This window comes from Lentzea terrae, assembly GCF_003265345.1.
Classification (GTDB): Bacteria; Actinomycetota; Actinomycetes; order Mycobacteriales; family Pseudonocardiaceae; genus Lentzea; species Lentzea terrae.
Window position 1 is genome coordinate 285,622 of sequence record NZ_QFWW01000030.1, and the last position, 57,671, is coordinate 343,292.

The 57,671-nt window shown below is 69.2% G+C and carries 41 protein-coding genes (2 of these 41 only partly in view); 12 read left to right on the top strand and 29 right to left on the bottom strand.

All coding sequences use genetic code 11. The features are described from left to right. From DI276_RS38410 to DI276_RS38435, 6 genes are all read right to left on the bottom strand, one after another. A protein-coding gene (locus DI276_RS38410) for an ABC transporter permease (RefSeq protein WP_112272948.1) crosses the window boundary here: on the bottom strand, nucleotides 1-2,322 show its 5' portion. Its footprint begins 201 nt before the window's first position; only the first 2,322 of its 2,523 coding nucleotides appear in the window; the start codon lies at nucleotides 2,320-2,322; its stop codon lies off the left edge, out of view. A 4-nt stretch (nucleotides 2,323-2,326) separates the two neighbouring features. Beyond that, a complete protein-coding gene (locus DI276_RS38415) occupies nucleotides 2,327-3,079 on the bottom strand; it encodes an ABC transporter ATP-binding protein (RefSeq protein ID WP_112272950.1) in 753 nt (250 codons plus the stop codon). Nucleotides 3,080-3,198: 119 nt separating this feature from the next. Continuing rightward, nucleotides 3,199-6,168 carry a helix-turn-helix transcriptional regulator gene (locus tag DI276_RS38420; protein ID WP_112272952.1) on the bottom strand — a complete coding sequence of 990 codons (2,970 nt, stop codon included), beginning with the start codon at nucleotides 6,166-6,168 and terminating at the stop codon, nucleotides 3,199-3,201. Between the two features lie 237 nt (nucleotides 6,169-6,405). Next, complete coding sequence (locus tag DI276_RS38425; protein WP_112272954.1) at nucleotides 6,406-9,240, bottom strand: AfsR/SARP family transcriptional regulator; 2,835 nt, start codon at nucleotides 9,238-9,240, stop codon at nucleotides 6,406-6,408. Nucleotides 9,241-9,558: 318 nt separating this feature from the next. Then, nucleotides 9,559-9,741 carry a DUF397 domain-containing protein gene (locus tag DI276_RS38430; RefSeq protein WP_232837211.1) on the bottom strand — a complete coding sequence of 61 codons (183 nt, stop codon included), beginning with the start codon at nucleotides 9,739-9,741 and terminating at the stop codon, nucleotides 9,559-9,561. Between the two features lie 32 nt (nucleotides 9,742-9,773). Beyond that, nucleotides 9,774-10,622 carry a helix-turn-helix domain-containing protein gene (locus DI276_RS38435; RefSeq protein ID WP_112272958.1) on the bottom strand — a complete coding sequence of 283 codons (849 nt, stop codon included), beginning with the start codon at nucleotides 10,620-10,622 and terminating at the stop codon, nucleotides 9,774-9,776. Between the two features lie 148 nt (nucleotides 10,623-10,770). Between DI276_RS38435 and DI276_RS38440 the strand changes: the two genes are divergently transcribed. Beyond that, nucleotides 10,771-11,088, top strand: a complete 318-nt coding sequence (locus DI276_RS38440; protein ID WP_112272960.1) for a hypothetical protein — start codon at nucleotides 10,771-10,773, stop codon at nucleotides 11,086-11,088. A 374-nt stretch (nucleotides 11,089-11,462) separates the two neighbouring features. Further along, nucleotides 11,463-13,670, top strand: a complete 2,208-nt coding sequence (locus DI276_RS38445) for a SulP family inorganic anion transporter (RefSeq protein WP_112272962.1) — start codon at nucleotides 11,463-11,465, stop codon at nucleotides 13,668-13,670. A gap of 51 nt (nucleotides 13,671-13,721) precedes the next feature. Here the strand turns inward: DI276_RS38445 and dacB are convergent, their stop codons facing one another. Beyond that, a complete protein-coding gene (dacB, locus tag DI276_RS38450) occupies nucleotides 13,722-15,269 on the bottom strand; it encodes a D-alanyl-D-alanine carboxypeptidase/D-alanyl-D-alanine endopeptidase (RefSeq protein ID WP_157985216.1) in 1,548 nt (515 codons plus the stop codon). Further along, complete coding sequence (gndA, locus tag DI276_RS38455; protein ID WP_112272966.1) at nucleotides 15,266-16,696, bottom strand: NADP-dependent phosphogluconate dehydrogenase; 1,431 nt, start codon at nucleotides 16,694-16,696, stop codon at nucleotides 15,266-15,268. Before gndA ends, dacB begins: the two co-directional genes overlap by 4 nt. Before the next feature lie 121 nt (nucleotides 16,697-16,817). On the opposite strand from gndA, the gene DI276_RS38460 reads away from it, so the two are divergent. Next, nucleotides 16,818-17,105 (top strand): DUF2218 domain-containing protein, encoded by a 288-nt coding sequence (locus tag DI276_RS38460; RefSeq protein WP_112272968.1) that lies wholly within the window; start codon nucleotides 16,818-16,820, stop codon nucleotides 17,103-17,105. 96 nt (nucleotides 17,106-17,201) lie between these two features. Here DI276_RS38460 and DI276_RS38465 read toward each other — a convergent pair whose 3' ends face one another. Continuing rightward, nucleotides 17,202-17,789 carry a LysE family translocator gene (locus DI276_RS38465; protein ID WP_112272971.1) on the bottom strand — a complete coding sequence of 196 codons (588 nt, stop codon included), beginning with the start codon at nucleotides 17,787-17,789 and terminating at the stop codon, nucleotides 17,202-17,204. Between the two features lie 60 nt (nucleotides 17,790-17,849). Between DI276_RS38465 and DI276_RS38470 the strand changes: the two genes are divergently transcribed. Beyond that, on the top strand, nucleotides 17,850-18,356 hold the full coding sequence (locus DI276_RS38470) for an Lrp/AsnC family transcriptional regulator (protein ID WP_112272973.1): 507 nt from the start codon (nucleotides 17,850-17,852) through the stop codon (nucleotides 18,354-18,356). Nucleotides 18,357-18,360: 4 nt separating this feature from the next. On the opposite strand, the gene DI276_RS38475 is transcribed toward DI276_RS38470, so the two are convergent. From DI276_RS38475 to pyk, 6 genes are all read right to left on the bottom strand, one after another. After that, nucleotides 18,361-19,149 (bottom strand): nucleotidyl transferase AbiEii/AbiGii toxin family protein, encoded by a 789-nt coding sequence (locus tag DI276_RS38475; protein ID WP_232837234.1) that lies wholly within the window; start codon nucleotides 19,147-19,149, stop codon nucleotides 18,361-18,363. Between the two features lie 133 nt (nucleotides 19,150-19,282). Continuing rightward, a complete protein-coding gene (locus DI276_RS38480) occupies nucleotides 19,283-20,122 on the bottom strand; it encodes a type IV toxin-antitoxin system AbiEi family antitoxin domain-containing protein (protein WP_112272975.1) in 840 nt (279 codons plus the stop codon). 78 nt (nucleotides 20,123-20,200) lie between these two features. Then, the gene (locus tag DI276_RS38485; RefSeq protein ID WP_112272977.1) at nucleotides 20,201-20,740 is read right to left on the bottom strand and encodes a Uma2 family endonuclease; all 540 of its coding nucleotides are present in this window, start codon (nucleotides 20,738-20,740) and stop codon (nucleotides 20,201-20,203) included. 54 nt (nucleotides 20,741-20,794) lie between these two features. Then, the gene (locus DI276_RS38490) at nucleotides 20,795-21,115 is read right to left on the bottom strand and encodes a hypothetical protein (protein ID WP_112272979.1); all 321 of its coding nucleotides are present in this window, start codon (nucleotides 21,113-21,115) and stop codon (nucleotides 20,795-20,797) included. Then, nucleotides 21,112-22,011 carry an acyl-CoA thioesterase II gene (gene tesB / locus DI276_RS38495; RefSeq protein ID WP_112272981.1) on the bottom strand — a complete coding sequence of 300 codons (900 nt, stop codon included), beginning with the start codon at nucleotides 22,009-22,011 and terminating at the stop codon, nucleotides 21,112-21,114. The genes DI276_RS38490 and tesB overlap by 4 nt, the downstream gene beginning before the upstream one ends. 9 nt (nucleotides 22,012-22,020) lie before the next feature. Then, nucleotides 22,021-23,445 carry a pyruvate kinase gene (gene pyk, locus DI276_RS38500; RefSeq protein WP_112272983.1) on the bottom strand — a complete coding sequence of 475 codons (1,425 nt, stop codon included), beginning with the start codon at nucleotides 23,443-23,445 and terminating at the stop codon, nucleotides 22,021-22,023. Nucleotides 23,446-23,509: 64 nt separating this feature from the next. Here pyk and DI276_RS38505 point away from each other — a divergent pair, with 64 nt between their 5' ends. Continuing rightward, nucleotides 23,510-23,854 (top strand): VanZ family protein, encoded by a 345-nt coding sequence (locus DI276_RS38505; protein ID WP_112272985.1) that lies wholly within the window; start codon nucleotides 23,510-23,512, stop codon nucleotides 23,852-23,854. On the opposite strand, the gene DI276_RS38510 is transcribed toward DI276_RS38505, so the two are convergent. Next, nucleotides 23,802-24,449: a DUF2461 domain-containing protein gene (locus tag DI276_RS38510; protein WP_112272987.1), complete on the bottom strand. Its 648-nt coding sequence runs from the start codon at nucleotides 24,447-24,449 to the stop codon at nucleotides 23,802-23,804. The two genes, DI276_RS38505 and DI276_RS38510, sit on opposite strands and share 53 nt — an antisense overlap. Before the next feature lie 75 nt (nucleotides 24,450-24,524). Between DI276_RS38510 and DI276_RS38515 the strand changes: the two genes are divergently transcribed. After that, on the top strand, nucleotides 24,525-26,444 hold the full coding sequence (locus DI276_RS38515) for a helicase-associated domain-containing protein (protein WP_112272989.1): 1,920 nt from the start codon (nucleotides 24,525-24,527) through the stop codon (nucleotides 26,442-26,444). 52 nt (nucleotides 26,445-26,496) lie between these two features. After that, nucleotides 26,497-29,361, top strand: coding sequence for an NACHT domain-containing protein (locus tag DI276_RS38520; protein WP_112272991.1), 2,865 nt, complete (start codon nucleotides 26,497-26,499; stop codon nucleotides 29,359-29,361). On the opposite strand, the gene DI276_RS38525 is transcribed toward DI276_RS38520, so the two are convergent. Both DI276_RS38525 and DI276_RS38530 read right to left on the bottom strand, forming a co-directional pair. Continuing rightward, nucleotides 29,351-30,163, bottom strand: a complete 813-nt coding sequence (locus DI276_RS38525; protein WP_112272993.1) for a DNA/RNA non-specific endonuclease — start codon at nucleotides 30,161-30,163, stop codon at nucleotides 29,351-29,353. The genes DI276_RS38520 and DI276_RS38525 overlap by 11 nt on opposite strands. Before the next feature lie 81 nt (nucleotides 30,164-30,244). Next, entirely contained in the window at nucleotides 30,245-30,697 is a 453-nt protein-coding gene (locus DI276_RS38530; protein ID WP_157985217.1) for a COG4315 family predicted lipoprotein, read from the bottom strand. Nucleotides 30,698-30,863: 166 nt separating this feature from the next. Between DI276_RS38530 and DI276_RS38535 the strand changes: the two genes are divergently transcribed. After that, nucleotides 30,864-32,099 (top strand): CHRD domain-containing protein, encoded by a 1,236-nt coding sequence (locus DI276_RS38535; RefSeq protein WP_112272997.1) that lies wholly within the window; start codon nucleotides 30,864-30,866, stop codon nucleotides 32,097-32,099. Between the two features lie 54 nt (nucleotides 32,100-32,153). Here the strand turns inward: DI276_RS38535 and DI276_RS38540 are convergent, their stop codons facing one another. From DI276_RS38540 to DI276_RS38560, 5 genes are all read right to left on the bottom strand, one after another. Continuing rightward, the gene (locus tag DI276_RS38540; RefSeq protein ID WP_112272999.1) at nucleotides 32,154-32,738 is read right to left on the bottom strand and encodes a hypothetical protein; all 585 of its coding nucleotides are present in this window, start codon (nucleotides 32,736-32,738) and stop codon (nucleotides 32,154-32,156) included. After that, nucleotides 32,735-36,628, bottom strand: a complete 3,894-nt coding sequence (locus DI276_RS38545) for a hypothetical protein (RefSeq protein WP_112273001.1) — start codon at nucleotides 36,626-36,628, stop codon at nucleotides 32,735-32,737. Before DI276_RS38545 ends, DI276_RS38540 begins: the two co-directional genes overlap by 4 nt. Nucleotides 36,629-36,719: 91 nt before the next feature. Next, nucleotides 36,720-38,045: a SulP family inorganic anion transporter gene (locus tag DI276_RS38550; protein ID WP_112273003.1), complete on the bottom strand. Its 1,326-nt coding sequence runs from the start codon at nucleotides 38,043-38,045 to the stop codon at nucleotides 36,720-36,722. 12 nt (nucleotides 38,046-38,057) lie between these two features. Further along, nucleotides 38,058-38,633 carry a carbonic anhydrase gene (locus DI276_RS38555; protein WP_112273005.1) on the bottom strand — a complete coding sequence of 192 codons (576 nt, stop codon included), beginning with the start codon at nucleotides 38,631-38,633 and terminating at the stop codon, nucleotides 38,058-38,060. 60 nt (nucleotides 38,634-38,693) lie between these two features. Next, nucleotides 38,694-39,008 carry a hypothetical protein gene (locus DI276_RS38560; RefSeq protein WP_157985218.1) on the bottom strand — a complete coding sequence of 105 codons (315 nt, stop codon included), beginning with the start codon at nucleotides 39,006-39,008 and terminating at the stop codon, nucleotides 38,694-38,696. Nucleotides 39,009-39,206: 198 nt separating this feature from the next. Here DI276_RS38560 and DI276_RS38565 point away from each other — a divergent pair, with 198 nt between their 5' ends. Both DI276_RS38565 and DI276_RS38570 read left to right on the top strand, forming a co-directional pair. Beyond that, the gene (locus tag DI276_RS38565; RefSeq protein ID WP_198681173.1) at nucleotides 39,207-42,806 is read left to right on the top strand and encodes an nSTAND1 domain-containing NTPase; all 3,600 of its coding nucleotides are present in this window, start codon (nucleotides 39,207-39,209) and stop codon (nucleotides 42,804-42,806) included. Beyond that, complete coding sequence (locus DI276_RS38570) at nucleotides 42,803-43,705, top strand: phosphate/phosphite/phosphonate ABC transporter substrate-binding protein (RefSeq protein WP_112273011.1); 903 nt, start codon at nucleotides 42,803-42,805, stop codon at nucleotides 43,703-43,705. The genes DI276_RS38565 and DI276_RS38570 overlap by 4 nt, the downstream gene beginning before the upstream one ends. Here the strand turns inward: DI276_RS38570 and DI276_RS38575 are convergent. The 4 genes from DI276_RS38575 to dctA all read right to left on the bottom strand — a co-directional run bounded on the left by DI276_RS38575 (nucleotide 43,695) and on the right by dctA (nucleotide 52,090). Then, nucleotides 43,695-44,108 carry a hypothetical protein gene (locus DI276_RS38575; protein WP_112273013.1) on the bottom strand — a complete coding sequence of 138 codons (414 nt, stop codon included), beginning with the start codon at nucleotides 44,106-44,108 and terminating at the stop codon, nucleotides 43,695-43,697. The two genes, DI276_RS38570 and DI276_RS38575, sit on opposite strands and share 11 nt — an antisense overlap. Nucleotides 44,109-44,197: 89 nt before the next feature. Next, on the bottom strand, nucleotides 44,198-45,703 hold the full coding sequence (locus DI276_RS38580; RefSeq protein WP_112273015.1) for a glutamate synthase subunit beta: 1,506 nt from the start codon (nucleotides 45,701-45,703) through the stop codon (nucleotides 44,198-44,200). After that, nucleotides 45,696-50,219, bottom strand: a complete 4,524-nt coding sequence (gene gltB, locus DI276_RS38585; RefSeq protein ID WP_112273017.1) for a glutamate synthase large subunit — start codon at nucleotides 50,217-50,219, stop codon at nucleotides 45,696-45,698. Before gltB ends, DI276_RS38580 begins: the two co-directional genes overlap by 8 nt. Nucleotides 50,220-50,740: 521 nt before the next feature. After that, on the bottom strand, nucleotides 50,741-52,090 hold the full coding sequence (gene dctA / locus DI276_RS38590; RefSeq protein ID WP_112273019.1) for a C4-dicarboxylate transporter DctA: 1,350 nt from the start codon (nucleotides 52,088-52,090) through the stop codon (nucleotides 50,741-50,743). Nucleotides 52,091-52,201: 111 nt separating this feature from the next. On the opposite strand from dctA, the gene DI276_RS38595 reads away from it, so the two are divergent. Continuing rightward, complete coding sequence (locus tag DI276_RS38595; RefSeq protein WP_112273021.1) at nucleotides 52,202-53,101, top strand: TAXI family TRAP transporter solute-binding subunit; 900 nt, start codon at nucleotides 52,202-52,204, stop codon at nucleotides 53,099-53,101. On the opposite strand, the gene DI276_RS38600 is transcribed toward DI276_RS38595, so the two are convergent. Beyond that, nucleotides 53,091-54,440 carry a sensor histidine kinase gene (locus DI276_RS38600; protein WP_112273023.1) on the bottom strand — a complete coding sequence of 450 codons (1,350 nt, stop codon included), beginning with the start codon at nucleotides 54,438-54,440 and terminating at the stop codon, nucleotides 53,091-53,093. The genes DI276_RS38595 and DI276_RS38600 overlap by 11 nt on opposite strands. A gap of 77 nt (nucleotides 54,441-54,517) precedes the next feature. On the opposite strand from DI276_RS38600, the gene DI276_RS38605 reads away from it, so the two are divergent. Continuing rightward, on the top strand, nucleotides 54,518-56,182 hold the full coding sequence (locus DI276_RS38605; protein WP_112273025.1) for a serine/threonine-protein kinase: 1,665 nt from the start codon (nucleotides 54,518-54,520) through the stop codon (nucleotides 56,180-56,182). A gap of 25 nt (nucleotides 56,183-56,207) precedes the next feature. On the opposite strand, the gene DI276_RS51570 is transcribed toward DI276_RS38605, so the two are convergent. Further along, on the bottom strand, nucleotides 56,208-57,671 hold the 3' portion of the coding sequence (locus DI276_RS51570; RefSeq protein WP_198681174.1) for a polysaccharide lyase family 7 protein. 426 nt of this gene lie beyond the right edge of the window; only the last 1,464 of its 1,890 coding nucleotides appear in the window; its start codon lies off the right edge, out of view; it ends in the stop codon at nucleotides 56,208-56,210.

A 57,671-nucleotide genomic window follows, 5' to 3' on the forward strand; every position in this document is an offset into this window, starting at 1 on the left:
GACGACCGCACCGATCAGGGCCATCAGGATCGACTCGACCACCAGCATCTGCCGCAGCTGGCCTCGGGTCAGGCCCAGTGCCCGCAGCAGCGCCGACTCGCGGGTCCGCTCCAGCACCGACAGCGTCAGCGTGTTCGCGATGCCGAACAGGGCGATGATCAGCGCCAGGCCGACGAGGGCCCAGATGAACAGCAGCACCTGGTCGATCTGCGCGTTGAGCTCGGCCTTGGTCTCCGCCGCGGAGTTGAGCACCGCGACCGGTGACGTGGCGATGACGCGTTCCAGGTCGGCGCGGGCGGCCGTGATGTCGGTGCCCGGCGCGAGCTTGACCAGCAGCTTCTGGTAGCCCTTCGGGGCTTCCTTCAGCAGCGACTGAGCGGCGGGCAGCGTCACGATGCCGGCGCCGTAGCTGTTGTCCTTGATCAGCGCGACGACCTTGAACTCCTTGTCGTTGATCTTCAACGAGGAGCCGAGCGACAGGCCGGAGTCCTTGGCGTCCCGCTCGCGCAGGGCGATGTCGCCGTCCTTGAGGCCGGTCAACGTGCCACTGACCACCTCGGGCCGCACCAGCGAGCCGATCGCGTCGGACGGGAAGCCGGTGACGTCGCCGAACTTGAGCTTGTCGGACTCGCCGAACGCCTGGAGCTCCGGCGCGATCTTGGCGACGTTGCGCACCTTCGCGAGCTCGGCCGCGAACTTCTCGGTCAACGGCTGGCTGTAGACGTTCGAGCTGACCTCGTAGTCGGCCGGGAACCTCTTGTCGACCTGCTGGTTCATCGTCTCGCGGCCGCTGCCGGCCACGACCGTCACCATCGCCACGATGGTCACGCCGATCATCAGCGCCGCCGTGGTGGCGGCCGTGCGCTTCGGGTTGCGGCCCGCGTTGGCCGACGCCAGCTTGGCCGGGACACCGCGCAGCGCCGTGCCGAAGAGGCGGTTCACCAGCGGCACGTACAGCGGGCCGAGGAGCAGGACCGCGAACAGCAGCACCATCGTGGCGCCACCGGTGATGAACAGCGCGGGCTCTTCCTTCTCCTGCTGGATGCCGAGGTAGACACCGGCGCCACCGATCAGCGCGATCAGCGAGGCGATCACGACGCGCACCTTGCTGGTGCGGGCGACGTCGTCGTGGCTGTCCGGCTGCGAGCGCAGGGCGGCGACCGGGGCGACCTTCGTGGCACGGCGGGCCGGCAGCACGGCCGACAGCACGGTCACGACCACACCGACGCCGAAGCCGGCGGCGATGGTCACCCACGAGATCGGCAGACGGATCGGGGCATCCTCACCGCCGGGGCCACCCACCGTGCTGATGAGGGCCTGCAGGCCCGCCGAAACGCCGAGGCCGCCGAGGATGCCCAGCACTGACGCAGCGAGGCCCATGAAGACCGCTTCGGCCAGCACGCTGCGGAACACCTGCCCGCGATCCGCACCGACGCAGCGCAGCAGGGCGAGTTCCTTCGTGCGCTGGGCGACAAGAATCGTGAAGGTGTTGTAGATGACCATGCCCGCGACGATGAGCGAGATGGCCGCGAACGCGAGCAGAAACGTCTTGATCTCGCTCGCGGCGTCACCGACCTGGGCCAGCGTCTCCTGCGTCAGCTGCTCACCGGTCTGCACCTTGTAGCCGGCACCGACGGCCTTGTTGATGTTGTCGACGAGCTGCTGCTGGGACACGCCGTCCTTGGCGACCGCGACGATCTCGTAGATCCGCTGGTCGGGGAGCACCGTGCGCACGCCTTCCGGCGACAGGATCACGTGGTCGCTGCCGGACATCGACATGCTGCTCGCACCCTGCTGGTACGTGCCGACGATGGTGTACGGGTGCTCGACGTTGTCCTTGTCGAGCATCTTGAGCTTGTCGCCGACCTTGAGCTTCGCGATCTGCGCGGTCTTGGTGTCGATCGCGGCCTCGTCGGCCTTGACCGGGAACTTGCCGTCCTTGAGGTCGAAGTCGCGCAGCTTCTCCACCGTCGGCAGCGGCTGGACCAGCGCGTTGCGCGCCTTGCCGTCACCACCGAGCAGTGCCGCGCTGCCGAACTCGCGGGAGTCCGCACCCGCGACACCGTTGGTGGCACGGATCTTCTTGAGCACGTCGGCGGGGATGCCGTTCTGCATCTGCTCCGAGGAGCTGTTCTCCGGGAGGTGCACCGCCGCGTCGACGTTGCGGGCGCTGCGGGCGAAGTTGTCCCTGGTCTGTTCCCCGACGGCGTCGCCGAGCACGAGCGTGCCCGTCACGAACGCGACGCCGAGCGCGATGGCGATGCTGGACAGCACCAGCCGTGCCGTGCGAGCGCGCAGGCCCGCAAGGATCGTCTTCAGCATTGCTTCACGCCCCCAGGTGCGTGAGAGCGTTGACGACGGACTCGGTGGTGGGCTGGTGGATCTCGCCCGCGAGCCGGCCGTCGGCCAGCAGCACCACGCGGTCGGCGTAGCTCGCGGCCACCGGGTCGTGCGTCACCATGATCACGGTCTGGCCCAGCTTGCGGACCGACATGCGCAGGAAGTCGAGGACCTCGGCACCGCTGCGGGAGTCCAGGTTGCCGGTCGGCTCGTCGGCGAAGATGACCTCGGGACGGGCGACGAGGGCGCGGGCACAGGCGACGCGCTGCTGCTGGCCACCGGACAGCTCGGTCGGTCGGTGGGTGAGGCGGTCGCGCAGGCCGAGGACGTTGACGATCGTGTCGAACCACTGCTTGTCGGGCTTGCGGCCGGCGAGCTCGAGACCCAGCAGGATGTTCTGCTCGGCGGTCAGCGTCGGCAGCAGGTTGAAGGCCTGGAACACGAAGCCGACGCGGTCGCGGCGCAGCTTGGTCAGGTCCTTGTCGTTGAGCTTGGTGATCTCGGTCTGTCCGATGTGGATCGCGCCGCTGTCCACGGTGTCCAGTCCTGCGAGGCAGTGCATCAGCGTCGACTTGCCGGAGCCGGACGGTCCCATGATGGCGGTGAACCGGCCAGCCTCGAACGCGACGTTGATGCCGTCGAGCGCCCGCACCGCGGTGTCACCCTTGCCGTAGACCTTCACCAGGTTGTGGGCCGCCGCGGCGGTCCGGGTGCCGACCTCGGACACCAGTGCAGACATGTCGCTTGCCTTCCTCACAGGGGATGTTCCTTGACGAGGAAGAAGCTATGAGTTCGCTGAGTACGCGGACATCAACTCGGCGACGCGTTGCGGATCAGCCTGAGGTATGACAACCGGGGCTATTCCAGCAGACCTCGGTCGTACGCGATGGCGACCGCCTCCGCCCGCCGGGACGCCCCCAGCTTGGCCATGATCCGGGAAAGGTGCACGGAAACGGTCTTCTCGCTGATGTACAGCTCCTCGCCGACCTCGCGGTTCGTCCGTCCGGCGGCGACCAGGCCGAGCACGTCGCGTTCGCGCGGGGTGAAGAGGTCGAGGTGCTCCCTGGCCGGCTCGTCCGCCCGCAGGGTGATGCGGGCGCGCTTGGCGCACGACGCCACGGCCTCGGCGAGCGGCACGGCCTTGAGCCTGGTCGCCACCTCGTCGGCCTGGCGCAGCTGCTCGGCGGCTTCGTCCCGGCGATCCGCGCCCAGCAACGCCTCCGCCAGCCGCCACCGGCACAGTGCCTGCTCGAAGACGACCCCGTAGGCGAACTCGTCGACCGCGGCCTGCCAGAGCTCCGGGTCGCCGGCACCCTCCAGCCTGGACTCCTCGGCGAGCGCGCGGGCCAGCCAGGCCCTGCCTTCCGGGCCGAGGACGCCGGCCCGCGGCTTGCCGTGCCGCGCGGTCAGCCGCACGTGCTCGGCGAGCTTGTGCCCTTCCTCGACCGCCTGCTGCTCGGCCTCCGCGTCGCGCTTGCGGCGGGCCTTCGCGGCGATCTCCGCGTGCGCCGAGATGCCGATGGCGCCGATCCGGATGCCCGCGAGCATCCACGGACCGCCGAGCTTGCGCGCCCACTCCAACGCGTCCGTGACGCGCTCGACCGCCAGCTCCGGACGGCCGCGCCACAACGCCAGCTCCGCGCCGGTACCGCCGTTGATCAACGCGATCTGGATGTCGCGGTGCCAGTCGCTGCGCAGCTTCGTGATCATCCGCTCGGACTCGGCCAACTCGCCGCGCGAGACCGTGAGGTGTGTGCTCGCCGACGCCAGCCTGGCCAGCACCGTCGACGACACCGACATGCCGGGCGGTTCGCTGGCCCACGCCGCGTAGTCCCAGTCGCCGATGTAGTAGTGCACGAGCACCTGCAGGATGCGGATCTCCAGCCCGAACATGCTCCAGGTCAGGCCGGTCTCCTTGGCCCGGTCGCCGGCCTGGTTGAAGACGCGGGCGGCCTCGGCCAGCTCACCGCGGTCGTAGTGCATCAGGCCGTAGTAGTACCAAGCCCTCAGCTCGTTGTTGAACGCTCCGACCTCACGGGCGCTCTGGATCGCGCGCTCGAAACTGGCCCTGGCCTCCTCCGGCTGGTTCGCGTGGTCGTCGAGGATCGCCAGCGTGCCCAACGCGTCCGCGACCGCGCCCGGCGCGTTCACCTGCCGGCCGTCCGCGATCGCGAGCTCGGCGGCTTCCCGCGCCTCGGCGTCCTTGCGCTGCTGGCGCAGGGACGACGCCTTGCCCGCGAACACACGGGCGCGGGTGGGGCTCGGTTCGCGGTCGCGCACGAGCTGGAACGCCTTGGCCAGGACCAGGAAGTGCTCCTCCTCGTTGCCGTCGAGGATCGAGAGCGCCTGCGAGAGCCGCAGCCAGATCTCGGCGGCCTCCTCCGGTGTCTGCTCAGGCCCGATGGCCTTGGTGGCACTGCGGGCGAACGCCACGGCCCGTTCCGGCTGGCCGGCCGTGCCGGCGACCCAGGAGGCCCTGCGCAGCAGCACCGACTCGTCCACATCGGACGGACGGTCCGGGGCGGGCACCGCGTTCCACAGGTTGAGAGCCTTTTCCAGGTAGCGCAACGACTCCGCGGGCGCGCCGGCCCGTTCGGCCTCCCTGGACGCCTGGATCGAGGCCTTCAGCGCCTGCGGCAGGTCGTGGCTCTGGAACGCGTGGTGGGCCAGTGCCGCCGCGGCACCTCGTTCGTCGAGGTGCTGGGCGAGGTGGTGTGCGTAGGAGGCGTGCAGCCGCACCCGTTCGCCCGGCAGGAGATCGCCGTACACGGCCTCCCTGAGCAACGCGTGGCGGAACGTGTAGACCTCGTCGTCGTTCACGACGAGCAGGTGGTGCTGGACCAGTTCGCGCAACGTCCGGTCGAGCTCGACGTCGGACATGCCCGCGACCTCGCGCAGCCGGTCGTGCCGGACCCTCCTGCCCCGGACCGACGCGACCCGCACCACGTGCTGGGCTTCGGGGCTGAGCCGCTCCACCCGGCTCAGCAGCACGTCGGCGAGTGCGGACGGGAGCGACCGGTCGTCGTCGCACGTCGCCACCGCGATGAGCTCTTCGGCGAAGAACGCGTTGCCCTCAGAGCGTTCCGCCACCTGCTGGACGACGTCGTTCGGAAGATCGTCCGACAGCGCCTCCACGAACCGGCGGGCATCGGCGGCGTTGAACGGCGTGAGGTCCAGGCGTTCCACCGCGGGCAGGCGGACCAGTTCGGACAGCAAGGGGCGCAAGGGATGGCTGCGGTGCAGGTCGTCGGCGCGGTAGGTGCCGACGACCAGGATCCGCTGGGAACGCAAGCGGGCCAACAGGAACGACAGCAGGTACCGCGTCGAGGCGTCCGCCCAGTGCAGGTCCTCGACGACGAACAGCACGCGCTGACGTTCGGAAAGTTCGGTGAGCAGGCCCAGCACGGCGTCGAACAGCTGGAGCTGGCCCACGTCCTGCTCCGGTCGGCGTCCTGGGAGGAGACTCGGCGCGATCATGCCCTCGGTGCCGGGCTCGCGTTCGGCCGGAAGTGCCAGCTGCGGCAGCAACATCGCGAGCGCCGGGCGGTTCGCCGCGTCCTTGAGGGCGCTGAGCGCCTCCGCGAACGGCAGGTACGGCAGTCCGGTCTCGCCGACGTCCAGGCACCGTCCCATGAGGACGAGCGTGTCGTCGGCGCTGGCGGCCAGTTCGTCGACCAGCCGCGTCTTGCCGACACCCGCGTCACCGGCCAGGAGCACCGCTCCCGCCGTGCCGTCACCTGCCTGCGCCAACATGGCGCGCAACCGGTCCAGCTCGCGGTCGCGCGCGACCAACGGGATTCCGGAACCGAGGCGCGCCACGAGTGGCATGCTCGCACACGTCATGCGTGGGTGCTGCCGAGTTTCGTAGAGGTGCGGTGGATCACGCGCCGAAGCCACGACGGCCCGCGGCCGTTCGAGCGCTGCCAGTTGCACCTGGCGTTCCCACGTCGGTAGTCGATCTCCGCCTTGATCGCCTCAGGGGTCCATTCCGTCATGACCACGAGGTTCGTCCTGAGGCCTCACCTCAGGCATCGGACGATCACGCAGTCCTGGGCCGCGAACCCCTTACCCCACGGTCACCGCTCGCGCACGAGCCAGCCGAGCCCGCACCCCGTCCGCCTCGGAGGCGCCGAGCTCCGTGAACAACGCCAGCGCGCGCTGCCAGTGCGCCGCCGCTCCCGCCGCGCCGAGCCGGTCGAACACCGCCGCCAGCCGGTCGTGCGCCAACGCCTGGTGGTACGGCGAAACCGCGTCGCAAGCCACGGCCAGGGCGACCCGGGCCGACGACAACGCACCCTCGGTGTCGCCGGTTTCCAGCAGCGCCGTGGAAATGTCCACGTGGCACGCCGCCTCGCCGCACTGTTCGCCGACCTCGTGGTACATCCGCAGTGCGACGCGCAGCCACGGCATCGCGTCGTCGAAGCGCTGCGTGGTCAGGTAGAGCAGCCCCAGGTGGTGGTGGGCGTTGGCCTCGGCCCACTTCGACCCGGCGGCCCGCGAGATCTCCATGGCCTCGCGGTAGTGCGCCTCGGCCTCGGCGGAACGGCCCAGGTCCATGAGTGTGCCGGCCACGGTGGTCAGCGCGCGGGCCTGATGGTGCACGTCTCCCTTGCGGCGGGCCACCTCCAGCGCACCGCGTTGGGCGAGCAGCGCTTCGTCGTGGCGTTCCAGCTGCAGCAGCGCGACGCCCAGGTTGAACTGCATGACGAAGCGGGCGTCGTCGTCGTTCAGCGCGATGGCGGCCTGCAGGGCGGCTTCGGTGAGACGCAACGAGGTTTCGCGCTCGGTGCGCAGCCACAGGTACCGCGACAAGGTGTAAGGCAGCTGCCAGGCGTGCACGTGCCAGCCCGACGTCGAAGCGTGTTCGGCGGCGGCGATCAGGTTGGCGCGTTCGGCGTCGAACCAGGCCATCGCGTCCGCCGCACCGGCCAGTGCCGGCACGTGGGCCGGGCGGTGCTCGGGGGCAACCAGCACGCTGCCGCGGTTGATCGGGAGCATGCCGTCGGCCAGGTCGGCGCAGTGCAGGTAGTAGTCGAGCATGCGGCCCGTGGCGGCCCGGCGTTCCGGTTCGGAGAGCTCGCCCGCCAGCGTCTTGGTGTAGACGCGGACCAGGTCGTGGGCCACGTGCCGGCCCGGTTCGCCGACGGACAGCAGGTTGGCGGCGGTCAACGCGTCGAGGGCCCGTTGCGCCTCCACCAGCGTCACGTCACCCATGGCGGCGACCACGTGCGCCGACAGGTCCGCGCCGGGGTGCAGGCCGATGATCGCGAGCAACCGGGACGGCAACGACGGCAGCGCGCGGCGGGAGGCGTCCAGGGCGGCCCGCACGGTGCCCTCACCGTCCTCCAGGCCCAGCGCGGCCAGGCGGCCGTGCTCGTCCTGCAGTTCCTCCACCAACTCGGCCACGCGCAGACGTGGGGACACGGCGAGACGGGCCGCGGCGATGCGCAACGCCAGCGGCAGGCCGTCACAGAGCTCGGCGAGCTCACGAAGAGCGTGCGCCTCGATGTCCGACCGGCCGGCGATGCGGCCCAGCACGTCCACGGCGGCGTCCCGGTCGAGCATGTCCAGCTCGATCAGCTTGGCCTCGACCTGCGCCACCAGGCCGACGAGCCGCCGGCGCGAGGTCACGACGACGCACGACGGCGCGCCCGGCAGCAGCGGGAGCAGGTCGGCGGAGCTGCGCACGTTGTCGAGCATCACCAGCATGCGGCGGTCGGCCAGCAACGTCCGCAGCAAGGCCGAACGTTCGTCCACCGAGACCGGGGTGTCGCCGGCCGGGACGCCCAGGGCGCGCAGGAACCGGTTGAGGACCTCGCCGATCTCCAGCGGCTCGCGGTTCGGGTCGTAGCCGTGCACGTCGACGTAGAGCTGGCCGTCCGGGAACTCCTCGCGGACGCGGTGCGCCCAGTGCAGGGCCAGCGCGGTCTTGCCGACCCCTGCCGGGCCGGTGACCAGCAGGACCGGGCCGTCGTGGTCGCGGAGCAGGAGGTCCATGTGGGCCAGCTCGGCGTCACGGCCGATCAACGCGACGGGCGCCCGCGGGAGCTGGGCGGGGATCGTCAGCTGGGCGGGTTCGGGAACAGCGGCCTGCGGCGGCACGCGGACCGGGGCGCGTTCCGGTTCGGGGCTGTCCCCCGCCAGCACGGCCTGGTGCACGCGGCGCAGCTCGAAGCCCGGTTCGACGCCGAGCTCGTCGATCAGCACGCGGCGGGCCTCGCGGTAGGCGGCCAGCGCCTCGGCCTGCCGGCCTGCCTGGACCAGCGCCCGCATCAGCAACCCGTACCCGCGCTCGCGCAACGGGTGCTCGACGACCATCGAGCTCAGCTGCGACACCAGCTCGGGGCCCTGGCCGATCGCCAGGCCCAGCTCGGCCCGTTCCTCCAGCACCGCCAGGCGACGTTCGACGAGCCGGCCGCGTTCGACGTCGCAGAAGAGACCGGAGACGCCGCCCAGGGGTTCGGCGCGGAACAACGCCAGCGCGTCGTCGAGCTCGACCGCGGCTCCGGCGAGGTCACCGGCCGCGCGCATGCGGTTCGCGAGCAGCACCTGACGTTCGAACACGTCGAGGTCCAGCGCGCCGGACTCGACCCGGAGCAGGTACCCGTCGCCGACGGACGTCAGCAGCTCAGCAGGTGCGCGGCGGGCGCGGGTCGGTTCGAGGGCGCGTCTCAACCCGGCGACGTAGGTCTGGACCAGATTGACCGCACTCGAGGGCACGTTGTCACCCCAGACGGCCTCGATGATCTGGCCTCTGCTGACCGGGGTGTTGCGCGCGAGCAGCAGCACCGCGAGGACGGCGCGCTGCTTCGCGGCGCCAAGATCAACCTCGTGACCTGCGCGAACGACCCGGAGGAGGCCGAGAACCTCGAACCGCAGGGGTTCCTCGCCGTGCGTCACCGACCTGTCCTTCGCCTGGTGGTCACCTGGAGCTTGAAGATCACTTCAGTCGGGCTCCAGTCGTGCTGTAGAAGGCATTCTTACGCTTAGCGTGTCCAACCAACCACAGACCGCGAGATCAACGGAAACCGGATATCACGTAGTCGGGACAGGTTGGACCGGACAGCGGAACACCCGCTGCTCCCCATGATCGACGTGGGTCGGCCGGCGTGCAAGGGGCATCCAGCCCGCGGCGGCGGAACGCCGGCCGGCCCACGTCCCCCTCACGCGAGAACGCCCCGGCTGGTGCACCCAGCCGGGGCGTTCTGCATGTGTCTCTCAGCTGACGAAAGAGCCGGTCTTCGCGGCGGCGAGGAAGGTCTCCCACCCGGCGTCGCCGAAGCTCAACCGCGCTCCGTCCGCGTTCTTGCTGTCACGAACAGCCGCACCGGCTGAGACGAGCGCGATCTCGACGCACTCGGGCCCACCGGCCGACGAACGGCTGCTCTTGCGCCAACGCAAGCTTTCCACTGTCTGTTCACTCCCGGTCAAAGTCACGCGAGAGCGCGAGCGACCTCGGTGATCAGGGTTGCCGACTCCCTGCTGTCGAGGGCGGATTTCACCAGTCGCTCGAACATCTCGGCGTACCAATGGACGTCCGACTGTTGTTCCAGGTAGACGCCACTTCGTGTGCTTTCGATGTAGACCACGTCGGGGTCGAGCTGCTCGGGAAAGCTCAGGATGACGAACGGGCCGTCCATCGCAGCGTGACCACCGGCGCTGAACGGCACGACCTGCATCGTGACGTTCGGCATTGCACCGACTTCGAGGAGACGCGCCATCTGGGCGCGCATCACCCCTGGGCCGCCGACGAGCCTGCGCAGGGCCGCCTCGTCGATCACGACGTGCAGGCGCAGCGGGTCGTCCTCGCTGAGCAAGGCCTGCCGGGCCTTGCGCAACCGGACCCTGCGGTCGATCTCGGGGGTGCTCGCGTCCGGTAGCACCTCGGAGATCAACGCTCTGGTGTACGCCTCGCACTGCAGCAGGCCCGGGATCATCAGTCCCTGATAGGTCCTGATCGAGTCCGCATCGGCCTCGTACCCGACGTACCTGCCGGGCACGATGTCACCGAACTCGTCCCACCACGCCTTGCGGCGGGCCTCCCTGGCCAGCTGGACCAGTTCGTCGAGGGTGGCGGAGTCCGCACCGTAGGCCGTGAGCATGTCCCGCACATCTCGCGGGCTCACCCCCACGCGTCCCGTCTCGATCCGGCTGATCTTGGAGGCCGAGCACTCCAGACGCTCGCCGACCTCCTCGATCGTCAGCTCGGCCGCTTCGCGCAGTCGCCTGAGCTCGCTCACGAGCCGACGCTTGCGCAGGGTCGGGCTGCTACCCCGTGGCATCCACACCTCCTGGTCCGGTCTCAGTTTGAGACCGAAGGAGGGCGTCGCAAAGGGACGTCATCCATTCGTGTAGTGCAACTTGCAGATCTCATATGGACCACGACAGTCTGCATGGGTTGCTTACGCACGGACTGGAGCTCTGAGCCTGATGGCCGTCACGGTGTTCAGCCAACTGGACAGGTCGCTGCACTCGCACCTGGCCACACTCACCGAACTGGCTCAGCGCGGCGACGACCAGACCGCCCTCGTGCTCGCCAGGGTAGAGCTGCCGAGAGTGGTCGCGGTGGTCAAGGCGTTGCTCGACGAGCACCAGCCCGACGAGCACGGCCGGTGCGCCACCTGCAAGCGCGGCTGGTTCACGCGCAGGCTCCCCGCACCGTGCCGTGCTTACCTTTCGGCGCAGCTGATCCTCACCGTGGTCGGCCAGGAGACTTCACACGGCAAGCATCTGCGCTCGGTAGGCTGAATTTCGAAACTCGATAGTTCTTCATTTCCGTCCTGACTTGGGCCGGCTCCGCACCCCCGACCGGAGCCGGCCCTCCTTTTTCCGTCACCTCAGGTGACGTTACGGGTCAAGATCAACACGGTTGGCTGAAAGATCTGCCACAGCACCGATTCCGCCGCCATCATGGTGGCGACGCGGCCTGATCTGAGAACCCGATGCCTGTGCCGACACGGAGGTGCTCCCGTGCCGACCCCGCATGACCGCGCCGACGCGCTCGCTGCCGTTCGGCCGCGCCGTCTGCTGCCCTTAAGGCGCGTCCTCTAGCGATCTCTCCCTCCCCTCGCTCTGTGCCATCCGCACAGGGCCATGTCGCTTTTCCACGAAAGGGAATCCTGGTGAACCACTTGCAGAGGTCCAACGCCGACGAGCACACCCCGCACGGTCCTCCGCTGATCCTGAAGCACGACCTGCCCGCGAGCTTCGTGCTGTTCCTCATCTCCATCCCGTTGTCGCTCGGCATCGCGCACGCCACGGGCGCGCCGTTGCTGGCAGGGCTCATCTCCGCGGTCGTCGGCGGTGTGGTCGTCGGCGCGATCAGCGGGGCGCCGTTGCAGATCAGCGGGCCGGGCACCGGGCTCGTGGTGATCGTGGCCGCGCTGGTGGCGCAGTTCGGGTGGGCGGCCACGGCGGCGATCACGCTGGCGGCCGGGGTGCTGCAACTGGTGCTGGGGCTCACCGGGATCAGCCGGCTGGTGATGTCGCTGTCGCCCGCCGTGGTGCACGGAATGCTTGCGGGCATCGGCATTTCCATCGCCGTCGGGCAGCTCGTGGTGATCCTGGGCGGCACGGCGCTGTCGTCCGTGCCGGCGAATCTCGCGCTGCTGCCGGGAGAACTGGCTTCCTCGCACCTCGGATCCCTGGTGGCCGGTGCCGTGGCGATCGCGGCTTTGCTGCTGTGGCCCAGGGTTCCGCGTGCTTCCGCGGTGCCCGCGCCGTTGGTCGCCGTTGGTGCGGCGACGCTGCTGGCGGTCGTGCTGCGACTGGAGGTGCCACGGGTCGACCTGCCGGACAGCTACGCGCTGGTGTTCCCCGAGATGCCGCAGGGCAGCGCCGGATCGGTGGTCACGGCCGTCGTCACCGTCGCCTTGGTGGCGAGCATGGAGTCGTTGCTGTCCGCGGTCGCGACCGACCGGTTGCACGACGGTCCGCGCGCCCGGCTGGACAAGGAGCTCATCGCGCAGGGCACCGGGAACGTCGTCGCCGGCGCGTTGGGCGGACTGCCGATCAGCGGTGGGCTCGCGCGCAGCTCAACCAACGTCGCCGCGGGCGCGAAAACCCGCTACAGCGCCATTTTGCAGGGCGTGTGGATCGCGGTGGCGGTGCTGGCGTTCCCGGCCGCGCTGGAGCTGATCCCGTTGGCGGCTCTGGCGGGCGTGCTGTTCGTGGTGGGTCTACGACTCGTGTCGGTGGACCGGATGCGGACGTTGTGGCGGCACCGGGAGTTCCTGGTGTACGCGGCCACCGTGCTCGGCGTTGTCCTCTTCGGACTGCTCGAAGGGGTCGTTGTCGGCCTGGCCATTGCGCTTCTGCGCGCGTTGTACCGGTTGACGCACTGCTCGGTGCGTGTCGAGGGCAACCGGGTGTGCGTGCGCGGATCGCTGGTGTTCCTGGGCGTCGGGCGGCTCGTGCGCGAGCTGCGGCGGCTGCCGTTGGGCCAGCACGTGGTGCTGGAGCTGCACGTCGACTACCTGGACCACGCGTCGTACGAGGCGATCAACGACTGGCGCGAGGGCTACGAACGGCTCGGCGGCCTGGTGCGCGTCGACGAGGTGCACGACACCTGGTACGACCGGGCGAACCAGGGCAAACCGGGGCGGCGCAAGACGTTGCCCGGCCCGCTGCCGCGCTGGTTCGCGCCGTGGTCGCACTGGCAGGGCTCGCCGGTCGAGCTTCCAGCGCAACGGTCCTCGGCCGAGAGCGACCCGATGATCCTGGGCATGCACGAGTTCGAGGTGCGGTCGGCGCCGTTGGTGCGGCCGTTCCTGCAGGAGCTCGCGGTGCGGGGCCAACAGCCGCAGCAGCTCTTCATCACCTGCGCGGACTCCCGCGTGGTGCCGAACCTGATCACCACGTCCGGGCCGGGCGACCTGTTCTGCGTGCGCAACATCGGCAACCTGGTGCCGATGGTGTCCGCAGAGGACAGGTCCGTCGGCGCGGCGATCGAGTTCGCGGTCGAGGTGCTGAACGTCGGCTCGATCGTCGTGTGCGGACACTCCGACTGCGGCGCGATGAAGGCGCTGGTGAAGGGAACCGCCGCGCGTGGCTCGCACCTGCACTCGTGGCTGCGCAACGCGGAACCGTCGCTGATCCGGTTCCACGCGCCGACCTCGCCCGGCTGCGCGGAGCTGCCGGTGGCCGACCGGCTCGCGGTCGCGAACGTCGCGCAGCAGCTGGACAACCTGCTCGGCTACCCGAGCGTGCGCGAGGCGATCGCGGCGGGCACGTTGACGTTGAAGGGCATGTACTTCGACATCTCGAACGCCCGCGTCTACCTGGTGGACCCCGACCGCAACGGCCTGGAGCCGGTGCCGTCACCGGCCTAGAAACGACGGAGCCGCCCCGGTTTCCCGGGGCGGCTCCAGTGTGGATCATTTCTAGCAGGTGCCGATCCAGCTGCACTCGACGTCGAAGCGCTCCTTGGCCGGAACCTTGGTGCGCTCCTCGGCCGGGGCCTGGCGCTGCTGCGGAACGGACTCGGTCTTCTGCTGGGTCTGCGGCGTGGCCACCTGGGCACCGCCGTCGGACGCCAGCCTGACCGCGATCTTGTCCTCGATCGTCTTGGGGCTGACCCACAGGACCATGTTGTTCAGCACCACCGAGAACACCAGCTGCCGACCGGCCGCCGTGGTGACGTAGCCGCTCAGCGCCGAGACACCGGACATCGAGCCGGACTTGGCGATCACGTTGCCCTCGGCCGCGGTGCCCTTCATGCGGTTGACGAGGGTGCCGTCCCGGCCTGCGACCGGCAGCGACGCCTGCCACGTGCCGAACCACGGCTTGGTCTTCGCCTTGATCAGGATCGACGCCAGGTCGTCCGGCGTCATCTGGTCCATCCGGGACATGCCGGAACCGTCGAAGATCTCGACCCAGTTCGGGTCGATGCCGAGACCGGCCCACTTGCGGCTGAGCTGGTTGACGCCGTTGGTGAACGAGCCACCAGCGGACTTGACCAGCACCTCGGCCAGCATGTTGTTGCTGTTCTTGAGCAACGGGTTCATCAGCTGGCCCAGCGTCGTGGACGTGTCGGACGCGAGCACCGCGGCACCCTGCGGCGCCTTGCCCTTCCTGACGCCGCCCAGGACCTGGATCCCGTTGGCCTCCAACGCCTTGCGGAACACCGAACCGACCACCGAGGTCGGATCCTTGACGGTGGACAACGCCGTTGTCTCGACCGACGTCGAACCGCTGACCCGGATCACGTTCGTGCCGTGCTCGCGCTCGACCGAGACACCACCGTTGCCGGTGGTCGCGGTGCTCACGATCTGCACCTGGTCGTTCGCCGGCTCGACACTCACCTGAACCGGGCTGCCCGCCGCGGCACCCGGCTTCACGCGCACGACGACCGTGCCGGAGCTGAACTTCGCGTCCGGCGACAGCGTCAGCGCCGACGTCTCCGCGTTGTACGAGTACGGCTCGTCGTCCCACGCCCAGCCAGGACCGTACGGCTGGGCGTCGAACGCCGTGTCGTCCAGCACGAGCGCGCCGCTGACCGCCGTGACGCCCTTGCTCTTCAACGTGTCCGCCAGCGCCTTGTAGCGCAGCGGGGACATCGTCGGGTCGCCGGTGCCGCGCAGGACGAGGTCACCGTTCAGCGTCGACCCGTTCTGGGCGCCCGCCGACTGCAGCTCGGTCTTCCACCGGTAGTCCGGTCCGAGCAGGTCGAGCGCCGCCGTCGTGGTGAGCACCTTGAGGTTCGACCCGACCTGCGAGCGCCTGCTGCCCGAACGGGTGTAGACGACCTCACCGGTGTTCGCGTCCCGCACGGTGACGCCGACGTCGGCGCCCTTGAGCCCCGAGTCAGCGAGAATCGCGTCGAGATCGCGGGTCAGAGCCTCGTTGCCGACGGCCACCGCGCCGCCGCTCGACGTCAGGGTCAACCCTGTCGCCGCAGCGACGACCGCCCCCAGAATTCGAAATTTCACGCTTCCACCTCTGATCGATCACCCGACCACAACGTGTGGAAGCTACCGGGACGATCAATGCGCCGGTACGTGTGGGCACCGAAGAAGTCCCGCTGTCCCTGGACAAGCGCGGCCGGCAGGCGCTCCGAGCGCAGGCCGTCGTAATAGGCCAAAGCGGACACGAAGCCAGGAGTCGGGACTCCGGACTCGACCGCACGGACCACAACGCGCCGCCAAGCGGCCTCAGCGTTCTGCACCGCGTCGCGGAAGTAGTTGTCCACCAACAGAGACGCGAGACCGGGGTTCGCGTCGTAGGCCTCGCGGATGCGGTTGAGGAACTGCGCGCGGATGATGCAGCCGCCGCGCCAGATCGTCGCCATCGCGCCGAGGTCGATGTCCCAGTCGAAGTTCTTCGAAGCCTCGCGGATCATGTCGAAGCCCTGCGCGTACGCGACGACCTTCGACGCGTAGAGCGCCTGACGCACGTCGTCGACCAGTTCGGCGTCCGGCTTCGCGACGACCTCGCTGGCACCGAACGCGTCGCGCACAGCCTTGCGCTGGTCGGTGTGGCCGCTCAGGCTGCGCGCGAAAACGGCCTCGGCGATACCGGTGACCGGGACGCCGAGCTCCAGCGCCTCCTGCACGGTCCAGCGGCCGGTGCCCTTCTGCTCGGCGGCGTCCTCGATGACCTGCACGAGCGGCGTGCCGTCGGCGTCGACGTGCTTGAGGACCTCGGCGGTGATCTCGACCAGGTACGACTCCAGGTCGCCGGAGTTCCACTGCGTGAAGACCTCGGAGATCTCGGCAGGGCTCTGGCCACCGACGCGGCTCAGCAGGTCGAACGCCTCAGCGATGAGCTGCATGTCGGCGTACTCGATGCCGTTGTGCACCATCTTCACGAAGTGCCCGGCGCCGTCCGGCCCGACGTGCACGCAGCACGGCTGACCGTCCACCTTGGCCGCGATCTCCTCGAAGACCGGCCCGACGTGCTTGTACGACTCCGCGGGGCCGCCCGGCATGATGCTGGGCCCGTTGAGCGCGCCCTCCTCGCCACCGGAGATGCCGGCGCCGACGAACAGCAGCCCCCTCTCCTTCAGCGCGGCTTCACGGCGACGCGTGTCGGCGTAGTGGGCGTTGCCGCCGTCGATGACCATGTCGCCGGGTTCGAGGATTTCACTCAGCTCGTCGATGACGGCGTCGGTGGGGCCACCAGCCTTGACCATGATGATGATCTGGCGCGGCGTCTGCAGGCTGTCCACGAGGTCCTGCAGCGTCTCGGCGCCGACGAAGTCGCCTTCGTGGCCGTGCTCGTCGAGCAGGGCCTTCATCTTCGCGGGCGTCCGGTTGTGCACGGCGACTTTGAAGCCGTGCCGCGCGAGGTTGCGCGCGAGGTTGCTGCCCATGGTGGCGAGACCGGTGACCGCGATACGTGCTTTGCCTTCCGTCATACGCGACAGCCTGCCGTGTTCTTCTCCGTTTCGCGAGACGTCACAGGGTGTTCTCAGACTCCGTTTTGCCAGGTGAACCGCGTCACGCTGCAATACGTATGGCTAGGCGTAAGTTGGCTTCATGACGGAATTCACGAGCGTGGGACGCTCGGCGACCGACCGTGCCTCCAGGTACGGATCGCAGCTGGTGAAGCACTTCACGCACAAGGACCTCGAAGGGTCCTGGGAGGACTCGCGCGGCTTCGTCCGCTTTTCGCTCGGCCTGGCCGAGTTCGAAGCTTCTCCCGACGCTTTGATCATGCGCGTGGTCTGTTCTTCGGAAGAGGACGCGGCACGGCTGCGCGACGTCGTGGAACGGCACCTGGTCCGGTTCGGAACCCGGGACGAGCTGACCGTCACGTGGTCCTAGTGGTGTGGCCGGGTCGTTGCCGGGGGAATTCGCGGTCAGACGGGTGCATCGCGGTGCTGAGCGCGAATTACCTCGCCAACGTCCCGGGACGCGCCACTAAGCGACCAGGACTGACGCCGCCATCCCGATGAGAGCGGTACCACACACCCGCTCGAACGTCGCGCGGATCTTGGGCTTGCTCAACAGCGCGCCCAGCTGACGCGCGGCCGGCACGACGATGACCCAGAACAGCGCGAAGACGCCGACCGTGACCGCACTGAGCAGGGCGGCCTGTGGCAGCGGCGCGCTGTTCGGGTCCATCGCCTGCGGGATGAGGCTCAGGAACGTGAGCATCACCTTGGGGTTCAACAGGTCGCACAGCAGGCCGCGCAGGAACACGTTGCCCTTGGCCTCCTGGCTCTCGGTGGGCTTGCTCTTCAGCGTCATGAAGCCGATGTAGGCCAGGTACAGCGCGCCGATCACCTTGACCACGAGCAGCGCTGTCGGCACCGCGGCGACGAGCGCCGACAGCCCGATGGTCGCGAGCGTGGCGTGGATCAGCAGCCCGGTGATCACACCGAGCGCCGCCTGCGTACCGCGCTTCAGGCTGCGCACCGCGTTCCCCATGATCAGCACGAAGTCCGGGCCCGGCACGATCATGATGATCAACAGGGCAACCAGGAACGACGTCCACGCGATGTGCATGTTGCTGATCGTCCGTGCTTCGTTCGTGCGTGTTCCAGCTGGTCAGTACGATGTTCGGTTATGCGCGAACAAGCCGAACTGGATTCGGTCGACTGGCACATCCTGGAGGAGTTGCAGAACGACGCGACGCTGCCGAACCGTGCGCTGGCGGAGATCGTCGGGCTGGCGCCGTCTTCTTGTCTGCAGCGGGTTCGCCGGTTGCGCGAGCTCGGGGTGATCACCGGCTGCCACGCCGTCGTCGACCCCGCTACCACCGGGCTGCCGTTGGAGGCTGTCGTCGCGGTGAACGTGCGACCACACACCCGACCTGTCGTGGCGGCGTTTCGGGCGTTCGTGATGGCTCAGCCGGAGACTCGGTCGGTGTTCCACGTCTCCGGACAGGCGGACTTTCTGATCCACATCGCCGTTGCGGATTCGACGCACCTGCAGGCGTTTCTGATGGACAAGATCGCGTCGCGGACCGAAGTGCGGAACCTGACCAGTTCGGTGGTGCTGGAGCGGGTGGAGACGCGGGCTTTGACGCCGCCGGCGAACCTGAGGCCGACGCACCGGCGGCGCAAGGCTTGAGCGATCACTCCCAGTGCAAGAGGTCGAGCCGCCACGTTCCCCTCAGGGGCTGTTCCTGGAGCAGAGGGGTCACAAAGGCGTCGGCCAGTGGAATAACTCCTTCGAGAGTTCGATGTTCGGCGGAAAGCTCCTTGGACTTGGCCGCCTCCGCTCGATAGCCGGCTGCCCACGAAGCATTCGGCACGACGAACTCGGCGGGGAGCACGAGATGCGTGCCTGCCTCCGTGCGGCGTCGCACCTCCGCGTGCAGCGCCTGATGAGTGGTCACACCGTCCAGTGTGGAGTTGCACGCGATCAGCACGAGGTCGACGAGGTCCTTGAATCTCGTCGACGGCACCAGCTGTTCACGATGCCGTTCATACATCGCCGCGATCTTGTCGGCGACGTGGTCCTCGAGCGGCCACATGCGGATCTCCGGCCACGGGCCGGCGTCGATCACGAACGGGGCCGCGAGCTGCTCCACGGTGAGCTGTCCGACCGGATGAAGCTCAACAGCCACGACGTCCACGCTGACCACGGACAGCTGCCGGAGACCGAACATGACATTGAACCGCACCTTGCGAGACGGCCTGTTGGCCGTCGTTTCGCGAGACGTGTCGCGATGGTCGAACCGAAGGTGATCGTCGAGTTCGGTCGACGCCGCCGCGAGCAGCGCTTCGACCGCGCCGTCCACCGTCGCGTCCTCGCCTACCCGCAAGAGATCAACATCGGTCGAGTACCTGGCCCTCGGCCACCGCACCAGGAGCGCCTGACCTCCCTTGAGCACCCAGCCGTCCCGGTCCGAGTGGAACACACGGGCCAACAGCCGTCGGTGGTAGTAGCGCTCGATGAGCTCGCCGGTGGGGACTCGGTGAGCCGGGACCTGTTGGTCGCGCGGTCCTTGAGCGAACGCAGGAACGCCTGCGGGCTGAGAGGCTGTTTCGAGGTCATGCTCTCTCGGTTGGTTCCGTCGTGTCATCGAAAACGGTCGACGTTCGAAGCACGCGTTGCAGAGTCTCGGGAGACATCTCAGCGAGCTGTCCCCACGTCACGGGCACGTCCTTCAGCTCTTCCCAGGTGCGCCCTTGCGGGCGCCGACCGAAGAAGACGGGACCTGGCCGGTTGGTCAGGTCCTGCACGGACAGACCGATCTGGGCGAGCAGTAGTTCCAGCAGCACCACCCCGGTCGGAGGTACGGCGCCGTACGACCGCGCGTGAGGTTGAATCCGCTGTGCGAGCTCGTCGAGCCGAACCTGCCCCGCTTCGACCGCCTGACGAACGATGGTCGCGACGTGACTGGCATCCGAGTGTTGCTCGAGAAGGTCGTAGATCGTGCGCATGGGAGTGGTGACCGGCAGGCCGTTGATCACCACCACGTCAGCGTCGGTCAGCGTTCCTTTGCGCAGCCGAACCCCCGGATCGCGGGTGGTGCGCCGACGAGGAGTGGTGATGTTCACCCGGTTGTTCACCAGATCGCCGAGGTTGTGCAGCCGTGCCGCAGATTCATGGGAGACGACACCACCATCGAGGTCGAGCTTGGACCTCGTCCAACCCGCGACTTCGGGACGTAGCGCCAGCCAGGCCGCTTGTTCGACACGTGCGTCAGACGCCTCAGCGGACGTTACCGCGTACACGCCACGACGCACGGACTCCAGGAGACCGGCAGACTTCAGCCGATGCAGCGTGACGTCGTCGATCCCGCTGCGCAGAGCCTGCTGCGTTGTGACCATGCCCCACTGCCCAGCGGTGTACTCGCCGAGCAGCTCAAGAGCACGAATCGCCTCCATGCAGCAAATCCTACATCGTCGTGCAGCATTTCCTACGCCCAGAATGCAGGAAACGCTGCACACCACCCTCTGATCTGCTCACCGACGGCGCAGCAGTGCGTCGAGGTCCAGCGACATCGGCGAAGGGCTCACGACGTCGATCGCCTGAGCACCGCCTACCGCGAGCTCATACCGGCCGCCTGCGAGCGAGTACGCGACCAGACTGACCGGGTCATCCAGCGCGACGACCCAGTAGTTCGGAATCCCGGCCGCCGCGTACTCGCGCAACTTGATCCGGAGGTCGAGGTCTTCCGACTCCTCGGAGAGAATCTCGGCCACCAGCACCACGTCCGCGGCGTCGAACCGGGTCACCTCGCGATAGAAGAGCTTGGTCGGCGCCACCACGACGTCCGGCTTGCGCATCAGCGGCGACGTTCCGTCCTTAAGCAGAACGTCGAACGAGTGCAGCACGTTGAGGTCAACCGGCAACCGCTCGTCGAGTTGGTGCACGAGCTCGACAAGGGCGCGTTGGTGCAGCAGACCGCGTGGTGACATCTCCACCAGCACACCGTCCACGAGCTCGTGCAGCCGGCAGTCGTCCTCGGACATGGCGTCGTAACCGGCCAAATCGATGATCACGCCAGAGCATTGACGCGACCCAGCCGAAGCTTGATCACTCGAACAGGTGTTCGGTTACTCGTCCTCATCGAACGGTTCGTCGCTGAACCGCCAACCGGCCGTGCCGTCGCCGTGGACGTGCAACCAGAACTCGGCCACCGGCTCCCCGTCCGGGAACGTCATGGTGAGCGACTTCCGAATCTCGAAGTAGCAGGCGTCGGCTCGCTCGTAGTCCTCGTCGTCGATCGCCTGCTCCTGCGCGGTGAACACCGACCGGAACGGCTCGAACCCGGGCAACGTCTCGACATCCCCGTGCATCCACGGAAAATCGCCACCGGTCACCGTCAACCGAGCGATCTCCTGGCCCGCGTGGTGCAGTCGCCAGACAGCGGTCACGAGGGCTTGAGGACCCGGATCAGGCCCTCCTGCACCACGGTCGCCACCAGCTGCCCGTCCCGCGAGAAGAACCGGCCGGTGGCCAGCCCGCGATTCCCTGAGGCAGAAGGCGACGCGGTGTCGTACAGCAGCCACTCGTCGGCACGGAACGGACGGTGGAACCACATCGCGTGATCCAGCGAGGCGCCGAGAACCTTGTCCAGGCCCCAATAGACGCCGTGCTTGGCCAGCACGCCGTCCAGCAGGGTCATGTCCGACGCGTAGGTCATGACGCAGATGTGCAGCATCGGATCGTCCGGCAGCTTGCCGTCGGCCCTCATCCACACCCGTGACGCGGCCTCGCCCGGACCGTCCTCACGGGACTCCCACGGCGGCTCGGTCACGTACCGGACATCGATGGGACGCGGGAACTTCGACGAGTGCAGCAGGTAACCCTCGGCCTGCTCGGTCCACGTCGGCAGCGACTCCGGGTCCGGCACGGCGGGCATCTCCGAGGCGTGCTCGACGCCCTGCTCCTCCAGCTGGAAGGAGGCGGACAAAGCGAAGATCGCCTTGCCGTGCTGCACCGCGACGACGCGGCGCGTCGTGAAGGACCGTCCATCCCGGATGCGGTCCACCTCGTACACGATCGGCACGCGCGGGTCGCCTGGCCGGATGAAGTACGAGTGCAGCGAGTGCACTCGGCGTTCCACCGGGACCGTGCGGCCGGCGGCCACCAGGGCCTGGCCCGCCACCTGCCCGCCGAAGACGCGCACTGGCGACTCGGCGGGCGACACGCCTCGGAAGATGTTCTCCTCGATGCGTTCCAGGTCGAGCAACGCGACCAGGTCGTCCACTGCGGACTGGCCGCTCAGGCCCGAAGGCGACAAAGCAGCGGCACGGGCGGCCTCAGTCACGAAGTACTCCTAGGCGTGGTCGTCCTCCCCCAGCCGGTGCACCCGGATGAGGTTCGTCGACCCAATGGTGCCAGGAGGCGAACCGGCGACGACCACCATGAGGTCACCGGCGGAGTAACGGCCGATCTCCAGCATGGACGTGTCGACCTGGCGGACCATCTCGTCGGTGGACTCCACGCGAGGAACCAGGAACGTCTCGGTGCCCCACGTCAGCGAGAGCTGCGAGCGCACCGACTGCTCCGGCGTGAACGCCAGCAGCGGGAGGTGCGTGTGCAGCCGGGCCAGGCGGCGGACCGTGTCGCCGGACTGCGTGAAGGCGACCAGGGCCTTGGCGTTCAGGCGCTCGCCGATGTCGCGGGCCGCGTACGAGATCACGCCGCGCTTGGTGCGCGGGACGTGCGTCAGCGGCGGCACGACCGTGGACTCGGTCTCGACGGCCTCGATGATGCGGCCCATGGTCTTGACCGACTCGATGGCGTAGCGGCCGACCGAGGTCTCACCGGAGAGCATCAGGGCGTCCGCGCCGTCGAGCACCGCGTTCGCGACGTCGGACGTCTCGGCGCGGGTCGGGCGGGAGTTGACGATCATCGAGTCCAGCATCTGGGTGGCGACGATGACCGGCTTGGCGTTCTCGCGGGCGATCTGGATCGCTCGCTTCTGCACCAGCGGCACGCTCTCCAGCGGCAGCTCGACGCCCAGGTCACCGCGGGCGACCATGACGCCGTCGAACGCGAGGACGATGGCCTCGAGGTTGTCCACGGCCTCCGGCTTCTCGATCTTCGCGATCACCGGGAGGCGCTTGCTGCCCGCACGGTCCATGACCTGATGGACCAGGTCGATGTCCGCCGGCGAGCGCACGAACGACAGTGCGATGAAGTCCACGCCCAGCGAGAGCGCGAACTCGAGGTCCTCGATGTCCTTCTCGGAGAGCGCGGGCACGGAGACGTCCATGCCGGGCAGCGAGAGGCCCTTGTTGTTGCTGACGGGTCCGCCCTCGGTGACCTCGCACACGACGTCGGAACCTTCGACGTCGACGACCACGAGGCCGACCTTGCCGTCGTCCACGAGCAGGCGGTCGCCGACCTTGGCGTCCTTCGCGAGCTCCTTGTACGTCGTCGACACGCGGTCGTGCGTGCCCTCGACGTCCTCGACGGTGATGCGGACCACGTCGCCGGTGTTCCAGTCGACAGGACCCGCGGCGAACCGGCCGAGCCGGATCTTGGGGCCCTGGAGGTCGGCGAGGATGCCCACGGCGCGGCCCGACTCGTCGGCTGCCGCGCGGACCATGTCGTAGACCTGCTTGTGGTCGGCATGGCTGCCGTGGCTGAAGTTCATCCTGGCCACGTCCATACCGGCCGCTACCAGGTCGCGGACCTTGTCCGGCGTGCCAGTGGCGGGACCGAGGGTACAGACGATCTTTGCGCGTCGACTCACGTCTGCAGAGACTAGTCCTCCTTCCTGGACCGATCCCGAACTACCACTCAGTAATGTTCGGACAATGGGTCGAGTACTCCCGTTTGTGATCGCGGCGTTGCTCAGCGTCGTCGTGTTGTTCACCCCTGAGTCAGGTGTGCCGTCGTCTCCGCCCGGCACGGACAAGGTCGTCCACACGCTGCTTTTCGCACTTCTCGCCTACACCGGCCTTTACGCGAAGATTCCTCACGTTCTTCCGCTGCTGGTGGTCTACGCAGGCGTGTCCGAGGTGCTCCAGGAGCTCATCACGCCACTTCACCGCAGCGGAGACGTGCTCGACGCGCTGGTGGACGTGCTCGGGATCGGCCTGGGCTGGGCTATCGCCTCGGCTGTTCGGAAACGCCGACGTGGTCCTCGCACCACAGGTTGAAGTCCTTCAGCTGCCGCCACGACTTGCGCACCCGGTCAAGACACCCCGGCTCGTGCAGCACGTCGTCCGGCTCCCAGACCTTCCGCACCCAGATCGACCGGTGCTTGAGCAGATCGAGGTGGGGGTGGTCGTCGGCGAACCCGCGGGGCTTCGACTTCATCACGTCGCCGTGCAGCGTCCAGCCCTGCTTGAGCAGCTTGTCGATGATCTTGCGCAGCAGCACGCCGTGCGCGTCGACCGAGGCGCGGTAACGAGCGAGCTGGTCAGAGGCCATGTGGTACGAGCCGCCGCCGGTCACCAGGCCTTCCGAGCTGATCTGGGCGTAGTAGGCGCCGCCACCGCGGCCCTTTTCGATCACGCCGCCGCAGTGCGTCTTGTACGGCGTCTTGTCCTTCGAGAACCGCACGTCCCGGTACGGCCGGAACACCTTGCCCTCGCCGAACTCCTTCTCCAGCGCCGCGAGCAGGGCCTCCATCGGCGCCTTCACGTCCCGCAGGTACGTCTCCTTGTTGTCGTCCCAGTAGGCCTTCGAGTTGTCCAGTTCGAGGCCGTCGTAGAAGTCGATGGCGTACTCGCCGAAACCGCTGAACGTCACCGGGTCAGCCTAGTTAGATCGCCCAAGCGCGTGAAATTCGTTTGAGCGCACACAATCAAGGCCATAATCAGCTGAATGGCCCGCCGTATCAACGCGCTCGCGTCCTGGCTGCACACGCTCGAGCCCGAAGAGGTGGCCGCGATACTCGTGCACCGCCGCGACGTGGCGGACCGGTACATCCGGACGTTGAAGGACCTCGCGACGCAACTCACCGACTCCGACTCGGTGCACGCCGTCGAGGACACACTGGACCAGGGCGCGCTGGACGTGCTGGGCGCGATCGTGGCGCAGGGCAACCTGGGGACGATCGACACGGTGTGCGCCGAGCTGCGGTGCACGACGACCGACTTCGAGCGGGCCTTCGCACAGCTCGAGGAACGGGCGCTGGCGTGGCCGGACGGGGCCAAGCTCATCGCGGTGAACTCGGTGCGGGCGAACGGCGCGCAACGCGACCAGCTCACGCCGCGGCCCAGGACTCCGCGAAAGCGCAAGGCCTCCATCACGTCCCCAGTGGTCGCCGCAATGTCCACTGTGGACGGGGTTGCGCGGCTGCTGGCGCACTGCGAACAGGACAGCTTCGACGCCCGCTACACCGGTGGTGTGGCGACCGTGGAGATCCGGCGGGTCGCGCGGGCGTTGCGGGTCACCGACGGCGTGCTGCGGTTGTGGCTGGAACTCGCGGTCGAGGCGCAGCTGATCGGCATCGAACGTTCGCGGCTGCTGCCGACCAAGCACGGCGACGACTGGCTCGACTCGCATCCCGGCGTGCGGCTCGCGGCGCTGGTCAACGCGTGGCGGCGGATGGACTGGCGGCCGGAACCGGACCAGGCGCGGGCCGCGTTGCGCGACTACACCGGGGCGGCCGGGCTGGCGCTCCGCCGCACCGCGTTGGAGCGGTTCTCCGCCGACGAGGCTTTCACCGACACTGAAGAACTCGTCGCCGATCTGGTCTGGGAACAGCCGGCGGTGCACGACCCGCGGGCGACGGCGGCGGTCATCAGCGAGATGGAGTCGCTGGGGCTGGTCGCCGGCGGCGCGCTGACCCCATTAGGCACCGCTGTCCTGCAAAGTGGCGACGTTCAAGCCGCTGCCGACGAGCTGATGCCCCCAGCGGCCGAGCACGCCGCGTTCCAGACGGACATGACGGCGGTGGTGACCGGGCTGCCGTCGCCGGAGCTCAGCGCGACGCTGAACCTGGTGGCGGACCTGGAAGACAACGACGCGGCACGGGTGTGGCGGCTGTCCGCCGGGTCGGTGCGACGCGCGTTGGACAGCGGGCTCAGCGCGGACGAGGTGCTCAAGAAGCTGCAGGCCGTCTCGGAAGCGCCGTTGCCACAGGTGATCGAGTACCAGGTGCAGGACGTGGCGCGGCGGCACGGGCACCTGACGGTGACAGACGTGGCGAGCTGCGTGCGGTCCGAGGATCCGATGCTGTTGCAGGAGATCGCCAAGGCGAAGCGACTGGGGTCGCTGAAGCTGCGGTTCCTGGCGCCGACCGTGTTGGCGTCGGCGCAACCGATGGCGGAGACGCTGGCGGCGTTGCGCAGGGCCGGATACGCCCCGACCGGGCTCGACGCGGGCGATCAGTCCATTGTGGAGCTCGTCGAACGACGGCGGGCGCCGGCTCGTGGCGAGCGCAGGCCCGACCAGTGGTGGCGCACCGAGCTGGACGACCTGGAGCTGACCCAGCTCGCGATCCGGCTGGTCGAGCAGGAACGGCCGAGCGTCGGGCGGGGCACGCCGCGGGCCAACGCGGCACGGACGCTGCGCGACCAGAACGTCTTCCTACACGACGAGGAGGTGCTGATCCTCGCGTCCGCGCTGGTGGACGGCAGTCGCGTGGAGATCAAGTACGCCATCGGCCCGCGGCAGCTGGAGACGCACGTGATCACGCCGGCCAAGCACCTCGAGGGCGTGCTGACGGCGGACTGCGAGGACGGCTCGATGCGCGAGTTCGCGATCGGGCACGTCCGGAAAGTCGCCGTGCCTGCATGAACAGCAGGTGAAGTCCTGCGGCCCCCGGTGATCACGTGCTGATACTGGAGAGATGGCCGATCCGTTTTCCGCCGGACTGCTGATGGTGCTCGAGACCGTGCTGGAGCGCGTGCTGCTCGGTCTCTTCGACATCGTGCATCAGGGAGCCAGGGACAAGAAGCGCAAGCGCGAGCTGACCAGGCCGGGACCGCTGGTCGAACGGGTCTCCAGCGAACTCGCCCGCGGTGAGCTGAGCGTCGTCGAGCAGCACGAGTGGCAGGCCGCCGTGGACGCGGTGCGCGAGTCGATCGAGGCCTCGCTGCCGTTGCGGGCGGACGAGGCGCTGCGGGTGATGCTGACGCCCGAGTCGTTGCGGACGTACGTGCTGTCCAGGTCGGAACAGATCCGGCGTGCGGCGGGCCTGTCCGAGCCCGCGGCGGCTGTTTACGACGCGTTGCTGCTGCGGGTGTGCGTGGCCGTGGTGGAACTGGTGTGGTCGCAGCCGGAGTACGCGCGGCGGCTCGCGGTGGAGATGTTCCGGATCAGCCGGGCGACCGCCGACGCCGTGGCGCGGCTCGCCGACCAGCAACAACTGGCGTTGACGGCGTCGCACCGGGACTTCGAGGACCGCTACGCCGACCAGGTCGCGCATTCGCTGGGCGGGCTGGAGCTGTTCGGGGTGTCGCGCGGGCGGGCGCCGCGCCGGCACTCGTTCGACAGCTCGTACGTGTCGCTGGCGGTGGCACGGGTCGGCGACACGGACGAGCTGACCGGGGCCGGGCTGCCGGTGGCGGCTGCGCTGGCGGACACGCCTCGGGTGTTGATCCGCGGTGGCGCGGGCGCCGGCAAGACGACGTTCCTGCGGTGGCTCGCGATGAACGCGCTGGGCGAGACGCGGACCTCCGGCAACGAGTGGCTCGGGCTGGTGCCGTTCTTCGTGCCGCTGCGGCAGTTCGCGACGCTGCCGAAGCCGGAGGACTTCATCTCGTCGACCGCCTCGATGATCGAGGAGGAGAAGCCGGCCGGGTGGGTCACCGCGCGGCTCAAGGAAGGCCGCGCTCTCGTCCTCGTCGACGGCGTGGACGAGCTGGTGTCGGAGCGGCGGGAGGAGGCGCGCCAGTGGCTCTGCCGGCTGGTGAACGCCTATCCGGAGGCCAGGTACGCGATCACCACTCGTCCGGCGGCCGTGCCGGAGGACTGGCTGGAGGAGTGCGACTTCGCCGCGTTCGACCTGTTGCCGTTGAGCGACAAGGGTGTGCGCGACTTCGTGGAGGCGTGGCACACCGCCGCCCGTGACGAGCCGGGGCTCACGCGGGACGCGCGGATGTGGCTGACCGAGTGCGAGACGCGGCTGCTCGGGACGCTGGCGAAGCGGCCCGACCTGCGGCGGCTGGCGTCCAGTCCGTTGCTGGCCGGGCTGTTGTGCGCGTTGCACCAGGACCGGAACATGCACCTGCCGCGCGATCGGCGGTCGCTGTACGAGGCGGCGCTGGATCTCCTGCTGGTGCGGTGGGACGAGGACCGCGGGCTGGCGTTGCCGTCGTTCTCCAAGGAGGAGCAGCTCGTTCTGCTGCAACGGTTCGCGTACTCGTTGGTGCGCAACCGCGAGCTGATGGTGCCGCGGTCCGAGGCCGTGCACCGGCTGGGGAACGCGATGCGCGGGTTGCGGTCGCACGAGATCGACCCCGATGAAGCGATGCAGCGGTTGCTCGAACGGGCGGGGCTGCTGCGGGAAGTGTCTTCGGCGCGGGTTCAGTTCGTGCATCGGACGTTCCGGGACTACCTGGCGGCCAAGGAGGTGGTGGACGCCGGTGACCTGAACCTGTTGGTGGACAGGGCACATCTCGACGAGTGGCACGACGTCGTGGTGATGGCCGTCGCGCACGCCCGGCCGCGCGAACGGGCCCGCGTGCTGATGGACCTGTTGGCGGGCAACGACGACACGCGCAAGGACGAGCGCGGACGGGACAAGCTGCGGCTGCTCGCGCTGGCGTGCCTCGAACAGGCCGACGTGATCGAACCGGAGACCGCACGGGCGCAGGTGACGTCCGCCGCGGCCTCGCTGATCCCGCCGAAGAGCTTCGCGCACGCCGACGCGTTGTCCGAGGCGGGTTCGTTCGTCGTGGATCTCCTGCCTGGGCCCGAGGCGACCGAAGAAGCCGCGTACATCGTGCGGACGCTGGCCAACATCGGCGGCGAGGGCGCGTGGGAGCGGATCGCGGAGTTCGTGGCCGTGGACCACGCGATGGTGATCGACGAGCTGCTGCGAGCGTGGCGGAACACGCCTGACGCGGAGAACTACGCCAAGTCCGTTCTGTCCAAAGTAGACTTCGGCGACCGGCGGGTGGACGTCCGCGGCTGGCACCGGATCCAGTTCATCATGCACCTGGAGAAGCTGCGGTACGTGCGGTGCATCGGCAACATCAACCCGCTCGACCCACTGGGCGCGATGCCGTCGCTGCACCGGTTGGAACTGTGGCAGAACGAGGTCATGCGCGACCTGTCGCCGTTGGCCTCGTCGCGGTCGTTGAAGGAGCTGCACCTGAGCCGGTGCCGCCCGCTCGGACGGATCGACCTGACCCCGGTGAAGAACCTCGACGAGCTGCACCTGCACTTCAGCCGGGTTGACCTGGCATCACTGGAGGGCGGAACGCTGCGGCGCCTGCAGATCCGCGACTCGGCGACCGACGACGGCCTGGCCGCGCTGCCGGCGTTGCCCGCGTTGCGCGAGCTGGCGATCGACCACCGCCCGCCCTACTTGCTGGCGGGGCTGGAGCGGTGGCCGACCATCACGACGCTGGAGGTGTTCGGCGTGCCGGCGGCATCTGACCTGCGCGCGCTGCCGGCGTTGGCGCACCTCGTCGTGCATCAGCCGGAGTCGTTGGCCCGGCTGGCAGAACTGCGTCAGGAGCTACCTGCGATCCACATCACCACTTGATGTCGTCGAGACTGTTCAGCGGCCTGCGCTCGGACTCCTCGAGCAGCTGAACGGCCGCGGTGTCGGCGGCGTGCAGCTCGGCCGGGAAGGTGAAGTTCACGCGCTTCTCCAGCTCGGCCACCGACACCTGGAACACGCGGAACTCGTCCAGGTCGAGCGCCTCGGCCAGGACGAGGTTCTGCGTGAGCAGGAACGCGCTGCAGCGCAGCTCGCCGTTCACCACGAACGCGATCGCCTTGTAGAACTCGCGCGGGATCGGCACGCCGCGGAACACCCGGTCGTCGACGTTGAAGACCGGCCCGCCGTAGACGCTGACCTTGAGGTTGTCGACGTCGACGTCGGCGAGCACCGCGTCTTCCAACCGGCCCCAGAGCCCTTCCTTCGTGCTCTGGTTGAAGTCGTCCATCTGCGGCGTGATGTTCGTGAAGAAGAACGAGTCCTTGTTCGCCCGCTGCGCCTCCGCCTTCGGACCCCAGCACAGGTCCGCACGGCGCGCGAGGTGGCCGCGGTCGAGCCGGTTGTCGCGGTAGAGCTCGTCGCCCGCCTGGAACTGCGCCGGGATCCGCGGGTCCTTGATGAACGGGATGTTGCTGCGGCTCAAGGCCTTCAGCTCGCCGCCGTCGATGTTCCAGGCGACCCAGATCGCGAACTTGCGCGACTTGCTCATCGCGAGCGAGAAGTGCGTGTAGTCGATCGTGGTCGAGCCGTCGAGCTCGACCACGTCGTCGGCTCCCGCCTCGCTCAGCACCGGGATCCCGGCGGCGGTGCCGAGGAACTTCGCGTCAAAACCTGCGCTGGTCATGTGTCGCCCCCTAATGGTTCATCTGCAGGGTCGACACATCACATGGGTCCGTTAGCCGGGTTAACCCGAACGGCCCAATGTTCATCCGCTCTTCTTGACCAGTTTGCCGTCCGGCGCGATCGCGAACCACTCGTCGTCGACGCCCTGACCGTTCACGTCACCGGCGACCTGGTCTCCCACGTAGTAGTAGAGCGGCCACTTTCCGTACACGGCCTGCGAGCTCTCGTCGATCTGCGAGACGAGGTTCGTGTCAGCGCCGTCCTTCGCCTCCACTTTGGACTGTGCGGTGAGCGCGGGCCAGACGGCGATGCAGTCGGCGTCGCACGCACTGGACTTGTTTTCATCCTTGGTGAATGCGTAGAGCGTGCGTCCCATTTGGTCGACCAGGATCGGTCCGAGGTCGGACTGCGCGATCTTCACCTCGGCCTGCACAGGCACCTCCTGCTGCGCAGTCTGTTGCGGTGCCTCGTTTCCGCAGGCCACCAGCGCCGCGAGCAATGCCGGCAGGGCGAGAATTCCCATACGTGCGCGCATCTTCGTCTCCAAAGTGGTCGTCCTGTTCCGCCGTCGACACGTGTGGAGACGTCGTTCGGTTCACTAACGAACTTTCTTTGAACCGAATCGCGCCGGGGCCCGTGTTGGTTGGCGTCGGGTCCGCCAGACCCCCCGACTCCCACTGAGGAGCCTTGGAGTACATCCCATGTCTCGCAACAAAACTGTCGCTGCTGCCTGCCTGATGGGCGCCGCGCTCGGCCTCGGCGTGGTGACGCCGGCGTCCGCTGCCCAGGACGCCGTGACCGTGAAGATCACCAACCAGGCCGGGTACGAGGCCACCTTCTGCGCCGCCGACGTCCTGGAGGGCCGTTGCCTGGACGGCGCGAAGAAGGGCGAGTCGCGCACCTTCACCGTGAAGCCGAACAAGGGGCCGATCGAGGTCCGCGTGGTCGTCAAGAACGGCGGCTCGGTCTTCCAGAACTTCACGCCGGACGGTCCGACGCTGAACATCGACGCCGGTGGTTCGGCGGACAAGCCGACCGCGACGAAGGCTGCCGGTGGCGGCCACGGCGGCGAGCACGGCGGCCACAACCCCGCCCCCACACAGCCCGCTCCTGAGCAGCCCAAGCCCGGCCCGGTCAAGGGCAAGCCCTTCTTCTTCTCGGCCGACCTCGACGGCAAGCAGGAGGTCCCCACCCCCGGCGGCCCGGCCGTCGGTGACCAGGACGGCTCCGCGAAGGCGCTGGTCGAGGTCCGCGGCGACCGCGTGACGTTCGCGGTGGAGTGGAAGAAGACCGCTCAGCTCACCCTCGGCCACATCCACCAGGGCAACGCCGGCCAGAACGGCCCCGTGAAGGTCAACCTCTTCACCACCCCGATGCCGGAGACGCTCTCCGCGGCGGCGGGCCAGACCGTCGTCGACCCGAAGCTCGCCGAGGACATCCGCAAGAACCCGGCGGGCTTCTACGTGAACCTGCACAGCACCGACCGGCCGGGCGGCGCCGTCCGCGCCCAGCTCAAGCCGCTCGGCAAGCACGTCAACCCGCTCGACATCATCAAGGGCGGCAAGCTTCGCGCGTTCTCCAACGGCCGCAACGAGGTGCCGGTGCCGAACGGTCCGAAGGTCGGCGACCCGGACGGCCAGGCCATCACGTTCGTGCAGCCCTCCGGCACCAGCGTCGACTTCTCGCTGGCATGGGTGAACATCGACGCGCCGACGCTCGGCCACGTCCACCAGGGCGCCAAGGGCGTCAACGGCCCGGTGAAGATCACGTTCTTCGGCACGGCCGTCCCGAACGGCATCTTCGCGGTCTCGGGCACGGCCACCGCCGACCAGCCCACGCTGGACGCGCTGAAGAAGTCGCCGAAGGACTTCTACTCGAACATCCACACGGGACCGTTCCCCGGTGGTGCGGTGCGCGGTCAGTTCACCACGCACTAAAGACCGCCTGAATAGAGGCGCCGCGGCCGCGACCCCCACGGCCGCGGCGCTGTTTCAGCGTTGTTGGAGCATGTCGGCCGTCGTCTCGGCAAAGAGCTTCAGCTCGGCGTCCTGCTCGCTGCTCGCCGTTTCCCGCAGCGGCGTCAGCAGGTCCGGCCACTGCGTGAGCCCTGCGGCCTCGATGGCGGCCAGCCTGGTGTCGTGTTCAGGGCTCCGCAGTCCGCGGCGGAGGATGTCGATCATTTCGCGGTCCGCCTCTGCCGGTGCCCCCAGCGCCATCCGCACGAGGTGGCTGGGGTTCTCGTCCAGGTTCAGCTCCGCCTCCTCCCGCAGCCGGGCTTGGGACACCACCTGGAAGTCGCGGGCCAGCGCGTCGGCGAGCCGTCCGGTGTCGGCGGGATCGTGGGCCTCGACGACCAGGTACTGGACCGGCGTGCTGCTGTCCACGACCAGAACCACTCGCGCACGTCCGTTCTCCTCGAGGAAGACGTAGTGCGTGAGGTCCGGGGCCGGTTGACTGACCTCGTCGAGGAAGAACTCGAGTCCGGTGTTCGCCGGGTCGGCCAGGTTGGCCTCGACGATGTCGAAGAGGTCGTCGGCCGGACCAGCATCGAGCACGAGATGCTGTCGGTGCGTCATTTCGCCTTCCCGTAGAACGTGGTGAGCAGCTGGATGATCCCGGCGATCAGCTGGGCCCTCGCCGCAGCGAGCGCCTCCGGATCCTTCCCGGACACGTGCTGAGCCAACCAGCGTCGGATGGCTTCCGCGAGTTTGCTGAGATCGGCGTTCGACTTGGACACCAGCGGCGGCTTGCCCTTGGTGACGTTGAGCAGGGTGGTGAAGATCGTGCCGACGCGGCGCTGCCCGAGCGCGGCCGCCGCGCGTGACTCCGGCGTGTCCCGTTGGCTCGCGGCGCCGACCGGCGCCATGGGAGCCATGCTGCCTTCGAGCACGTTGGACAGCCCCGCGTGGCCGGCGCCGAGCATCGAGAACGCCGTCGCGGACACCACTGAGTGACCACGTCGACGGGCCGGTTCGACGACGTGCGCCAGGAAGCTCACCCTGCGCAGCGATGCCACGTATCTCTGCTTCGCCTTTTCCGCGTTGCCCGTCATGCTGCTGAGCAGAGCGGCTTCGTTCACCCTGCCGCTCGCCAACGCCTGCGCGATCTGCGCCTCCGTCAGCCCGAACCTGCTCCCCCTCGCGAGCAGCCTGGCCGTCATCCCCTCGTAGTCGCCCGGCCCCCTGATCATGCCCACCCGTCCGACCCGCCAGCTGCCGTGTGCCGCATGACTCATGCCCGCCGACACGCCGTCCTCGGCTCGCATGGAGTTCGCGCCAGGCCGGTTGAGCCGCAGGATCGACTGCTGTTCGGCACGGGAGAGGCCGCTGAGCGCCTGCGGCTGCCCAGCCCGCCAGGCCAGCCTGGCAGCAGCGCGTTCCGGCGTGCGCACCGCGGAGCTGCGGTGGTACTCGAACTCGGCCTCGCGGAAGATCGGCATCAGCAACGCGCCCATCTCGGCCTCGGTGACCTTGTGGCCCTTCGGATCGTCGAGCTCGATGGTCGGGTTGACCTTGGCGGTGATCGTGCCGCCGCTGTCCATGGTCAGTGCGGTCAGGCGGTGCCGGAGTTTCCACCACGCCAGGCGCAGTCGGAACAACAGCGGCGTCGTGCCCTTCGCCAGCATCTGCGCGGCCTGCGGCCGGATCTTGGCGACCGCACGTTCCAGCCGTTGCCTGAGGCGGTTCTCCCGATCCGCCGGCGTCTCCCGGCGCCTGCGCTCCCGCCACGCCCGCACCCGGTCCCGCGCACCCCGGAACCGGTCCCCGATCCACCGCCCGGCCCGCCGCAACGCCCCACCGACCCGCCGGGCCACCCGCCGCACCGCCGCACCGATCCGCTGCGCGATGGCACGGATCCGGTTGCCGATCCGGCTCGCGCCGCGCGCCAGGCGGGCGATCAGCCAGTTGGACACGAAGTCGACGACGGTGATCGCGGCGGCGGCGACGACCTGGGCGAAGGCCTGGCCGCCGTTGCCCGTCTTGACCGCGCGCAGGAAGGCCACGAAGCGGTTGATCGCCTGGAGGATTCGGCTCACCGCGCCCCAGGCCGCCTGCAGGCCCTGGATGACGAGCAGGACCGCGCCGGCCGCCGGCATGATCATCGAGGCCAGCTTCTCGATCAGGATGCCGATCAGGGCGGGCGGGATGGCCTGTTTGATGCCCTGCCAGGCCATCTCGCCGATTCTGGCCAGGGAGATGCCGCCTCTGGTGAGCAGGTTCCACACGGTCCGGCCGAGGCCCAGGACCTGCTCGACCTTGTCGTTGAACCACTGCTGGATCGCCGTCTTCAGCGCGACCCACAGGTGGTTGCGGATGCCGTCCATCACCGCGGCGCCGAGGTTGCGCAGCCAGGCGCCGGGGTTGGCGGCGACGTCCTTGGCGATCACCATGAACGCACCGAGGGCCTCCAGGGCCGAGCGGGCGGCCTGGATGGCGCCGCGGACGGTCGCGGCCACGCCGTCCACGGCTGCCTTCAAGCCCGCTTCCAGGCCCGAGAGCAGTGCGGAGAGGCCGCGGCCGAGGAGACCCAGTGCGGCTCGGACGCCGGACTTCAGGCCTTCCGCCAAGCGGTTCACGGCAGTTTCCGCGCGGCGCACGCGGTCGCGGATGGCGTTGCGGAAACGGTCGCGCAGCGCGGGGAAGCCTGCCAGCAGCCGGTCGCCGATGGCGGTCAGGGCGGTGCCGGCCAGGCGGATCGCGGCCACCGCCGCCTGGCGGGCGCGGTCGATGACGGCGGTGGCCAGGCTCTGGGCTTTCTCGACGGCCGCGCGGACGGCGTTGCGGGCACGGTCGAACGCCGCGGTGATGCCCTGTTTGACGCGGTCGAAGAGGGACTGGGCGCGGGAGGCCAGCCAGCCGAGGAAACCGCCGCCGCTCTCCTGCTGGGCCTCGGCGCGGTGGCGGGCGGCCTCCTGTTCGCCTTCCCGTCGTGCGGTGGCCGCTTCCTGGGCGCCCTGCTGATGGTGTTGTGCCGCTTCGGTTTCGGCCTGTTGCTGCTCGGCTCGGACGGTCTGCCCGGCGGTGCCGACCACCGCCTGTGCCTCGGTGTGGGCGGCCGTCACCATCGAACGTTGCTCGGTGCGCCACTGGGTGCGTTGCTCGGCGACCTCCGCGCGCACGCCTGTGCGTTCGCTCTGTTCGGCGGCGGCGTGCTGCTGTTCCAGGCTCGCGATCTGCTGTGCGGACTGCTGTCGCTGAGTCTGCTCCTGTTCCGAGTGCGCCCGTCGTGCGGAGGCCATCGCCCCGGACGCCGACGCGGCGGCGGCACGAAGCTGCGGACCCTGTTGTTCCTCGGCGATCGCGGACACGGCGGCGTCCGCGGGCTCCGCCTCGGCGACTTCCTGGGCCGCAGCAGGTGGTGGCACCTCGGCCTGCATCGTCTCCACGGCGGCGGTCGGGTGCACGGCGTCCTCGCCGAGGGGTTCGGCCGCGTCCCGGCCGCCTTCGGCCTGTACCTGCGCCGATCCCGCGGTCAGCTGGGCCTGTTGCGCGTTCACCTGACCGGGGTCGGCGTCTCCGGTCAGCGACACCCGCGGCGCCGGGCCTGGCGCGACCTGCGTGCCGGGATCGCGGACCGGCAGCCGGGAGATGGACGCCGACAGGTCCCGTGCGGCGTCGGCGCCGAGACCACCCTGCGGCGCGGCGGGCAGGGCGGGAGTCTGCACGCGAGCGGTGGCGGGAGGACCGGCCGGGGCCACTGGCCGGGGCGGCGGTGTGGGCCGGGCGGTCCGCTGGCGGGCCTGGCCGACGCGGGCCTGGTGCGCCGGGCCGTCCGCGGGCACGAGTGACGAGGCCGCCGTGGCGAGCGTCGGCGTGTTCGCCAGCGGCGTGTGCGAGGGCGGCGCGGCGGCCAGCCTGCCCTGTTCCTGGGCCACGGTGGCGCCGGCCGCGGCCTGCACACCGCCGAGGGTGGCCGCCATCTGGCCGGGCGGCAGCGCGCCGAGCTGGGCCATCGCCTGCTCTGGCGGCGCAGCGGCGACGTTCGGAGGCGCCGGCGCGGGTGGTTCCTCGACGGGAGCGCCACCGCCACCGCCACCGCCGCCTCCCGCGGGCTCCGGTCCCGCGTCTGCTCCGATCGCCTCGACCTCGGCCGACGCCCCCGCGGTGACTTCCGGCGGCGCCGGCCCGTCCACATCCAGTGATGCGAGCTCGCCGTCACCACGGCCCGGCGCAGGGGCGTCCGGCGTCGTTTCCTCTCCACCGGCGGCCTCGTCGAGGGCGGGCCCGCCGCTGGCCGGGGCGGCGACCGGCGGCGCCGCTGGGATCTGCGGTTCCGCGGCAGGGTGAGCGGGTGCGGCGGCGACGGTGCTCGCCGCGCGCCGCCCCACCATCGCGGTCACCGCGACGTTCCCGGCGGCTCGTTGCATCCGCAGCAGCGCGGCCGCCGAGCCGGACGCAGGCGCGGGACGGCGCGCCGGGGCGGACTTCGTCACCTCGGCGGCTTCGGACTCCCTGGCGCGACTCATGACGCCACGAGCGTCACGCGCCCGCGACGATCACACCACGTGCCGAGGCACGCCCTGCGGGGCAGTTCAGACTGCCCCTACGGGCAACCGGCTACCTGCCGACCAGCTCGACCGTCCGCCCGGCCCGGCGCGACTCGTCGACCCACTGGTCGATCGCCTGTCCGCAAGCCTGGTCGAGGTGCCGGACCCCGCTCAGGTCCATCCGGACGTGCTCCCGGTCGACCTGCTCCAGCGCGTCCAGCAACCGGGGCAGCCGCAGGAACGTCGCGTTGCCGCGCAGCGAGACACCGTCGTGGGTGATCGTCACGGACAACCGCGACACGTCCCAGGCCGTCTTCACCACGGCCGCCAGCAACCCGACCACGGTGCCGGTCAGCAGGTCCGTGGCGACGATGAGCCCGGCGGTCAGCACCAGGACGAAGCCTTCCGCTTTGTCCTTGCGCCACAACGCGATCAGCTGCCCCACGCCGAGCAGCTTCCACCCGGCGTGCACCAGCACCGCGGCCAGCACGGCGACCGGGATCAACGTCAGCAAGCCCGGCAACAGCACCACGAACAGCAACAGCCAGACACCGTGCAACACCCGCGACAGCCGAGTGCGCGCCCCTGCCGACACGTTGGCCGCGCTGCGCACGATCACCGCGGTCATCGGCAACGCCCCGAGCAGGCCGCAGATCGTGTTGCCCACGCCCTGCGCGACCAGTTCCCGGTTGTAGCGCGTGCGCGGCCCGTTGTGCATCCGATCGACCGCGGCCGCGCTGAACATGCTCTCCGCCGACGCGACAAGGGCGAACACCACCGCCATGCCGAGCACTCCGGTGTCCAGCAAGGAAAAGTCCGGCAGGTGCACGTCTGCGGACAACGTGCCGACCGAGATCCGTGCCACCTGCGACGCGAACACCGCGGCCAGCGCGGTGCAGACGACCACGCCCACCAGCACGCCGGGCACGACGCGCAGCGGAGTCCGTTGCCACAGCAGCATGATCACGACGGTGAGCAGTCCCAACGCCAGCGCCACCGGTGCCGTCAGGTGCTTGAGCTGACCGAACACCAGCACCAGCCCGATGCCCGCGAGCATGCCCTGCACCACCGACGGCGAGATCGCGCGGAACCACCGCCCGCACCTGGCTAAGCCCAGCAGGACCTGCAGCAACCCGGCACCCAGCACGATCACGCCGAGCGCCTGGATCCCGTGCTTGCCAACGGCATCCGCCACCAGCACCGTCAGCCCGGCGGCCGGTCCGCTCACCTGCATCGTGCTGCCGGGCAGCAGGCCGACGACGATGCCGCCGACCACCCCGGTCACGATGCCGAGCTCGGCCGGCACCCCGGACGCCACCGCCACACCAACGCACAGCGGCAGCGCCACGAGGAACACGACGACCGACGCGCCGAGATCGGCCCAATACCTCTTCATCACCAGAAACCCTTACAGCGGCAGGAAGACGTTCTCGGAACACACGGAGACTCCGCCGGTCTCGATGTCGTAGAACCAGCCGTGCACGCGCAACTCGCCGTTCGCGACGCGCTCAGCCACGAACGGGTACTCCAGCAGGATCCGCAGCTGCGTCCGCACGTGTTCCTGGCCCTCGGAGCGCATCGCCGGGTCGCTCGGCTGCTTCGTCCGGTGCCGCGGCCTGAGCCACCCGCGCATCGCGGGCAGATGGTCGATCTTCGCGCCGTGCAGCCCCGCGACCGCGCCGCAGTAGGAGTGGCCGCACACCACGATCTCGCTGACTCCGAGCTGCAGCACCGCGAACTCGATCGTGGCCATCTCGCTGGACGGCGCGGTGAGCGAGTACGGCGGGATGACGTTGCCCGCGGTCCGCAGTTCGAAGAGCGAACCCGGTTCCGCGCCGGTGATCTCCGCCGTCACGATGCGCGAGTCGGCACAGGTGATGAACATCGTCGTGGGCTGCTGACCGGCCGCGAGACGTCGTCCGGCGGCACGGGAACGCGACTTGGCGTGTGCGCGGGCATGCTGAACAAAGCGATGGAAGTCCATGGGAATCCCTCACTGCTAAGGAAAGTGTTCGGTCTGATCACACCGGTGGGGAAACCGGCATCAGTTCCGAAACACCTGCAGTGCAGGGGGTGTGCGCCAAACCGCTATCGGTTCGGCAGCGGAAACGAGCTGGACGGCGACCTCGAGACGTGGCGCGAACTCCGCCACGAGCGCCGGCTTGTCCACAGTGGACGTCCGCTCGACGGCGGCGGCCGCGAGGCGCAGCCGGCTCGGCTCGCGCTCCTCGCGCGGCGCTTCCTCCTTGGGCACGGAGGTCTTCGACTTCGGCGGCGGCGCGCCGATCGACACGGGCGTGACAGCCGGAGCCAGCACGGCGCACAGGGCGACCACGACGGCCATCAGAACGCTGCGCATGCTCACCCCCGACCGAGTTGATCTACGGCTACCAGTTTCACCCGACGCGGACAGCCTTGGCGATATACGAGACTCAGGTCGCCCGCATCCAGGGGCAGATTCACTCGAAAGAGATTCCAGTTTCACGGAAACGTACGTATGCAACTCGTGCCCTCCACTGCGTTTCTGAAGAGACCGACTCTCGAAGGGGGCTCCGTCGTGGCGAGGGTGTTCATCAGCCATGCGACGCAGGACGTGGCGATCGCGCGGCAGATCCGGGACTGGCTCGACGGCGACCACGAGACGTTTCTCGAGGTCCACCCCGAGGACGGCATCCGGGTCGGGGAGGCGTGGCGCGAACGCTTGCACCACGAGCTGCGCAAGGCCGACGCCGTGGTCTGCGTCGTCAGCGAGGCCTCCATCGCGTCGAGCTGGTGCACGGCCGAGGTGGCCATCGCGGACGCCCTCGGCTGTCTGCTGCTGCCCGTCCAGGTGGACGGCGTCATCCACCGGCTGATCCCGCACCTCAACCACATCCCGCACGCCACCGCGCGGGAGCACCTGGACAAGGCGTTGCGGCAGTTCGACGCCGGTGGCCGCAAGCTCGCGAAGGACCAGGAGCCGTTCCCCGGCCTGGACGCGTTCACCACGTCGTTGAGCGCGGTGTTCTTCGGCCGCGACCAGGAGACCCGCGCGCTGGCCCGCAAGGTGCGCCGCGGCCCCGGCATCCTCACCGTCGTCGGCCCTTCTGGGTGCGGCAAGTCGTCGCTGGTCAGGGCCGGTCTGCTGGCTCAGCTCGCGGATGACCCGCGCTGGCTCGTCATGCCGCCGTGGCTGCCGGGCAGCGACCCGTTGGACGCGATCTCCCGCTCGGTGCGCAAGACCGCCGAACGGGTCGGTCTCACCTGGTCGCGGCAGGAGTCGCGCGACCGGCTGTTGCGCGACGGGCTGCGCGGCGTTGCCGAGGAGCTCGCCGACGAGGACCGCAGGCTGCTGATCACCATCGACCAGGCGGAAGAGCTCTTCACGCGCGCTGCCGAGAGCGACCGCCAGACCGTCGCGAGGATGCTCAAGGAGGCGCTCGGCGACAACGTGCGGGTGATCGCCACGCTGCGGTCGGAGTTCCTCGACGACCTGCGCACGTTGCCCGAGCTGGGCGGTGTGCACATCGGCAGCTACGTGCTGGCGCCGCTCGCGCGCGAGGTGCTGAACGTCGTCATCACCGGACCGGCCCGCGTCGCCGGGATCAAGGTGCACCCCGAGCTCGTGGCGCGGCTCGTCGAGGACACCGAGAGCGGCGAGGCACTGCCGTTGCTCGCGTTCACGTTGCAGCACTTGGCGATGAACGTGCCCAGAGGAGGAACGCTCTCCAGCGAACGGTACGAGAACCTCGGCGGCGTGCACGGCGCACTCGCCCGGCACGCCGACGACGTGCTGGACCTCGCGGTGGCGGAAACCGGCCTGGTCCGCGAAGACCTGCTCGCCCGGCTCGCGGCGCTGGCGACGCTCGACGGGACCGGCCGGCCGACCCGCAAGCGCGTCGACCTCGCCCAGCTCGACCTGGTGGCGCAACGGGCGTTGGAGGTGTTCGTCCGGCACCGCCTGCTCACCGCCAGCGGCGACAAGCAGGGCCGGTGGATCGGCGTGGCGCACGAGGCGTTGTTCACGGTGTGGCCGCCGTTGCGCAGCGCGATCGACGACCGGGAGATCGGCCTGCGGGCGGTGCAGTCGGTCGAGCTGGACGCCTCGCAGTGGATCGAGGGCGCCAGCGCGGACCACCTGCTGCTCAACGAGGACACGTTCGCCGCCATCGAACCGTTGGTGGCCGTCAACGACCTCTCGGAGAACGCGCGCAAGTTCCTGGAGACCAGCCACGCCCGGATCCGCGTGCTGCAACGCCAACGCCGCCGTGACCGCAGACGCACGGTCAGCTGGCTGGCGGTGTTCCTCGTGGCCGCGGTCGGGGCGGCGGGCGTCGCGGCGTTGCAGTGGCGCAACGCCAGCATCGAACGCGACACGGCGACAGCGCGCGCACTCGTGGCGCAGGCACAGGTCGCGCGCAACTCGTCGCCGCAGCTCGCGTTGCGGCTCGGGCTGGCCGCGCACGGACTGGCACCGAGCTCGGACACCAACACCGAGCTGGTCAACACGTTGCTGACCACGCGCTACGGCGGCTCGTTCGGCGAGACGGTGTCGGCTGTCGCGTTCGGTCCCAGCGGGCACACGGCCGTTGTCGGCAGCACGGACGGCACGGCGAGCTTGTGGGACCTCACCGACAAACCCCGCCCGCTGGCCCGCGAGTCCGGCACCGGCGCGGTGGTCTCGTCGGTCGCGCTGACCGTCGACCTCGCCGCCATCGGCAGCTCGGACGGCTCAGTGTTGTTGTGGGACACCGGAAGCACGTCCCGGCGCCACCGTCTGCCGGCCGGGCAGCCGGTGACCTCGGTGGCGTTCGACGACAGCCGGACGTTGCTCGCGATCGGTCGTTCGGACGGCACCACGACGTTGTGGTCGCTCGGTGTGCGGCCGGTCCCGCTCGGGGAGCCGTTCAAGCGCCAGGGCGTCGGGGTGTCGTCGGTGGCGTTCGCCGGCACGAAGATCGCGACCGGCAGCCACGACGGAACCGTGGTGGTGTGGGACATCAGCAACCCCGCGCACCCGGTGCCCGACGAACCGCTGAACGACAACGTCCGCAAGGCCGTGACGTCGGTGGCGTTCAACGGAAAACTGCTGGCCGCCGGCGGTTCGGACGGCGCGACCACGTTGTGGCACCTCGGCGACCGCACGCACACCCGGTTGACCGGGCACAGCGGGGTCGTCTCGGCGGTGGCCTTCTCCCCCACTTCCGCCGTGCTGGCGGCCGGCAGCCACGACGCCACGACGGTGCTGTGGGACATCAGCTCGCCCGAACAGCCGCGGCAGATCGCAGATCCGTTGGTGGGCCAGCGAAGTGCGGTGTCGTCGCTGGCGTTCTCGCCGGACGGCGCCCGGCTCGTGACCGGCAGCACGCACGGACCGGCGATCGTGTGGGAGATGGCCGACCGCCCGCGCCGGATCGGGTTGCCGCTGACCGGCCACGGCATGCTGGTCAAGTCGGTGGCGTTCGAGGGCGGCGAAACGCTCGTCACCACCGGGTCCGACAACCGCCAGATCCGCTGGGACGTCGGCTATCCGCACCAGCCGCGCAAAGTCGGCGAAGGCACCGCCGCCTCCAAGCTGTACTCGTTGGCCTCCCATGGCTCCGTGGACGCCACGGCGGGCGGCGACAACACCGTCGTGCTGTGGGACGTTCCTTCGCGCACACGAATCGGGAAACCGTTGGCGGGACACAACAACGGCGTGAGCGCGGCCGCGTTCTCGCACGACGGCAAGGTTCTCGCCGCGGGCAGCACCGACGGCACGACGATCCTGTGGAACATCTCCGACCCGGACCACCCGCACCCGATCGGCCAGCCACTCGGCCAGAACAAGCAGGTCACCGCACTCGCGTTCGCTCCGGACGGCACGAAGCTGGTCGCCGGCACGTCCACCGGCAGCACGCTCGTCTGGGACATCACCGACCCGAACCAGCCCCGCCAGGTCGGCCGCCAGCTCGACGGCCACCGGATGGCCGTGAACTCCGCGGCCTTCGCACCCAACGGCTCCGTGCTCGCCACCGCCGGTTCCGACGGCACGACGATCCTGTGGGACATGGCACTGCTGGACGACGTCGTCGCACGAGCCTGCGGCGTCGCCGGCGGTGGCCTCAGCCCGCTCGAGTGGCAGCAGTACCTCCCGCAGCTCGACTACCGCGACACCTGCTCAGGAGCCCTGCGATGAAACGCCTTCTACTGGTCCTGGTCCTGCTCGCCGGCTGCAAGCCCTCCGCCGGCGACGCCGCACCTCCGCAGCAGACCCTCGTGTTCAGCGGCATCCCGACCGCCAGCTCGATCACGACGCAGCAGACGTTCCAACCGATCATCAACATGCTGCGCCGCGAAACCGGCGTGGAGATCCGCGTGCAGGAACCCACCACCTACGACGCACTCATCGAAGGCATGCGCGACGGCTCGATCGACATCGGTGCGTTCGGCCCGCAGTCCTACGTCGTCGCCCGCGAGCGCGGCGCCCGCATCACCCCGATCTCTGCCCAGGTCAAGGAGAAGGACGCGAAGCCGTCGTACCGCGGCTTCGGCTTCACCCACGCCGACTCGGGCATCTCGTCGCTCGACCTGCGCGGCCGCAAGGTCTGCTACCCCGACCGCGTGTCCACGTCCGGCTTCCTCTACCCGAGCGCCGCGCTGCTGGACCTCGGCATCGACCCGTTGCGCGACACCGTTCCCGTGTTCACCAGCGGCCACGAGGCCACCGTGCTGGCCGTGGCCAACAAGCAGTGCGACGCCGGGTTCGCGTTCGACGAGATGGTCGACCGGCACCTGGTGGAACGCGGGCAGATCCAGCCGGGACAGCTGAGGAAGATCTGGACGTCCGGGCTGATCCCCGGCGCACCGCTGGCCGTGGCCGACGACCTGCCCGCGCCGCTGCGGGAACGGATCGTCGTGGCTCTGCAGACCAAGGCGACTGCGGACTACTTGCGGGCCAACGGGTTCTGCCAGGGCGAGTGTCCGGTCGGGGACGCCACGGCTTGGGGGTACGCGAAGGTCGACGACTCGGCCTACGAGCCGGTGCGGGCGGTGTGCAAGCGGGTGGGCTGGGACTCCTGCACGCCTAGCGTGTGATGCCGAACTTCTCGCCCACCATGTCCCAGAACGCGTCCACCGCGTCCTCGACCTTGTACTGCCGGTATTCCCACCGGCGGCGTTCGCTCCAGAAGGCGAGCCCCATGTGACCGAGCAGGGTCGGGTAGTTCGCCGGCGAGACGACGAAGATCGACTCCCACTCGCCCGCCTTCGCATGCGCCGGCACGATCACGAGGTCGTGCATGGACGTGCTCACGAGCAGCTGATCCGACACTCCGCTCGCCAGCACGCTGTCGATGATCTCCGCCAGGTACCCGTAGCCGGCCGCCGCCAGCGGGCCCGTGACGTACCGCTCCCGCACCTCACCGCCGACCCACGGCCACCCCGCGCTCTCGAACCCGTCGCCGACAGGCTGATACGGCCAAGCCGATGAGCTCTCCATGGCCGGACACGCTAGCGAAAGGCGAACGCCCCGGTCGACGTCGTTGTCGGCCGGGGCGCCATGCTGCTCTCCGCTGTCGGACGCCGTTGTCAGACCACAGCGAGCGGAAGCTGGTTAGGGATTACAGGTGAGGGCAGGTTCGACGAGCCCGTGAGGAACTTGTCCACGGCGTTCGCCACGGACCGCCCCTCCGCGATCGCCCACACCACCAGGGAAGCGCCGCGGTGCGCGTCCCCGCAGACGAACACGCCGGGCGCGGTCGTCTGCCAGTCGGAGCCGCACGAGATCGTGCCGCGCGTCGTCAGCGAGATGCCCAGGTCGTCGAGCAAACGCATGTGCTCCACACCCTCGAAGCCGATCGCCAGCAGCACCATGTCCGCGGGCAGGAGCTCGACCTCGTCGGACACCGGGATCACCGAACGGCGGCCGGACGAGTCCTTCTCGACGCGCACCTGCTGCAGCTCGATGAAGCGCACGTGGCCCTCGTCGTCGCCGACGAAGCGGCGGACCGCCACGGTGAAGCGGCGTTCGCCGGCCTCCTCGTGCGCCGGGTAGGTGCGCAGGATGTGCGGCCACACCGGCCACGGCGAGCGGTCGTCGTCGCGGACCGTGGGCGGCATCGGGTACTGGTCGAGCTGCGTCACGGACAGCGCGCCCTGGCGGGTCGCGGTGCCGTAGCAGTCGGCGCCCGTGTCGCCACCACCGATGACGATGACGTGCTTGCCCTCGGCGGAAATCGGGGACGGGCCGTCGCCCTCGACGGCGCGGTTCGCGGGGACCAGGTGGTCCATCGCGAGGTGCACGCCCTTGAGCTCGCGTCCTGGAGTCGACTTGTCGTCCCGGCCGCGCAACGCACCCACGGCGAGAACCACGGCGTCGAACTCCGCCCGCAGCTGCTCGACCGTGACGTCGACACCGACCTCGCAACCGGTCACGAACTTGGTGCCCTCACGGCGAAGCTGGGCAAGACGGCGGTCGAGGACCTTCTTCTCCATCTTGAACTCGGGGATGCCGTACCGCAGCAGCCCGCCGAGCCGGTCATCCCGTTCGTACACCACGACTTCGTGCCCGGCACGGGTCAGCTGCTGCGCGGCGGCGAGTCCGGCGGGACCAGAGCCGACGACCGCGACGCGCTTGCCGGAGGACACCGTCGCCTGGGACGGCTGCACGTAGCCGTTCTCCCACGACATGTCCGCGATGGTCTCCTCGACCCGCTTGATCGCGACGGCACCGCCCGCGTCGTGCGAGATCGCCAGGACGCAGGCCGCTTCACACGGCGCCGGGCAAAGGCGACCCGTGAACTCCGGGAAGTTGTTGGTCGCGTGCAGGCGGTCCGAGGCGAGCTCCCAGTCGCCGCGGCGCACCAGGTCGTTCCACTCCGGGATCAGGTTCCCGAGCGGGCAGCCCGCGGTTCCGCTGTGGCAGAAGGGAATGCCGCAGTCCATGCACCGGGTCGCCTGCGTTTGGACCGCGCTGTTGCGCTCGGCGGGGTCCTCGGCGAGGTAGACCTCGTTCCAGTCCTGCAAGCGTTCCGGCTTCGGACGCTTCGGCGCGTCGGAGCGGGAGTACTTCATGAAACCCTGTGGATCAGCCACGAGACGCCTCCATGACAGCCGCGTCAACGTCCCGGCCCTCGGCACGAGCGAGGCGCATCGCGTCCATCACTCGCTGGAAGTCGCCGGGCATGACCTTCGTGAACGCACCGGCTCGACGGGTCCAGTCACCGAGCAGCGACGCGGCGACGGCAGAGCCGGTCGCCTTGTGGTGCTTGGTGATGGCGTCCTTGAGCCAACGCAGGTCCTCGGCGCTGAGGCGCTGCAGTTGCACCATCTCCTGGTTCACCGACAACGGGTCCAGGTCGAGCACGTACGCGATACCGCCGGACATGCCGGCCGCGACGTTGCGCCCGGTCGGCCCGAGCACCACGGCCCGGCCACCGGTCATGTATTCGAACGCGTGGTCGCCCACGCCTTCCGCCACCAGCAAAGCGCCGGAGTTGCGGACGCAGAACCGCTCACCCACGCGGCCGCGCAGGAAGACCTCGCCGGACGTGGCGCCGTAGCCGATCACGTTGCCCGCGATCACCTGCTCCTCGGCGCGGAACGGGGAGTCCTCGAACGGCCGGACGATGATCCGCCCGCCGGACAGGCCCTTGCCGACGTAGTCGTTCGCGTCGCCGACCATCTCGAGCGTGATGCCACGCGGCAGGAACGCGCCGAGCGACTGGCCGGCCGACCCGGTGAGCTTCACCCGGATCGTGTCGTCCTCCAGACCCTCGCCGCCGTAGCGGCGGGTGACCTCGGCGCCGAGCAGCGTGCCGACCGTGCGGTTGACGTTGCGGACCGGCAGCTCCAGGTTGACCTGGTGCGCGTCCTCCAGCGCCGCCTCGGCGAGCTGGATCAGCGTGCGGTCCAGCGCCTTGTCCAGGCCGTGGTCCTGGTCGCGGATCTTGCGCTTCGCCGTCGGGTACGGGGTCTCCGGCACCTCGAACACCGGGGCGAGGTTCAGGCCATCGGTCTTCCAGTGCTCGATCGCCTCGTCCTTGTCGAGCAGCTCGGCGTGCCCGACGGCCTCGTCGATCGTGCGGAAACCGAGCTCCGCCAGCAGTTCGCGGGCTTCCTGCGCCACGAACTCGAAGAAGTTCACGACGTGGTCGGCCTGACCGGTGTAGCGGGCGCGCAGGTCCGGGTTCTGCGTGGCGACGCCGACCGGGCACGTGTCCAGGTGGCAGACGCGCATCATCACGCAGCCCGCGACGATCAGCGGTGCCGTGGCGAAGCCGAACTCCTCAGCTCCCAGCAGCGCCGCAACGACAACATCGCGGCCGGTGCGCATCGCGCCGTCGACCTGAACGGTGATGCGGTCGCGCAAACCGTTGAGCAGCAACGTCTGCTGGGTCTCGGCGAGGCCGATCTCCCACGGCGTGCCCGCGTGCTTCAGCGAGTTCATCGGCGAAGCGCCGGTGCCGCCGTCGTAGCCGGAGATCAGCACGACGTCCGCGTGGGCCTTGGCGACACCCGCCGCGACCGTGCCGACACCGATCGACGAGACGAGCTTCACGTGAACCCGCGCCTGCTCGTTCGCGTTCTTCAGATCGTGGATGAGTTGCGCCAGGTCCTCGATCGAGTAGATGTCGTGGTGCGGCGGCGGCGAGATGAGACCGACGCCCGGCGTGGAGTGCCGGGTGCGCGCGATCCACGGGTAGACCTTGAAGCCGGGCAGCTGGCCGCCCTCGCCGGGCTTCGCGCCCTGCGCCATCTTGATCTGGATGTCCGTGGAGTTCACGAGGTACTCGCTCGTGACGCCGAACCGTCCACTCGCCACCTGCTTGACCGCCGAGCGGCGCTCCGGGTCGTACAGGCGCTCGCGGTCCTCACCGCCCTCGCCGCTGTTCGACCGGCCGCCGAGGCGGTTCATCGCGATGGCAAGGGTTTCGTGCGCCTCGGCCGAGATCGAGCCGTACGACATGGCGCCGGTGTTGAAGCGCTTGACGATCGAGCTGACCGGCTCGACCTCGTCGATCGGGATCGGCGTGCGGCCCTCGGTGCGGAACTTGAACAGGCCGCGCAACGTGCCGCCCTGCCGCGAGATGCGCTCGACCTCCGCCGTGTACTGGCGGAAGACGTCCTCCTTGCGCGTCTTCGTGGCGTGCTGCAACAGGAACACCGTCTCCGGCGTGAACAGGTGCAGCTCGCCCTCGCGGCGGTACTGGTACTCGCCGCCGACTTCCAGCCTGCGGTGCGCGCGGTCGGTCGGGTTGTCCGGGAACGCCCGGCGGTGGCGCAGCGCGACCTCCTCGGCGAGCACGTCCAGGCCGGCGCCGCCGAGCTTGGACTGCGTGCCGGTGAAGTACTCGTCCAGCAGGTCGTTGGACAGGCCGACCGCCTCGAAGATCTGCGCCGCGGTGTAGGCGCCGACCGTCGAGATGCCCATTTTCGACATGATCTTCAGGACGCCCTTCACGAGCGCCTTGACGTAGTTGCGGATCGCCTTGTGCGCCGGCACGCCGCTGATGGCGCCCTGGCTGATCAGGTCCTCGATCGTCTCGAACGCGAGGTACGGGTTCACCGCGGCGGCGCCGTAGCTCAGCAGCGCGGCGACGTGGTGGACCTCGCGGCAGTCACCGGACTCGACGACGAGAGCGACGCGCAGACGTTCCTTGGTGCGCACCAGGTGGTGGTGCACCGCGGACACGAGCAGCAGCGACGGGATCGGCGCCATCCGGTGGTCGGAGTCGCGGTCGCTCAGCACCAGCGTGCGAGCGCCGTTCGCGATGGCCTCCGACGCCTCGCGACGCACGCGCTCGATCGCCGAGGCCAGCGCCGCGCCGCCACCGTCCACTTCGTACAGTCCGGACAGGACGGTGCAGGCGAAGCCCGGCAGGTCGCCGTCGTCGTTGATGTGGATGAGCTTGGCGAGCTCGTCGTTGTCGATGACCGGGTAGTCGAGCGTCACGTGGCGGCACGAGACCGGGCCGGGCTGCAGCAGGTTCTGCTCAGGGCCCATCACGCGCTTGACGGACGTGACGATCTCCTCGCGGATCGCGTCCAGCGGCGGGTTGGTGACCTGCGCGAAGTTCTGCACGAAGTAGTCGTAGAGCAGCCGGGAGCGCTGGCTGAGCGCAGCGACCGGCGTGTCCGTGCCCATCGAGCCGAGCGGCTCCTGACCCATGATCGACATGGGCGTGAGCAGGATCCGCAGCTCCTCCTCGGTGTAGCCGAAGGTGAGCTGGCGGCGCACGACCGACTCGTGGCTCTGCAGGACGTGCTCGCGGTCCGACAGGTCGGCGAGGTCGAGCAGGCCGGCGTGCAGCCACTCCTCGTAGGGCTGCTCCGACGCGAGGTTCGACTTGAACTCGTCGTCGTCGATGATGCGGCCCTGGGCGGTGTCCACCAGGAACATGCGGCCGGGCTGCAGGCGGCCCTTCGCGACGACCTGGTCGGACGGCACGTCGAGCACACCGGTCTCGGACGCCAGCACGACCCGGCCGTCGGCGGTCTGCCACCAGCGGGCCGGGCGCAGGCCGTTGCGGTCGAGCACCGCGCCGACGAGCTCACCGTCGGTGAACGTGACACACGCCGGGCCGTCCCACGGCTCCATCAGCGAGGCGTGGAACTGGTAGAACGCGCGGCGCTTCGGGTCCATCGTGGCGTGGTTCTCCCACGCCTCCGGGATCATCATCAGCACCGCGTGCGGCAGGCTGCGGCCGCCGAGGTGCAGCAGCTCCAGCACCTCGTCGAAGCTGGCGCTGTCGGAGCCGTCCGGGTCGCAGATCGGGAAGAGCCGCGCGAGGTCGCCGGGGATGAGATCGCTGTCCAGCAACGCCTCGCGGGCGCGCATGCGGTTGCGGTTGCCGCGGACGGTGTTGATCTCACCGTTGTGCGCGACGAACCGGAACGGGTGCGCGAGCGGCCACGAGGGGAAGGTGTTCGTGGAGAAACGGCTGTGCACCAACGCGATCGCCGTGTAGAGGCGCTCGTCGTGCAGGTCGGGGAAGAACGCCGGCAGCTGCTCGGTCGTCAGCATTCCCTTGTAGACGATCGTGCGCGCGGACAGCGACGGGAAGTACACGCTGCCTTCGTGCTCCACCCGCTTGCGCAGGCAGAAGGCCAGGCGGTCCAGCGCGATGCCGGCCTCGTCGCGGGTGCCCTTGACGAACAGCTGAGCGAAGTGCGGCGCGACCGAAAGAGCGGTCGGGCCGACGTTGGCCTTCTCCGCGTCGACCGGGACGTCGCGCCAGCCGAGCACGACGAGGTTCTCCTCTTCGGCAATGCGTTCGATCTCGCGCATTGCCTTCGCGCGTTCTTCGGACTCAAACGGCAGAAAAGCGATTCCCGCCGCGTATTGCCCGCGTTCCGGCAGGTCGAACTCGACTACGGCACGCAGGAACTCGTCCGGCAGCTGCAGGAGGATGCCGGCACCGTCACCCGAGGTGGGCTCGGCACCCGCGGCACCTCGATGCTCCAGGTTGGCCAGCGCTGTCAGAGCATCGCTCACGATGCCGTGGGAACGCCTGCCCTGGATGTCGGCCACCATGGCGACACCACAGGCGTCGCGCTCATCAGCGGGGTCGTAAAGACCCTGGGGGCCGGGGATGGCGGAGAAGATCACTGCGCAGACCTCCTTCGTCGTCCTCGCGTAAAGAACGAATGTCCTCGTGCTCAGACCTCGTACCAACAGGTGGGAGCACGGGACGACGGTGGCCCGCGTGTTGACGCGACTTTAACAGCCGCGAAACCCAGGGACACCCGCCAATGGGTGATCTAGGTCATGGAAGCGTAACGATTTCCCAGCGCTGAGCGACATTGCAGCGAACGTCGAGCTTCGTTACAGCCGAGTTAGCGTAACCGAACGTTCAACATCATCTGCGCTCATGAGAGCTGCGCGACAATCACGATTTAACACTGGATCCGCTGGGTACACACGAGTCTTGCCTGGTCCGGGCCGCCCCATCTCAGTTAGTGGACGTTCACAAGCCTTCGTTCACACACAAAAGACCGAGGTCCCGTTCACCCGCGCCGCATGCGGGGAGAACGGGACCTCGGCATTCATGAGGCCAGCTCTGGTCTCGGCTGGTCTCGTCTGGTCTCGTGGCCGGAGACGGGGAGAGACGCCCCCGGCCACGGACGTCCTCAGTGGGCGGCAGCCACCTTCTCCGTCTCGGCGTGCTGCTTCTCCAGCAGTTCGTCGACGTCGACCAGGTCCGGGTTGGCCAGGACCTCGTTGAGCCGCTCCTTGTCGAGACCCTTCTGCCAGGCGGCGACCACGAGCGAGCCGACACCGTTGCCGATCACGTTGGTGATGGCGCGGGCCTCGGACATGAAGCGGTCGATGCCGACGATCAGCGCGATGCCGACCGCGGGGATGGCCGAGTGCGCCTCGAACGCCTGCAGCGAGGCGGCCAGGGTGACCAGGCCGGCGCCGGTGACGCCCGCCGCGCCCTTCGACGCGATCAGCATGAACAGCAGCAGGCCGATCTGCACGCCGATCGAGACGTCGTGGCCGGTGGCCTGGGCGATGAAGATGGCACCCATGGTCAGGTAGATGCAGGTGCCGTCGAGGTTGAACGAGTACCCGGTCGGGATGGTGAGGCCGACGACCGACTTCTGCGCGCCCGCCGCCTCCAGCTTGACCAGCATGCGCGGCAGCACCGACTCGCTGGACGACGTGCCGAGCACGATCAGGATCTCGTCCTTGATGTAGCGCAGGAACTTCAGCAGGCTGAAGCCCGCGATCCGCGCCACGATGCCGAGCACGACGACGATGAACAGCAGACACGTGGCGTAGAAGGAACCCATCAGCCACAGCAGCTTGCCGAGGATGCCGCCGCCGAACTTGCCGACGGTGTAGGCGATACCGCCGAAGGCACCGATCGGCGCCGCGTACATGACGATCTTGATGATGCCGAACATGACCTTGGCGAGCGTGTCCATTGCGGACACGACCCTGGCACCGCGCTCACCCATGCCCGCCACGGCGATGGCGACGAGGATCGCGATGACGAGGACCTGGATCAGCTGCCCGTCGGTGAACGCGCTGACGAACGACTTGGGGATCAGGCTCAGGATGAAGCCGGTGACGCCGGTCTCGGCACTCGCGGCGGACTTCAGCGTGGCGTCGGCGGCGCCCGCGTTCAGCGCGATCTCACCGCCCTTGTGACCCGGCTGCACCAGGTTGACGACGATGAGGCCGATCGCCAGCGCGGCCGTCGTCATACCGGTGAAGTACAAGATCGTCCGCAGTGCCAGCCCGCCCGCCTTCGCGAGGTTCCCGAGACCGGCGATGCCGACGATGATCGTCGCGAAGATGGTCGGCGCGATGACGACCTTGACGAGGTTGACGAACAGATCGGCGAGCCACTTCATCTCGGACGCCTGTTTGGGGAACAGGAAGCCGACTGCCGCGCCCAGCACGATGGAGACCAGCACCCAGAAGTACAGGTGCTTGTAGATCGGTTTGCGGCCTGTGGTGGTGGTCGCCACGGTTCCTCCTTGAACTTCGCGTTGGGAGTGAGGGTGAGCCGCGCCACGGACAGCGACAAGCCAACGCAAGGAAACTTCAGACACCTCTGACGTAACGGCTAGTCTTTATCGGTGTCGCTCAGCCGTCGCACACTTCTGCTAGGGGCAACCCTCGGCTTGGCGGGGTGCACCCCGCACAAGGTCGAGGCACCCCCGGAGCTGGTGCTCGCCACCGGGCCGGACGGTGCGGTGTTCCGCGAGGTCGGCGGCGCGCTGGCGGAGGCGCTCGCCGAGCAGCTGCCGGGCACGAAGGTCATCCCGCTGCCCACCGCCGCATCGGTCGAGAACCTCCGGTTGCTCAAGTCCGGTGAGGCCCAGCTCGCGCTGTCCTCTTTGGACCCCATCGACAACCCGGAGCGCATGCGTGCGGTCGGGCGGCTCTACGACAGCTTCATGCAGATCGCGGTGCCGGCGGTCTCGCCGATCTCGCGGTTCCGCGACCTGGCCGGCAAGCGGATCTCCTTGGGGCCCACGGGTTCTGGTACCGAGTTCACGGCCACCCGGATGCTGAACCACTTCGGTGTGTCCGCTTTGGACGAACGGATGGCGCACGCGGAGGCGTCCCGCCGGGTGGCCGAGGGGTCGCTGGACGGAATGCTGGCGCTGACCGGCATCCCGACGTCCGCGATCACCGCGCTGAAGGGCAACGTGCGGCTGATCGACATCGGGGAGGAGGCGGCCGAGTTCGCCGACACGTTCAAGGGCCCGTACATCCCGGCGACGATCCCAGGCAAGACCTACGAGGCGCTGCCGTCGAACAAGACGTTCGCGGTGCCGAACCTGCTGCTGGCGCACGAGTCGCTGAGCGCCGACGTCGTCGAGGTCGTGACCCGCACGGTGTTCACCGAGACCGCGCGGATCGTGGAAGGCCACCCGGAGGCGGCGCGGATCAACGTGCGCACCGGCATCGCGACCGGCCTGGTGCCGCTGCACGACGGTGCCGCGCGCTGGTTCCGGTCCGTCAAGCGCTGAGGGCGACCTTCACGTCCAGGCCAGGCCCGGCGTCGTGCAGGCTGAGCTCGCCGCCCGCCGACTCGATGAGCTCGGCGCAGATCGCGAGCCCGAGCCCGGTACCTGCGACGTTCTGGTGCTTGGTGGCCCGCCAGAACCGCTGCAGCGCCAGCTCCCGTTCCTCGTCGCTCAGGCCGTCGCCGTTGTCGATGACGTGCAGCTCGCCGGCCTTGCCGGTGATCCGGACCTCGGTGGCGTTGGCGAGCCGGATCGCGTTGCTGACCAGTTCGTCGAGCACGCTGCCGAGCCCGCCGGGCGGTTCCTGCATGGTGAGGCCGGCCGGCACGTCGATCTCCAGCTCGACCCCCGAGCGGATGGCGAGCGCCTGCCAGGCGGGTGTGTGGGTCGCGAGCAGCTGGTCGATCTCGACGGGCTCGGTCTTGCGCGCGCTGTCGAGGCGGGTGGCGGCGAGCAACGTGTCGAGCACGCGACCCATCTCCTCCGCCTCCTCGACGGCGATCTGGTGCGCCTCCTGAGCGTGTTCGCCCTCGACGTGCGGCGCGAGGTTGTCGACCGCGAGCCGGAGACTGGCCAGCGGGTTGCGCAGCTGGTGCGACGCGTCGGCGACGAACGCCTTCTGCCTGTTCAGAGCCCTGCCGACGACGTCGACCATGGTGTTGAAGCTCTTCGCGAGCCGACGCAGCTCCGGCGGCCCGCCGACCTCGTCCGCCCGCACGTCGAGGTTGCCGGCGGCGACCGCGGCGGTGGCCTCGTCGAGCCTGCTGACCGGCCGCAGCACCCACCGCGACATCGGCCACGCGGCCGCGACCACGGCCAGCATCGGTGCGAGCCCGGCCAGCGCCATCAGCCCCCACTGACGCAGCACCTCGGCCCGCAACGCCCCCGTCGACGAGATCGAGACGACCGCGGCCACGGCCTCGCTGTCCCTGCCGACCGGTTCGACGACGACCATCGGGCCCGTGCGCCACGGCCAGGCCGCGTAGGCGACGTCCGGCTGGATGCCGTTGAGCGCCGCGTTGAGGACCGTTTCGACCTCGGGGTCGATGGTCGGGTTGAACCCCTGGCGCGAGGTCAGCAGCACCCGCTTGTCCGCGCTGACCAGGGCGACCGGGATGTCGAAGAGCTGGTCGTAGCGCTGGATCTCGTGATCGAGCGGGAGCAGCCGGTCGGACTGCAGCGCGCTCTCCGCCAGCGACGCGAACCGCCGCGCGTCGCCGAGGCGGTCGAGGTAGGTGGTCTGGGTTTCGCGTTGCACCACCGCGGACGCCAGCGGGATGCCGAGCGCCGCGACCAGGGCGACGAGCAGCGGAACGGTGATGGCGAGCAGGCGGCGGAGCATTGCACCATCATCGACGATCGAACAGGTTTCACCATGTGTGCCACTAACCTCACTCCGCGTGCCTAAGATTCGCCGGTGTGCGCAGCGGCGACGTGATCGCGGGCAGGTATCGGTTGGCAGAACCGATCGGCCGGGGCGGCATGGGTGTCGTCTGGAAAGCCGACGACCTCGAACTGCGCCGCACGGTCGCGCTCAAGGCGGGCGACGCCGAGCAGGTTCGCCGCGAGGCCAGGATCGGGGCGGGACTGCGGCATCCGAACGTCATCGCCGTCCACGACATCGTGGAGGACGACGGGAAGCGCTGGCTCGTGCTGGAGTACCTGCCCTCCCGCAGCCTCGCCGAGATCCTGCGGACGGCGGGCCCGGTGCCGCCGGAACGCGTGGCCCGGATCGGTGCCCAGATCGCCGACGCGCTGGTGGCGATGCACGAGGAAGGCGTGGTGCACCGCGACATCACGCCGGGCAACGTGCTCGTCACCGATGACGGGACCGCCAAACTCACCGACCTGGGCATCGCGACGTGGGCCAACGTCACCGTGACCGGAGCCGAGTCGATGGCGGGGACCAGCGGTTACATGGCGCCTGAGGTGGTTCGGGGAGAGATCGCGGCCCCGGAGTCCGACGTCTACTCGCTGGGCGCCACGTTGTCGGCAGCGGTCGAGGGCGCACCCGGCGGTGCAGAACTGCGGGCCGTGCTCGCCGATCTCACCCGTGCCGAACCCACCGAACGCCCGTCCGCCACGGCGGCCGCACAACTGCTGCGCGACGTCGGCGGTGGCGCGCCTGCGAGGCCGCACCGGGCGATCATCGCGACCGGTGCCGTGCTGATCGTGGTGCTGCTGGTCGTGGTCGCCGGGCTGCTGTTGAAGTCGTCCGGCACCGAGCAGGACTCCGCGGGCACGTTCGTGGGTGACCCGAAGACCGCGGATCCGTGCGGGCTCGTCGATCTGAACAAGCTCAAAGCCTTCGGTGACGACGCTCGGATGGACGACGTCGGGCAGTTCAACGAATGCGTTGCCCACGTGAGCCTGCGCGAGCACGGCAGCGTCGAGATGGATGTCCGGGTCTGGCTGGTGACGGGCCCGGATCACGACTCCTTCGAGAAGAAGTACCTGCCGCCGTACCAAAGCCACCACGTGCAACGGGAAGAGCTGAACGGTGACCAGTGCCGGCGGATCGTCTTCCTCCCGGCACCGTATCGGGTGGTGATCTCCGCGTGGCAGAACCAGCAGCGGGAGATGCTGTGCCAGGCAGCGGAGGCGATGGCCGAAGGCGTCGTCGACGTCTACCAGCGCGGGCGGCTGCTCCGGCGCGCCGCGCCGGCACCGGAGTCGCTGGCCGACCGCAAAGCCTGCGACCTGCTCACCACCGCCGAGCTCGCGGAACCCCTCGCCTCCCAGGAAGTGGTGGCAGAGCCGGGATTCGCCGACTGGGAGTGCTACTGGATCACCCCGGAGGCTGATCCGGCGGTGCAGATCACCTTCATGGACAACGGGCCGGTCGAGCCAGAAGACGGCCGGCCTCGCCGGTTCGCGGACCGGGAAGGACTGCTGAAGGCCGAAGGCGGCGGGAAGAACAAGTGCTTGGCCGCCATCATCTTCCGCAGGTACTTCGACGACGGGCACGAACGGACCGAACGCGTCGAGATCGTCTGGCGCAGCGACGAACAGACCTCGGACGCGCGGTGCGCGGGAGCGACCAGGCTGGCCGAGATCATCGGGAAGAAGCTCCCGGTCCGTTGAGGGACAACGGACCGGGAGAGCTTCGTCAGCTGTGCGTCACGGTCACGCCGTAGACGACCACTTCGCCGTAGTTGCTGTCCGCGCACGGCGAGGCGTTCCCGCAGTTCGCCTGGGTGTACGCACCGGCCTTGAAGTACCCGCCGCTGAAGGACTTCGAGCGCGTGTCCTTGAGGACCCCGTTGTAGTAGGCCCGGATCTTGCCTTCGCTCGCCTCGAACTTCACCTGGAACCGGGTGCCGGGCTCGTAGTCGTCGGCGATCAGCTTGTACTGCGTGTTGTCCTCATCGGTCAGGTAGAGCTTCCTGCCGACGAGCCGGAAGACGGTGACGTCGTCGTCCGCGTCGTGGATCTGCCCGGCCACCACCTGCGGCCGGCCCTCCGGCAGCCGGGTGATCGCCTGGTCGATGACCATCGTGTGGGTGCCGGAGGTCGACGACCAGCTGGCGCGATCCCTGCCACCGTTGGTCATCTCGCGCAGCTCTGACCGCGGGTTCTTGCTGTTCTCCGTGGTGACCCCGGTGACGGGCGCACGGAACCGGACCGCCTTGCACGCCTCGACGGGTGCAAACCACGGATCCAGCACGTAGTTGCGCAGCCGTGGCTGGGTGATCTCGAGAGGCTGCCTGCCCTCCCGGTCCGGGTCGTCGACCGGGAGGGTGATCTTCCAGTTCTCCAGGTCGAGTGCCTGTGCCGGGTAGCGGCAGTCACCGCCAGGAGTCCCGGCACCCAGCACGTCCGTCTCGGTGATGGAGTTCCAGCCGTTGCCGGAGGAGTTGCCGTGGCCGACGATCCGCACGTACCGGGCCTCGACGTCGGGGATGTCGTAGCTCTCCTGCGCCAGGGTGAGCCTGCTGGTGAGCCCCGCGGCCGCGGCAGTCCAGGTGGTGCCGTCCACCGACGTCTCGATGTCGAACCGGGAGGTGCGTCTGTCGCCCTGGTGCCACGCGATGGCGAGCCCGCCGACGTTCTTCGTGGCACCGAGGTCGTACCGGATCCACTGGCCTTCGCCGTGTGCCGACCAGCGGGTCGCGAGGTTGTTGTCCACGGTGTTCGCCGGAACGTTCCCGTCGTCGCTGAGCGCCGTCACCTCGGTGACCGGCAGGCCGTCGGCGGGCGGCGGCGTCGTCCTGGGTGGCGCGACCTGCTGGTAACTGCCGCTCGCGTCCGCGATGCGCAGTTCGTCGTGGTACATGACGCGGTTGGTCGTGTCCGACTGCTGGTCCTTCCACGGCCACTTGTAGATGCCGATCTTCATGTAGGCGCGCGGGTCGCGGTAGGAGTTCTTGCCGGTCTTGTGCTCGAAACCGGGGACGGGCACGCCGTCCTTCCAGATCTCCAGCAGACCGTCGCTGCCTGCGGACCAGCGGACGTGGACGACCCAGTCCGTCCACCGGCCCACCTGGTAGGCCCCGACGGGGGTGTCCTTCTCGCTGTCCTCCCAGTTCTGGCTGATCCGCCAGTTGCCGCCCTGCGTCTCGATCGCCAGCGG

Bases quoted from the DNA above. Each gene is read 5' to 3' on its own strand.
- DI276_RS38570 (WP_112273011.1), top strand. From the start codon at position 42,803: ATGAAACGCCTTCTACTGGTCCTGGTCCTGCTCGCCGGCTGCAAGCCC.
- DI276_RS38535 (WP_112272997.1), top strand. From the start codon at position 30,864: ATGTCTCGCAACAAAACTGTCGCTGCTGCCTGCCTGATGGGCGCCGCG.
- DI276_RS38415 (WP_112272950.1), bottom strand. From the start codon at position 3,079: ATGTCTGCACTGGTGTCCGAGGTCGGCACCCGGACCGCCGCGGCGGCC.
- DI276_RS38460 (WP_112272968.1), top strand. From the start codon at position 16,818: ATGACGGAATTCACGAGCGTGGGACGCTCGGCGACCGACCGTGCCTCC.
- DI276_RS38550 (WP_112273003.1), bottom strand. From the start codon at position 38,045: ATGAAGAGGTATTGGGCCGATCTCGGCGCGTCGGTCGTCGTGTTCCTC.
- DI276_RS38545 (WP_112273001.1), bottom strand. From the start codon at position 36,628: ATGAGTCGCGCCAGGGAGTCCGAAGCCGCCGAGGTGACGAAGTCCGCC.
- DI276_RS38525 (WP_112272993.1), bottom strand. From the start codon at position 30,163: ATGACCAGCGCAGGTTTTGACGCGAAGTTCCTCGGCACCGCCGCCGGG.
- DI276_RS38465 (WP_112272971.1), bottom strand. From the start codon at position 17,789: ATGCACATCGCGTGGACGTCGTTCCTGGTTGCCCTGTTGATCATCATG.
- DI276_RS38470 (WP_112272973.1), top strand. From the start codon at position 17,850: ATGCGCGAACAAGCCGAACTGGATTCGGTCGACTGGCACATCCTGGAG.
- DI276_RS38575 (WP_112273013.1), bottom strand. From the start codon at position 44,108: ATGGAGAGCTCATCGGCTTGGCCGTATCAGCCTGTCGGCGACGGGTTC.
- DI276_RS38540 (WP_112272999.1), bottom strand. From the start codon at position 32,738: ATGACGCACCGACAGCATCTCGTGCTCGATGCTGGTCCGGCCGACGAC.
- DI276_RS38420 (WP_112272952.1), bottom strand. From the start codon at position 6,168: ATGCCACTCGTGGCGCGCCTCGGTTCCGGAATCCCGTTGGTCGCGCGC.
- DI276_RS38520 (WP_112272991.1), top strand. From the start codon at position 26,497: ATGGCCGATCCGTTTTCCGCCGGACTGCTGATGGTGCTCGAGACCGTG.
- DI276_RS38505 (WP_112272985.1), top strand. From the start codon at position 23,510: ATGGGTCGAGTACTCCCGTTTGTGATCGCGGCGTTGCTCAGCGTCGTC.
- DI276_RS38600 (WP_112273023.1), bottom strand. From the start codon at position 54,440: ATGCTCCGCCGCCTGCTCGCCATCACCGTTCCGCTGCTCGTCGCCCTG.
- DI276_RS38515 (WP_112272989.1), top strand. From the start codon at position 24,525: ATGGCCCGCCGTATCAACGCGCTCGCGTCCTGGCTGCACACGCTCGAG.
- gndA (WP_112272966.1), bottom strand. From the start codon at position 16,696: ATGACGGAAGGCAAAGCACGTATCGCGGTCACCGGTCTCGCCACCATG.
- DI276_RS38555 (WP_112273005.1), bottom strand. From the start codon at position 38,633: ATGGACTTCCATCGCTTTGTTCAGCATGCCCGCGCACACGCCAAGTCG.
- DI276_RS38440 (WP_112272960.1), top strand. From the start codon at position 10,771: ATGGCCGTCACGGTGTTCAGCCAACTGGACAGGTCGCTGCACTCGCAC.
- DI276_RS38435 (WP_112272958.1), bottom strand. From the start codon at position 10,622: ATGCCACGGGGTAGCAGCCCGACCCTGCGCAAGCGTCGGCTCGTGAGC.
- DI276_RS38560 (WP_157985218.1), bottom strand. From the start codon at position 39,008: ATGCGCAGCGTTCTGATGGCCGTCGTGGTCGCCCTGTGCGCCGTGCTG.
- DI276_RS38480 (WP_112272975.1), bottom strand. From the start codon at position 20,122: ATGGAGGCGATTCGTGCTCTTGAGCTGCTCGGCGAGTACACCGCTGGG.
- DI276_RS38530 (WP_157985217.1), bottom strand. From the start codon at position 30,697: ATGCGCGCACGTATGGGAATTCTCGCCCTGCCGGCATTGCTCGCGGCG.